The organism is Piscibacillus salipiscarius, from assembly GCF_042685285.1.
Lineage (GTDB): Bacteria > Bacillota > Bacilli > Bacillales > Alkalibacillaceae > Piscibacillus > Piscibacillus salipiscarius.
Genome location: NZ_JBHUMZ010000051.1, coordinates 1 through 56,981 on the forward strand (window position 1 = coordinate 1; position 56,981 = coordinate 56,981).

The 56,981-nt window shown below is 39.2% G+C and carries 69 protein-coding genes and 2 riboswitches (1 of these 71 running past the window's edge); of the genes, 6 read left to right on the forward strand and 63 right to left on the reverse strand.

Features of this window, described 5'->3' with window-relative positions:
• Positions 1-353: 353 nt before the first annotated feature.
• Positions 354-581, reverse strand: a complete 228-nt coding sequence (locus ACFSW4_RS14450; RefSeq protein ID WP_054753800.1) for a hypothetical protein — start codon at positions 579-581, stop codon at positions 354-356.
• A 180-nt stretch (positions 582-761) separates the two neighbouring features.
• Between ACFSW4_RS14450 and ACFSW4_RS14455 the strand changes: the two genes are divergently transcribed.
• Positions 762-1,517, forward strand: a complete 756-nt coding sequence (locus ACFSW4_RS14455) for a polysaccharide deacetylase family protein (RefSeq protein ID WP_377330163.1) — start codon at positions 762-764, stop codon at positions 1,515-1,517.
• A 13-nt stretch (positions 1,518-1,530) separates the two neighbouring features.
• Here the strand turns inward: ACFSW4_RS14455 and ACFSW4_RS14460 are convergent, their stop codons facing one another.
• A complete protein-coding gene (locus ACFSW4_RS14460) occupies positions 1,531-2,163 on the reverse strand; it encodes a KinB-signaling pathway activation protein (RefSeq protein ID WP_377330165.1) in 633 nt (210 codons plus the stop codon).
• A gap of 140 nt (positions 2,164-2,303) precedes the next feature.
• On the opposite strand from ACFSW4_RS14460, the gene gerD reads away from it, so the two are divergent.
• A complete protein-coding gene (gerD, locus tag ACFSW4_RS14465; protein WP_377330167.1) occupies positions 2,304-2,960 on the forward strand; it encodes a spore germination lipoprotein GerD in 657 nt (218 codons plus the stop codon).
• 52 nt (positions 2,961-3,012) lie between these two features.
• Here the strand turns inward: gerD and ACFSW4_RS14470 are convergent, their stop codons facing one another.
• Positions 3,013-4,065: an Mrp/NBP35 family ATP-binding protein gene (locus ACFSW4_RS14470; protein ID WP_054753802.1), complete on the reverse strand. Its 1,053-nt coding sequence runs from the start codon at positions 4,063-4,065 to the stop codon at positions 3,013-3,015.
• 108 nt (positions 4,066-4,173) lie between these two features.
• Complete coding sequence (locus tag ACFSW4_RS14475; protein WP_377330169.1) at positions 4,174-4,893, reverse strand: N-acetylmuramoyl-L-alanine amidase; 720 nt, start codon at positions 4,891-4,893, stop codon at positions 4,174-4,176.
• A 342-nt stretch (positions 4,894-5,235) separates the two neighbouring features.
• Between ACFSW4_RS14475 and ACFSW4_RS14480 the strand changes: the two genes are divergently transcribed.
• Positions 5,236-6,816, forward strand: coding sequence for a BCCT family transporter (locus tag ACFSW4_RS14480; RefSeq protein ID WP_377330171.1), 1,581 nt, complete (start codon positions 5,236-5,238; stop codon positions 6,814-6,816).
• A 175-nt stretch (positions 6,817-6,991) separates the two neighbouring features.
• Here ACFSW4_RS14480 and ACFSW4_RS14485 read toward each other — a convergent pair whose 3' ends face one another.
• From ACFSW4_RS14485 to ACFSW4_RS14505, 5 genes are all read right to left on the reverse strand, one after another.
• Positions 6,992-8,011: a LacI family DNA-binding transcriptional regulator gene (locus ACFSW4_RS14485; RefSeq protein ID WP_377330173.1), complete on the reverse strand. Its 1,020-nt coding sequence runs from the start codon at positions 8,009-8,011 to the stop codon at positions 6,992-6,994.
• A gap of 27 nt (positions 8,012-8,038) precedes the next feature.
• Positions 8,039-10,402 carry a glycoside hydrolase family 31 protein gene (locus ACFSW4_RS14490; protein ID WP_377330175.1) on the reverse strand — a complete coding sequence of 788 codons (2,364 nt, stop codon included), beginning with the start codon at positions 10,400-10,402 and terminating at the stop codon, positions 8,039-8,041.
• Positions 10,403-10,495: 93 nt separating this feature from the next.
• Entirely contained in the window at positions 10,496-11,338 is an 843-nt protein-coding gene (locus tag ACFSW4_RS14495) for a sugar ABC transporter permease (RefSeq protein WP_377330177.1), read from the reverse strand.
• 1 nt (position 11,339) lies between these two features.
• Positions 11,340-12,626 carry a carbohydrate ABC transporter permease gene (locus tag ACFSW4_RS14500; protein ID WP_377330179.1) on the reverse strand — a complete coding sequence of 429 codons (1,287 nt, stop codon included), beginning with the start codon at positions 12,624-12,626 and terminating at the stop codon, positions 11,340-11,342.
• 109 nt (positions 12,627-12,735) lie between these two features.
• The gene (locus ACFSW4_RS14505; RefSeq protein WP_377330181.1) at positions 12,736-14,055 is read right to left on the reverse strand and encodes an extracellular solute-binding protein; all 1,320 of its coding nucleotides are present in this window, start codon (positions 14,053-14,055) and stop codon (positions 12,736-12,738) included.
• 339 nt (positions 14,056-14,394) lie between these two features.
• Between ACFSW4_RS14505 and ACFSW4_RS14510 the strand changes: the two genes are divergently transcribed.
• On the forward strand, positions 14,395-16,140 hold the full coding sequence (locus ACFSW4_RS14510; protein ID WP_377330182.1) for an alpha-glycosidase: 1,746 nt from the start codon (positions 14,395-14,397) through the stop codon (positions 16,138-16,140).
• Positions 16,141-16,223: 83 nt separating this feature from the next.
• Here ACFSW4_RS14510 and opp4C read toward each other — a convergent pair whose 3' ends face one another.
• The 5 genes from opp4C to ACFSW4_RS14535 all read right to left on the reverse strand — a co-directional run bounded on the left by opp4C (position 16,224) and on the right by ACFSW4_RS14535 (position 22,107).
• Positions 16,224-17,138, reverse strand: coding sequence for an oligopeptide ABC transporter permease (gene opp4C, locus ACFSW4_RS14515; RefSeq protein WP_377330263.1), 915 nt, complete (start codon positions 17,136-17,138; stop codon positions 16,224-16,226).
• Between the two features lie 17 nt (positions 17,139-17,155).
• The gene (locus ACFSW4_RS14520; protein WP_377330184.1) at positions 17,156-18,118 is read right to left on the reverse strand and encodes an ABC transporter permease; all 963 of its coding nucleotides are present in this window, start codon (positions 18,116-18,118) and stop codon (positions 17,156-17,158) included.
• 75 nt (positions 18,119-18,193) lie between these two features.
• Entirely contained in the window at positions 18,194-20,017 is a 1,824-nt protein-coding gene (locus ACFSW4_RS14525) for a peptide-binding protein (RefSeq protein ID WP_377330186.1), read from the reverse strand.
• 94 nt (positions 20,018-20,111) lie between these two features.
• Positions 20,112-21,119, reverse strand: a complete 1,008-nt coding sequence (locus tag ACFSW4_RS14530; RefSeq protein WP_054753806.1) for an ABC transporter ATP-binding protein — start codon at positions 21,117-21,119, stop codon at positions 20,112-20,114.
• Positions 21,082-22,107 carry an ABC transporter ATP-binding protein gene (locus ACFSW4_RS14535; RefSeq protein ID WP_054753808.1) on the reverse strand — a complete coding sequence of 342 codons (1,026 nt, stop codon included), beginning with the start codon at positions 22,105-22,107 and terminating at the stop codon, positions 21,082-21,084. The genes ACFSW4_RS14530 and ACFSW4_RS14535 overlap by 38 nt, the downstream gene beginning before the upstream one ends.
• Before the next feature lie 547 nt (positions 22,108-22,654).
• On the opposite strand from ACFSW4_RS14535, the gene ACFSW4_RS14540 reads away from it, so the two are divergent.
• The gene (locus tag ACFSW4_RS14540; protein WP_054753810.1) at positions 22,655-23,284 is read left to right on the forward strand and encodes a lytic transglycosylase domain-containing protein; all 630 of its coding nucleotides are present in this window, start codon (positions 22,655-22,657) and stop codon (positions 23,282-23,284) included.
• Positions 23,285-23,412: 128 nt separating this feature from the next.
• Complete coding sequence (locus ACFSW4_RS14545; RefSeq protein ID WP_279401687.1) at positions 23,413-24,198, forward strand: mechanosensitive ion channel family protein; 786 nt, start codon at positions 23,413-23,415, stop codon at positions 24,196-24,198.
• A 106-nt stretch (positions 24,199-24,304) separates the two neighbouring features.
• Here the strand turns inward: ACFSW4_RS14545 and rpsI are convergent, their stop codons facing one another.
• From rpsI to rplC, 49 genes are all read right to left on the reverse strand, one after another.
• The gene (gene rpsI, locus ACFSW4_RS14550; RefSeq protein WP_054753814.1) at positions 24,305-24,697 is read right to left on the reverse strand and encodes a 30S ribosomal protein S9; all 393 of its coding nucleotides are present in this window, start codon (positions 24,695-24,697) and stop codon (positions 24,305-24,307) included.
• Between the two features lie 20 nt (positions 24,698-24,717).
• Positions 24,718-25,155: a 50S ribosomal protein L13 gene (gene rplM / locus ACFSW4_RS14555; RefSeq protein ID WP_054753816.1), complete on the reverse strand. Its 438-nt coding sequence runs from the start codon at positions 25,153-25,155 to the stop codon at positions 24,718-24,720.
• 174 nt (positions 25,156-25,329) lie between these two features.
• Positions 25,330-26,196, reverse strand: coding sequence for a bifunctional 5,10-methylenetetrahydrofolate dehydrogenase/5,10-methenyltetrahydrofolate cyclohydrolase (locus tag ACFSW4_RS14560; protein WP_377330189.1), 867 nt, complete (start codon positions 26,194-26,196; stop codon positions 25,330-25,332).
• Between the two features lie 31 nt (positions 26,197-26,227).
• Positions 26,228-26,310: riboswitch (ZMP/ZTP riboswitch) on the reverse strand.
• 1 nt (position 26,311) lies between these two features.
• Entirely contained in the window at positions 26,312-27,580 is a 1,269-nt protein-coding gene (gene purD, locus ACFSW4_RS14565) for a phosphoribosylamine--glycine ligase (protein WP_377330191.1), read from the reverse strand.
• Between the two features lie 15 nt (positions 27,581-27,595).
• Positions 27,596-29,128 (reverse strand): bifunctional phosphoribosylaminoimidazolecarboxamide formyltransferase/IMP cyclohydrolase, encoded by a 1,533-nt coding sequence (purH, locus tag ACFSW4_RS14570; protein WP_377330193.1) that lies wholly within the window; start codon positions 29,126-29,128, stop codon positions 27,596-27,598.
• Positions 29,103-29,690: a phosphoribosylglycinamide formyltransferase gene (purN, locus tag ACFSW4_RS14575; protein ID WP_054753818.1), complete on the reverse strand. Its 588-nt coding sequence runs from the start codon at positions 29,688-29,690 to the stop codon at positions 29,103-29,105. Before purN ends, purH begins: the two co-directional genes overlap by 26 nt.
• On the reverse strand, positions 29,687-30,712 hold the full coding sequence (gene purM / locus ACFSW4_RS14580) for a phosphoribosylformylglycinamidine cyclo-ligase (RefSeq protein ID WP_054753820.1): 1,026 nt from the start codon (positions 30,710-30,712) through the stop codon (positions 29,687-29,689). Before purM ends, purN begins: the two co-directional genes overlap by 4 nt.
• Positions 30,712-32,145: an amidophosphoribosyltransferase gene (gene purF, locus ACFSW4_RS14585; RefSeq protein WP_377330195.1), complete on the reverse strand. Its 1,434-nt coding sequence runs from the start codon at positions 32,143-32,145 to the stop codon at positions 30,712-30,714. The genes purM and purF overlap by 1 nt, the downstream gene beginning before the upstream one ends.
• Complete coding sequence (gene purL / locus ACFSW4_RS14590) at positions 32,121-34,331, reverse strand: phosphoribosylformylglycinamidine synthase subunit PurL (protein ID WP_377330197.1); 2,211 nt, start codon at positions 34,329-34,331, stop codon at positions 32,121-32,123. The genes purF and purL overlap by 25 nt, the downstream gene beginning before the upstream one ends.
• Complete coding sequence (gene purQ, locus ACFSW4_RS14595; protein ID WP_054753823.1) at positions 34,315-34,998, reverse strand: phosphoribosylformylglycinamidine synthase subunit PurQ; 684 nt, start codon at positions 34,996-34,998, stop codon at positions 34,315-34,317. The genes purL and purQ overlap by 17 nt, the downstream gene beginning before the upstream one ends.
• Positions 34,995-35,243, reverse strand: a complete 249-nt coding sequence (gene purS, locus ACFSW4_RS14600) for a phosphoribosylformylglycinamidine synthase subunit PurS (protein WP_054753825.1) — start codon at positions 35,241-35,243, stop codon at positions 34,995-34,997. The genes purQ and purS overlap by 4 nt, the downstream gene beginning before the upstream one ends.
• On the reverse strand, positions 35,236-35,958 hold the full coding sequence (purC, locus tag ACFSW4_RS14605) for a phosphoribosylaminoimidazolesuccinocarboxamide synthase (protein WP_377330200.1): 723 nt from the start codon (positions 35,956-35,958) through the stop codon (positions 35,236-35,238). Before purC ends, purS begins: the two co-directional genes overlap by 8 nt.
• Positions 35,959-35,970: 12 nt before the next feature.
• Positions 35,971-37,266, reverse strand: coding sequence for an adenylosuccinate lyase (purB, locus tag ACFSW4_RS14610; RefSeq protein ID WP_054753827.1), 1,296 nt, complete (start codon positions 37,264-37,266; stop codon positions 35,971-35,973).
• A gap of 3 nt (positions 37,267-37,269) precedes the next feature.
• A complete protein-coding gene (gene purK / locus ACFSW4_RS14615; protein ID WP_054753830.1) occupies positions 37,270-38,394 on the reverse strand; it encodes a 5-(carboxyamino)imidazole ribonucleotide synthase in 1,125 nt (374 codons plus the stop codon).
• Positions 38,388-38,882: a 5-(carboxyamino)imidazole ribonucleotide mutase gene (gene purE / locus ACFSW4_RS14620; RefSeq protein ID WP_054753831.1), complete on the reverse strand. Its 495-nt coding sequence runs from the start codon at positions 38,880-38,882 to the stop codon at positions 38,388-38,390. The genes purK and purE overlap by 7 nt, the downstream gene beginning before the upstream one ends.
• A 92-nt stretch (positions 38,883-38,974) precedes the next feature.
• A riboswitch (purine riboswitch) is annotated at positions 38,975-39,076 on the reverse strand.
• A 100-nt stretch (positions 39,077-39,176) separates the two neighbouring features.
• On the reverse strand, positions 39,177-39,917 hold the full coding sequence (truA, locus tag ACFSW4_RS14625) for a tRNA pseudouridine(38-40) synthase TruA (RefSeq protein ID WP_054753833.1): 741 nt from the start codon (positions 39,915-39,917) through the stop codon (positions 39,177-39,179).
• 11 nt (positions 39,918-39,928) lie between these two features.
• Entirely contained in the window at positions 39,929-40,726 is a 798-nt protein-coding gene (locus tag ACFSW4_RS14630) for an energy-coupling factor transporter transmembrane component T family protein (RefSeq protein ID WP_054753835.1), read from the reverse strand.
• Positions 40,720-41,577: an energy-coupling factor transporter ATPase gene (locus ACFSW4_RS14635; RefSeq protein ID WP_054753837.1), complete on the reverse strand. Its 858-nt coding sequence runs from the start codon at positions 41,575-41,577 to the stop codon at positions 40,720-40,722. Before ACFSW4_RS14635 ends, ACFSW4_RS14630 begins: the two co-directional genes overlap by 7 nt.
• Positions 41,574-42,380, reverse strand: a complete 807-nt coding sequence (locus ACFSW4_RS14640; RefSeq protein ID WP_377330203.1) for an energy-coupling factor transporter ATPase — start codon at positions 42,378-42,380, stop codon at positions 41,574-41,576. The genes ACFSW4_RS14635 and ACFSW4_RS14640 overlap by 4 nt, the downstream gene beginning before the upstream one ends.
• Before the next feature lie 239 nt (positions 42,381-42,619).
• Positions 42,620-42,979, reverse strand: coding sequence for a 50S ribosomal protein L17 (gene rplQ / locus ACFSW4_RS14645; RefSeq protein ID WP_054753839.1), 360 nt, complete (start codon positions 42,977-42,979; stop codon positions 42,620-42,622).
• A 44-nt stretch (positions 42,980-43,023) separates the two neighbouring features.
• Complete coding sequence (locus ACFSW4_RS14650) at positions 43,024-43,968, reverse strand: DNA-directed RNA polymerase subunit alpha (RefSeq protein ID WP_054753841.1); 945 nt, start codon at positions 43,966-43,968, stop codon at positions 43,024-43,026.
• A gap of 175 nt (positions 43,969-44,143) precedes the next feature.
• Positions 44,144-44,545 (reverse strand): 30S ribosomal protein S11, encoded by a 402-nt coding sequence (rpsK, locus tag ACFSW4_RS14655; protein WP_377330206.1) that lies wholly within the window; start codon positions 44,543-44,545, stop codon positions 44,144-44,146.
• 24 nt (positions 44,546-44,569) lie between these two features.
• On the reverse strand, positions 44,570-44,935 hold the full coding sequence (gene rpsM / locus ACFSW4_RS14660) for a 30S ribosomal protein S13 (protein WP_054753844.1): 366 nt from the start codon (positions 44,933-44,935) through the stop codon (positions 44,570-44,572).
• A gap of 23 nt (positions 44,936-44,958) precedes the next feature.
• A complete protein-coding gene (rpmJ, locus tag ACFSW4_RS14665; protein ID WP_039312872.1) occupies positions 44,959-45,072 on the reverse strand; it encodes a 50S ribosomal protein L36 in 114 nt (37 codons plus the stop codon).
• 28 nt (positions 45,073-45,100) lie between these two features.
• On the reverse strand, positions 45,101-45,319 hold the full coding sequence (gene infA / locus ACFSW4_RS14670) for a translation initiation factor IF-1 (RefSeq protein WP_017185218.1): 219 nt from the start codon (positions 45,317-45,319) through the stop codon (positions 45,101-45,103).
• On the reverse strand, positions 45,306-45,635 hold the full coding sequence (locus ACFSW4_RS14675) for a KOW domain-containing RNA-binding protein (protein WP_054753847.1): 330 nt from the start codon (positions 45,633-45,635) through the stop codon (positions 45,306-45,308). Before ACFSW4_RS14675 ends, infA begins: the two co-directional genes overlap by 14 nt.
• A 16-nt stretch (positions 45,636-45,651) precedes the next feature.
• Positions 45,652-46,398, reverse strand: a complete 747-nt coding sequence (gene map, locus ACFSW4_RS14680; protein ID WP_054753848.1) for a type I methionyl aminopeptidase — start codon at positions 46,396-46,398, stop codon at positions 45,652-45,654.
• A complete protein-coding gene (locus ACFSW4_RS14685) occupies positions 46,398-47,048 on the reverse strand; it encodes an adenylate kinase (RefSeq protein WP_054753850.1) in 651 nt (216 codons plus the stop codon). Before ACFSW4_RS14685 ends, map begins: the two co-directional genes overlap by 1 nt.
• Positions 47,049-47,084: 36 nt before the next feature.
• Complete coding sequence (gene secY, locus ACFSW4_RS14690; protein WP_054753852.1) at positions 47,085-48,374, reverse strand: preprotein translocase subunit SecY; 1,290 nt, start codon at positions 48,372-48,374, stop codon at positions 47,085-47,087.
• Positions 48,374-48,805 (reverse strand): 50S ribosomal protein L15, encoded by a 432-nt coding sequence (gene rplO / locus ACFSW4_RS14695; protein WP_054753854.1) that lies wholly within the window; start codon positions 48,803-48,805, stop codon positions 48,374-48,376. The genes secY and rplO overlap by 1 nt, the downstream gene beginning before the upstream one ends.
• A gap of 31 nt (positions 48,806-48,836) precedes the next feature.
• Positions 48,837-49,019: a 50S ribosomal protein L30 gene (rpmD, locus tag ACFSW4_RS14700; protein ID WP_054753856.1), complete on the reverse strand. Its 183-nt coding sequence runs from the start codon at positions 49,017-49,019 to the stop codon at positions 48,837-48,839.
• 13 nt (positions 49,020-49,032) lie between these two features.
• The gene (gene rpsE, locus ACFSW4_RS14705; protein ID WP_054753858.1) at positions 49,033-49,536 is read right to left on the reverse strand and encodes a 30S ribosomal protein S5; all 504 of its coding nucleotides are present in this window, start codon (positions 49,534-49,536) and stop codon (positions 49,033-49,035) included.
• A 24-nt stretch (positions 49,537-49,560) separates the two neighbouring features.
• Positions 49,561-49,923, reverse strand: a complete 363-nt coding sequence (rplR, locus tag ACFSW4_RS14710) for a 50S ribosomal protein L18 (protein WP_377330212.1) — start codon at positions 49,921-49,923, stop codon at positions 49,561-49,563.
• Positions 49,924-49,955: 32 nt separating this feature from the next.
• Positions 49,956-50,492: a 50S ribosomal protein L6 gene (gene rplF, locus ACFSW4_RS14715; protein ID WP_054753861.1), complete on the reverse strand. Its 537-nt coding sequence runs from the start codon at positions 50,490-50,492 to the stop codon at positions 49,956-49,958.
• A 26-nt stretch (positions 50,493-50,518) separates the two neighbouring features.
• On the reverse strand, positions 50,519-50,914 hold the full coding sequence (rpsH, locus tag ACFSW4_RS14720) for a 30S ribosomal protein S8 (RefSeq protein WP_054753863.1): 396 nt from the start codon (positions 50,912-50,914) through the stop codon (positions 50,519-50,521).
• 31 nt (positions 50,915-50,945) lie between these two features.
• Positions 50,946-51,131 (reverse strand): type Z 30S ribosomal protein S14, encoded by a 186-nt coding sequence (locus tag ACFSW4_RS14725; RefSeq protein ID WP_054753865.1) that lies wholly within the window; start codon positions 51,129-51,131, stop codon positions 50,946-50,948.
• Between the two features lie 24 nt (positions 51,132-51,155).
• Positions 51,156-51,695, reverse strand: coding sequence for a 50S ribosomal protein L5 (gene rplE, locus ACFSW4_RS14730; RefSeq protein WP_377330214.1), 540 nt, complete (start codon positions 51,693-51,695; stop codon positions 51,156-51,158).
• Between the two features lie 26 nt (positions 51,696-51,721).
• Entirely contained in the window at positions 51,722-52,033 is a 312-nt protein-coding gene (gene rplX, locus ACFSW4_RS14735; RefSeq protein ID WP_054753869.1) for a 50S ribosomal protein L24, read from the reverse strand.
• Positions 52,034-52,092: 59 nt separating this feature from the next.
• Positions 52,093-52,461, reverse strand: coding sequence for a 50S ribosomal protein L14 (gene rplN, locus ACFSW4_RS14740; RefSeq protein WP_054753871.1), 369 nt, complete (start codon positions 52,459-52,461; stop codon positions 52,093-52,095).
• Between the two features lie 38 nt (positions 52,462-52,499).
• Positions 52,500-52,763 (reverse strand): 30S ribosomal protein S17, encoded by a 264-nt coding sequence (gene rpsQ / locus ACFSW4_RS14745; RefSeq protein ID WP_054753873.1) that lies wholly within the window; start codon positions 52,761-52,763, stop codon positions 52,500-52,502.
• A gap of 20 nt (positions 52,764-52,783) precedes the next feature.
• Complete coding sequence (rpmC, locus tag ACFSW4_RS14750; RefSeq protein ID WP_091773726.1) at positions 52,784-52,987, reverse strand: 50S ribosomal protein L29; 204 nt, start codon at positions 52,985-52,987, stop codon at positions 52,784-52,786.
• Complete coding sequence (gene rplP, locus ACFSW4_RS14755) at positions 52,977-53,411, reverse strand: 50S ribosomal protein L16 (protein ID WP_054753875.1); 435 nt, start codon at positions 53,409-53,411, stop codon at positions 52,977-52,979. Before rplP ends, rpmC begins: the two co-directional genes overlap by 11 nt.
• Positions 53,412-53,429: 18 nt before the next feature.
• Positions 53,430-54,074, reverse strand: a complete 645-nt coding sequence (rpsC, locus tag ACFSW4_RS14760) for a 30S ribosomal protein S3 (protein WP_054753877.1) — start codon at positions 54,072-54,074, stop codon at positions 53,430-53,432.
• Between the two features lie 3 nt (positions 54,075-54,077).
• On the reverse strand, positions 54,078-54,422 hold the full coding sequence (gene rplV / locus ACFSW4_RS14765; RefSeq protein WP_054753879.1) for a 50S ribosomal protein L22: 345 nt from the start codon (positions 54,420-54,422) through the stop codon (positions 54,078-54,080).
• Between the two features lie 19 nt (positions 54,423-54,441).
• A complete protein-coding gene (gene rpsS / locus ACFSW4_RS14770) occupies positions 54,442-54,720 on the reverse strand; it encodes a 30S ribosomal protein S19 (RefSeq protein WP_054753881.1) in 279 nt (92 codons plus the stop codon).
• Between the two features lie 57 nt (positions 54,721-54,777).
• Positions 54,778-55,611: a 50S ribosomal protein L2 gene (gene rplB, locus ACFSW4_RS14775; protein ID WP_054753883.1), complete on the reverse strand. Its 834-nt coding sequence runs from the start codon at positions 55,609-55,611 to the stop codon at positions 54,778-54,780.
• A gap of 39 nt (positions 55,612-55,650) precedes the next feature.
• Complete coding sequence (rplW, locus tag ACFSW4_RS14780) at positions 55,651-55,941, reverse strand: 50S ribosomal protein L23 (RefSeq protein WP_054753885.1); 291 nt, start codon at positions 55,939-55,941, stop codon at positions 55,651-55,653.
• Positions 55,941-56,564, reverse strand: coding sequence for a 50S ribosomal protein L4 (gene rplD / locus ACFSW4_RS14785; protein ID WP_377330219.1), 624 nt, complete (start codon positions 56,562-56,564; stop codon positions 55,941-55,943). The genes rplW and rplD overlap by 1 nt, the downstream gene beginning before the upstream one ends.
• A 25-nt stretch (positions 56,565-56,589) precedes the next feature.
• Positions 56,590-56,981: the 3' portion of a 50S ribosomal protein L3 gene (gene rplC / locus ACFSW4_RS14790; protein WP_377330221.1), read on the reverse strand. It continues 238 nt past the right edge of the window; 392 of the gene's 630 nt are visible here — the last part of the coding sequence; its start codon lies off the right edge, out of view; its stop codon occupies positions 56,590-56,592.

Sequence of the window (56,981 nt, forward strand, 5' to 3'; positions counted from 1 at the left end):
CGTTCGTCCTGAGCCAGGATCAAACTCTCCATAAAAGTAGTTTGATTGGCTTAAATAGTTAAATCGTTTTTGACTCGCCAATCCGAGTAAAAAACGTGAATTGACCACAGGCTATTTTGTTTAGTTTTCAAGGTTCAAAATGTGTGTCGTGTTTTGACGACGAAATTAAATTTATCACAGCAACAAACCATTGTCAATAAGTTTTGAGCAACTTTTTAAATTGATTTTGATTTGTTTTTTGATGTGTCGTTTTTGACGACAAAAGTTATATTATCACAGAGGTATGTGCATGACAATATGTAATTTTTGATTTTATTAATTGAAAATTTTCTTATAATTATTAAGCAGTTAGATCACTTAACATTTGGGAAGTTTTTTCTTGGTATGTAACGAACACAGGTTGAATGACTAGCCAGTCTTTTAAATATATTAAAAAGTAAAGTGTATCTTTCCTTTATGGCTTCTTTAACCTGACCATCCATGTTTTCATAATTAAAGTCAAAGATCAGTTCATCCATTTCTCTTTTCAACAAATACTCTAACTCTTTTTGTTCTTGTTCTTTAATCATTAATCCTAACAACTCATTCACACCCTAACACTACGATTTTTAACAACTTATTTGTAACTTGTCCTTCTAAAATAGATAGTTATTGCATAACATTAATTGAGCTCTTTTATTGCTGCGTATTTATCAATATAAGCAGTTACTCAGTTTCATATACATTTCACTAGAAAATATGAAGCAAAGGTTGGGTGAAATATGTTTTTTGCATTAAATTGGACAAGTTGGAAAAAGTGGGTATTCATTGGGTTACTAATAGGCATTGTTTATTTCTCTTACCAGCTTTCATCAATATACGTGTTAGAGCCACAATCACAAGTTCAGTATGCAGGAGGAATAAGTAAAGCTGTAAAAGATGAAAAGGAAGTCGCTCTGACTGTAAACGTTTCATGGGGTGATGATGTCATCATAGATATTTTAGATGTATTAAGAGAAGAAAAGGTTAAAGCAACTTTTTTCATAAATGGTGAATGGGCGTTAAGAAATGAAGAAGTAGCAAAATTAATTATTGAAGAAAATCACGAGGTTGGTTTGTTAGGTTTTTATGATGAACCTTACAGAAACTTACCTCAAGAGAAGATTACTGAGGATATAAAAAATGGAGAATCAACATTAAAACGGTTGGATTATGAGCCACTTACATTAGTTCGACCTCCAGAAAACCAATACAACAAGGATGTTGTAAAGCACATTAACAATTTAGGGTACAGAACTGTTTTTTGGAGTGTTTATGCTCATATTCAGCAAAGTACAGATGCAAACCAAAAAGCAAAAAGCATATCGGGTGAATTATCGAAAGGTGATATTGTCTTATTTAGTGCGCAGGATCATTTAACGGCAACACCTAAAGTTATAAAGAACATTATTAAGGCAAAAAAAGGTGAGGATTTTAAATTTGTCACGGTCACGGAATTGTTATCACCTGCAAAAATTAAACTCAATCCAATCAATTAAAGGGCAGCAAAAGCTACCCTTTTTTTATTTGCTTAGATTGATGTTCAGACGGTCCTTCATTAAATCCTACTATCTTATGAAGGGTTAAAAGCTGATAAGTATTGACAGCTAATAATGGTACAATCATTAGCATAATCCATTCACGTTCATCTATTCTTAAAGCCGGAATCCACTCAACCGTTGTCACTACAATCATAAAAAACAAGGCTGGCAAAAATGCTCTAGGGTGTGTTTCCTTAGCTTTAACCTTCGCAACCGCATATGAATAAATGAGTAACATCGCTGGCACTACTATATATGGAAATAAACTGCCTGGGTCTTCTGCCCTTGTATACCTAAAATAAACAAGATCAAATAGTACGAATAAAATAAGAACTACCTGTACATGATTCCAAAAGTAACCAAAAAAGCCACGTCCAAATTGATGGACGGTTAAATAAGCAAAGAAGCCCATTTGACTAATAACACTATATACTAAACCCCATCCGATAAACCATAAGATCGCGCCAAGTAAATTCCAGAGATCTATTTGCTCTAAATAAGGTGTATAGGCATGTGTTTGTACAAAAAAACTTGTTATAACTGTTGTGACAGCCCCTATAACAAGTGATACTAAAAAGAATTTTAACCACTTACGTATTGTCACAATCTTTCCCCCTAAATCTTATCCTTACCATAACGTATTTTATCACTAATTGCCTTTTATTGCTTGCTTCAATTGTGTATATTTTTTCACATCCATCTAATATTAACAAGTAAGTAACTCTTTTAAAAGGAGTCATTATGATGAAATTTTTTCACTTTATATTAGTGTTCACCATATTATTAGTCGGGTGCAGTCAAGGACAAGGCAATTCACAGCAAAGCCCTGAGTATGAGGCCACTAAAAAGATGGTTGTTGATATATTAAAGACAGATGACGGAAAGAAGGCCGTCAAAGAAATCTTGTCTGAAGAAGAGATGAAGCAGCAGCTTGTTCTCAATTCAGACCTAGTTAAACAGAGCGTTGAACAAAGTGTCACAAGTAAAAAAGGTAAAGAGTTTTTCAAAAAATTATTTGAAGACCCTTCTTTCGTTAAAGCCTATGTTGAAGCAACAAAAGAAGCTGACCAAAAATTAATGAAAGGCTTGATGAATGATTCAACGTATCAAGCACAAATGATTCAGCTATTTCAAAATGAAGAGATGCAGAAAATGATTCAGTCCGCCTTAAAAAGTCAACAATTCAAGTCTTATTTAGAAGATACGATTCAAGAAACTTTAAGCAGTCCTTTATTTAAAGCTCAAATGCAAGAAGTATTATTAAAAGCTGCAGAAGAAGCTAAGAAATCACAAGAGGGACAAAGCCAAGATCAAGGCCAACAGCAACAAAGCGGCGGGGGCGGCGACAGTGGTGGCGGCGGCCAACAAGAAGGCCAAAGTAGTGGCGGCTCAAGCAGTTAGTATTTTATGTATCAAAAAAAGTCTGTCCGAACTCAGGTCGGACAGACTTTCATTATTTACTGCGCTTAATTAATTTGTTTGCAACACTTAAGAAGATTTTCCCTGTTGGATGATCCTCTTGATAAACCCCAGGTGCAAATACATCTTCATCATCATAAGGTTGTTGTAATGGAAGCCTACCTAATACTTCAGTATCTAACACTTCAGCAAGTTTGTCGCCTCCACCTTCACCAAAGACATACTCACGCTGACCTGTGATGGCACTTTCAAAATAAGACATGTTTTCAACAATACCAATAATATCATGATCAGCCTTTAGCGCCATCTGGCCGGCACGCGCTGCAACAAACGCTGCCGTTGGGTGAGGCGTTGTGACGATTACTTGTTTAGATGAAGGTAGCAGTTCTTGTACATCTAAAGCGATATCACCAGTCCCTGGTGGCAGATCTAATAATAGATAGTCTAGATCACCCCATTCAACTTCTTTAAAGAAACTCGTTAACATTTTTCCAAGCATAGGACCTCTCCATATAATTGGTGAGTTGTCTTCAACAAAGAAGCCCATTGAGATGACTTGTACACCAAAGCGTTCTACGGGAATAATTTTCTCACCGCGAACTTGCGGGCGATTTTCAATTCCCATCATATCCGGAACACTGAATCCATAAATATCAGCATCGACAATACCAACTTTTTTACCTAAACGGGCTAACGCTACAGCAAGGTTAACCGTAACAGTAGATTTACCAACGCCACCTTTACCACTCGCAATAGAAATAAATTTAGTTCCTGTTTGTCCAATGAGATTTGCTTCTTTTTCTTCATTAGCTGCACTCACGTACTCTTCACGTTTCTCTTCAGGAAGTTCAGTAAAGCGAAGACCTACTGTTGCAACACCTTCCTTTTTAAGCATTCCAACGATTTCTTGTTGAAGCTGCATTTGCTCAGCAGAGTTAGGCTCAGCTAGTGCAATTTTCACACTTACATGGTTCTTATCTTCTTTAACTTTTATATTCTCAATTGCTCCGGTTTCCTCAAATGTTTTATGTATATGAGGGTCCTTTACAGGTTGGAGCAACTCTCTAACACGCTCTTCTGTAATCAACAACGACACCTTCCTTTGAGTTTGCAAAATTTTATGCTAAATAAAACTCGTCCATAAGACGAGTTTCCTAACTTCCATTGCCTAGTATAACATAAAATAACTAAACTCTCAGTTAACTTGATTCCCTGCTTCTTGTCCCCCTTGTACGTACTCAATAATTCCTTGATACACTGAAAAAGCAAGCTCTCTTTGGTAATCTTCTGTTAACAACCTCTCGCGTTCAGATGCGTTTGATAAGAAACCTAGTTCAACTAACGCTCCAGTTGTTTCTGCCCGTTTCAATATATAAATATTAGAAGTTGAAAAAGCACTCCTATTTGTATTCGTCGTTTCTCTTATACGTTCTTGGATTGACTTTGCTAAAACCTCGTTATCTTCACCTGGATAATAAAAAGACTGCCCACCTTTCCATTTTTCATTTGTCATGGAATTAAGGTGTAAACTAATAAAGATGTCAGCATTTTTGTCTTGAATAAAATTAACCCTTCTTCTTATATCATATGCTTTCCGTTTGGAATAACCTTTCATATCTTTAGGAGCTAAATCATAATCTTTATCCCTAGTTAAATGAACCTCTGCTCCTGCAGCTAATAAATAATCCTTTAAATATAACGTTGTATTTAGAACAATCGATTTTTCTTTCACATCACCATAATCTGTCCCGCCATCAACACCACCGTGCCCTGGATCTAACACGATGACTTGTCCGGCTAAAGGCATCGTAACGTCACTCGGATTAGAATCTGGATCCGGAAGGGGCAACTTTAATAAATTGTATAATAGAATAAATGCTAATACCCAAAGTAATATGTATATGATTTTTTTCATCTTCAAACCTCCTCGTCTAACTATATGGACAAGGAACTCAAAATATGATTTAGTGTTTCAAATTCTCATAAAAAGGGTATGAATCATTAAATCTTTTTTAATTTTGTTAACTTAGAATGAACATCCTCGAAATAGCTCTCATTTTTATCCGTTCAAATGTATAAATCATATTTGAATTTTTAAAAAATTAATAATAAAGTAATTTATGTACAAAAATACAATAGGGGGTTTTGAGTAAGTGGACGATGACTCTAATATTATTCTCCTCTACAAAGATTATTTGTGATGTATAAATTAAATTCTATAAATAAAAATACTATTTACGAGTGAGGAGATCTATAAATGAAAACGAGAGATTTATTGAAAAATCCTGTATTTTCAATTTCAGCATTTGTGGTTGGAATTTTAGTTATATTAGGTGCCATTAATCCAAAAGGTTTTAGCAACGTAGCAGGCGTTTTGTATGAGTTCACGACATATAATTTTGGTTGGCTATACTTAATTGCAGTCTTTATTTTTACAATATTCTTGCTGGTTCTAGCCTTTACGAAATACGGTCGTATTCGTTTAGGTGGAGATAAAGAGAAACCCGAATTTCCTTTTTACACTTGGATCGGTATGCTGTTCTCAGCAGGTTTAGGTGTAGGGTTAGTATTCTGGGGGGTTGCAGAACCATTAAGTCACTATTTCAACTCACCGTTTACTGATATCCCCGACAAAACGGAAGAATCCGCACGTGTTGCGATGAGTTACGCCTTTTTCCACTGGGGCGCTAGTCAGTGGTCGATCTTCGCCATCGTTGGTTTAGTGATTGCTTACTTGCAGTACCGTAAAAAACAAGATGGCCTTGTATCTACTGCGCTTGAACCAATTACAGGTAAAAATACAACTATAAAAAACACGATTGATTCACTTTCAGTGATTGCAACAGTGATGGGAATTGCGACATCTATTGGACTCGGTGTTATGCAGATGAACGGCGGGTTAAACGCCGTGTTTGGTGTACCTAATGCCGGTTGGATGCAATTACTCATTATTGCAGGTGTATTCGTTGCTTACATGATTTCTTCCACGACAGGCTTGCACAAAGGAATCAAGTATTTAAGTAATGTAAACATGACGCTTGTCTTACTGCTATTAATATTTGTGTTTTTCGCAGGACCAACTTTATTTATCTTAAATACTTTTACAGTAGGGCTTGGAGATTATTTAGCCAACTTCGTATCTTATAGTCTAAGGTTGACTCCTTATGAGGGAGGTACATGGGCTATTGATTGGACGATTTTCTATTGGGCCTGGGTAATTGCTTGGTCACCATTTGTTGGTGCCTTCGTAGCTCGAATATCAAGAGGACGTTCAATCCGTGAGTTCGTATTTGGTGTTATGATTGTACCACCATTAATTTCTTGTTTATGGTTTGCTTCATTTGGCGGAACAGCACTATACAGTGACTTAAACAATGGAACAGCAATCGCAGAAGCAGTTGATGCCGATGTTACCGTTGCACTATTTGAGTTGTTTAACATCTTACCGTTATCAACGATCATGTCACTACTTGCTATTTTATTAATTGCAACGTTCTTGATTACATCAGCCGATTCAGCAGCTTATATTCTTGGTAGTATGACTTCTCGCGGAAGCTTAGATCCTAGCATGACAGCTAAAATGGTATGGGGTGTATTAATTTCTGCTATTGCAGGGGTTCTACTATTTGCTGGAGGCCTTGAGGCGCTGCAGACTGCGTCACTTGTTGCAGCCTTACCATTTACTATCCTGATGCTAACGATGGTATTTGCGATCGTTAAGCTGGTGCGGACAGATATTGTGCCGATTACCAATCGAGACATGAAACGATATAAACGCATGAGAGAACGTTACGAAGCACAAGAGTTAGAAAATAATGATGAAGATCAAAACAAATAATTAAAGTTTAAAGCCGAGCTTAAGGTCGTTTTTCCTAAGGCTCGGCTTTTATATTTCGGCTCTGCAATATTTGTTGTGGTGTAGGTTATTTTCTAATAATTTGATAAAGATACTTGGGTTAACCAACTAAATTAGAAGTAAATGTTCGATCATCCCAACATTTGCTTAAAACTTTTTAAACTTCACCGCATGAATCTCTAACCACTAACTGATGAGGAATCGTAATTCTCCTCGGCAATAAGTCAGGCTGTTCAATTTGATCAAATAGACACTGGCCCGCTTCATAGCCTAATTTAAATATATTAATATCAACGGACGTTAATGAAGGGTTCGCTAGTTGAGAAAAAATGACGTTATTAAAGCTTACAATCGAAATATCCTTTTTAACCTTTTGGCCCATCTGTTCAAGTGTATTAACGATTCCGAATGCCATCACATCATCAGTAACCACAAGTCCTGTAGGTGGTTCATCAAGAAGCATTAATTCGTTAACGGCATCACGTCCACCTTCTCTTAAAAATTCGTGGTGGACGATATATTCATCTTTCTGTTCTATACCCGCATCTTTTAAAGCTTTAAAATACCCATTCATTCGATCAACAGTCACTACTAGTTCCATTCCACCACCGACAAATGCGATTCGCTTATGCCCAAGGCGAATCAAGTGCATGGTGGCTTCATATGCAGCTTTTATATTGTCATTATCTACAAAAGAAATGTTCGTTTCATGTTGATCTGGTTTACCGATAATCGTAAACGGAAAATTACGTTCTAATAAATAATCATGCATCGGATCATTCACTTTTGATGCTAGCAAAATTAATCCATCAACTCTCCGGCCCTGGACGATATCACAAACACCTTGGGCTATTTCTTCCTCAGAGTTGCCCGTTGTCATGTAAATACCATAGTTTTTATCATGGGAGATCGTGCTTATGCCTCGAATGACTTCAGGGAAGAAAGGGTTTTGAAAGACTTTGTCACCTGAACTCGGCATCACAAGTCCAATGGTTTGTGTACTTTTACTAACTAAACTTCTAGCTGTGTAATTCGGGTGATAACCTAATTGATCCATCGCTTCACGCACTATTTCCTTTGTACGCGGTGTAATTTTAGGATTATTCGCAATGACACGTGACACGGTTGATGGTGACACGTTAGCTAGTTTAGCCACATCTTTAATCGTTGGTGTCATGACTCTTTCTCCCCTCTATGCTCTTATCTACCATGATTTATTAAAAGATAATGTTCCATTACGTTCTTCAAAATCAACTTTTTGCCCATTATATACTAACTGAACATCTGAAGAAATACCATGGACCACATACGTAATATCTTTCCACTTTGGTTGGTACTGTTGATTGTTTACAGTAGTGTCAACACTCACGTTACCATCCTCATGATTAACTGTTATATTTAACGAAAAATAATCGTCCTGCTCATAATTAAATGTTTCACCATCATCATCATAAAGATCATAAGATGTCGAAGCTTCATCTGGATAAATATGAATCGTCATATGGTCGACCTCGTGGGCTGTCGATGGTTTCACATTTGCCTCAGGTAAGATCGTGCCGCTTTTCACATAGATCGGTAAATGATCTAATTCTGCATGAGCAATGATTCTCTTGCCGCCTTCTAGCTTGTCGCCTGTCCAGTAATCGTACCAAACACCTTCTGGTAAATAGACCATCCGATCGTTTACACCTGGTCTTAAGACCGGAGCAATCATGACATTTGAGCCAATTAAGAATTGATCAAATAACTGGTAAGTCTCTTCATCATTCGGATATTCCATGAAGAGAGGGCGCATGACCGGAACCCCTGTCTCAGATGCATCTTTAAATAATTTGTACAAGTGCGGTAGCCACTTATAACGTAGCTGAATATATTTTTTAATTACCTCTTCATACTTCTCACCAAATTGCCATGGTTCTTGATAGACGAATTCAATGGCACTATGGTTTCGGAAAAATGGGGTAAAAGCACCGAATTGCGTCCAGCGCGCTAATAATTCTCCGTTTGAATCGTGCGCAAACCCTCCGACATCAGGCCCTGAATAAGCAACGCCTGAGAGCCCTAGATTTAAACACATCGGAATAGCCATCTCTAAATGCTCCCAGAAGCTACGGTTATCCCCCGTCCACACAGCAGCGTACTTCTGAACACCGGCATAACCCGCACGAGTTAGTAAGAACGGACGCTTTCCATTTAATAAATCTTTCATTCCTTCATAGGTTGCTTCTCCCATTAAATACCCGTAGACATTATGTAGCTCACGGTGCGTTTTAGGATCTCCGTCGTTATCATGCATAACCTCAACATCCATTGTTTTTGTTTCATTAAAGACGGCAGGTTCATTCATGTCATTCCAGATTCCTTCAATGCCTTTATCTGTATAGAATTCGTGCTTTTTCCCCCACCATTTGCGAGCCTGTTCTTTTGTGAAGTCAGGAAAAGCACTCTTACCAGGCCAGACGTCCCCAAAGAAAATGTTTCCTTCTATATACTTACAGAATAAATCGTTCGTCACACCCTCTTGGTATATAGGATATTCTGCATCCACTTTGACACCTGGGTCGACAATAGGAACAATTCGAATTCCTTTCTCCTTCATGTCAGAAATTAATTTTTCTGGATTAGGGAAACGACTACCGTCAAACGTGAACACACGATATCCATTCATATAATGAATATCAAGGTGAATCGCATCGACTGGAATGTCTTTTTCACTAAACGTTTTAATAAGTTCTCTTACTTCTTCTTCTGTTTCATAACTATAACGAGACTGATGGTAGCCTAATCCCCACTTAGGTGGTAAAGGCATTCTTCCAGTCAAGGACGTATACTGCTCCATCACGTGTTTAGGTGACGGACCAGCGCAAATATAGTAATCTAGCTGACCACCTTCAGCTTTAAAGCTATAATAATCTGTTTGGTCAACTCTCATATCAAAAGTTGATTTAAACGTATTATCAAAGAAAATACCAGATGTTTGGCCATCTCTTAATGTCATAAAAAAAGGAATGGATTCGTAAAGTGGATCAGTTTCAGGGTTGTGAGGAGCATAGACATCCGTATTCCACATCGTATATTTTTCTCCTCGTTTATCTAGAAAACCTGTCTTTTCCCCAAATCCATAATAATGGTCATTCGCAAATGCTTCCTTATAACAAATGACATGCCCTTCACGATTGAAAGCCATCCCTTGCTTACCTTCAGAAACAATTGACTGACCCTCAGCATCATAAACATTAATGCGTAATGGACTTTTTTGCACTTCCACTTTCATTTTCTGAGTTGATAGAAAGATTTCCTCATCATGTTCTTCGACCTTCACATCCACATCCTGTGGTTTTAATTCGAGTGTATAGCTCCCACCAAGTTCAGGTTCGTTGTATGGGTTCATGACCACTCGAACAATGTCATTTCGGTAAAATAACACACTTATATGAGCACGTTCAGTTTTAAATGAATAAAAATAATTGCTTTGATTAAATTCAACTAAACTTCCAATGTCTTGGAATGTCGAATCGTTTGATGTTTTTTGTTTGCCTGGATGTATTGCAAAGCTTGTATCCTGCATGTCCTCACCTACTCTATGAAAATACTATATCGATGTTACTTCTGTTCAAAATGATCAATCCCGGATATAACCGGGATTAGGAAAGCTATTCGATTATCCCTTTGTACCACCAGATGTTAATCCTGAAATGAGATAACGTTGTAATGATAGGAATAAAATCGAAATTGGAATAGCAATTAAGACCGCGCCCGCCGCGAACTTAGTAAATTCAGCCCCAAAGTTATTCGCTACTAAATCATACAGCCCAACAGCTAGAGTGTAATTTTCCTTACTTCTTAGGATGACTCGAGCTAAGATAAAGTCCGTAAATGGTGTAATAAACGCAAATAACGCAATAACAGCTAGGATTGGCTTAACTAATGGAAGGATAATTGTCCAAAAGATCCTAAAATGACCAGCTCCATCCATTTTCGCTGATTCATCAAGTTCTTTAGGAATCGTTTCGAAGTAACCCTTAGCTAACCAAGTATTCATTGGTAGCAAACCACCAACATAGATCAAAATAAGTGCGATATGTGTATCAATAAGTCCTGTAATAACAGCAAGCACATAAATCGCAATTAAGGCTGCAAAGTTCGGAATCATTTGAAGGATTAAAAACGTCATTAATCCATATTTACGTCCAATAAAACGATATCTAGAGAACGAGTATGCCATGAACGCAATCATCACAACCGTTATAATCATCGTTAATAAACAAATTTTAAGTGTATTCCAGTACCAAATTAAGTAATCGCTTTTCTCGGTATTAAATAATTCTTTATAATGTTTAAACGTCGCATCTTCAGGAATCATGCTCGACCCTGATAAACTATTTCCTGGATTTAATGATGACCCAAAAATCCATAGAACAGGGTATAATATGATTAATGTCGTAATCCCAATAGCAAAGTAGGTTAACGTTAATCTAATCATCTTTTGAGTTTTCATATTCATATTACATCATATCCTCTTCTTGGAATGATTTCGTTCTTCTAAACTGCCAAATTGCTACCGTAATAACAACGAGTGATAACATCATGGTGATAGCGGCAGCTTTCCCATACTGGCCAACTTCTAACGTCAATTTGTATATCCAGGAGATTAGAATGTCGGTAGATCCAGCTCCATTTTGTCCAGCTACAGCTGGGTCACCCCCGTTAAATAGGAAAATAACGTTAAAGTTGTTAAAGTTAAATGTATATTGAGTGATCATAATAGGTGCTGTTGCGTACATGACAATTGGAAATGTGATCGTCTTAAATTTCTGCCACATCGATGCCCCATCAACAGTCGCAGCTTCGTACAATTCATTCGGAATAGACTGTAAGACCCCAGTCACCATAACGAAAATAAACGGGAAACCTAACCAAGACTGAATCATAATAAGTGCGAATTTTGTCCAGAATGCATCTGTCATCCATGAAATTGGGTCAATACCCAAAAATGCTAGAATATCGTTATTAATCGTACCAAAGGTATTATTAAACATACCTGCAAACACCAAGATAGACACGAATGCAGGAACTGCCCAAGGTAAGATAAAAATGGTACGAATGATTTTCTTAAACTTTAAATCCTTTTGATTAACTAATACAGCTAGGAAAATACCTACAGCAATCTGCAGAGTTGTTGCGGCAAACGTCCAAATAATCGTCCATTTAAATACATTAAAAAATGTATTTCTCCACGTGTCCATTTGGAAGATCTCAATATAGTTTTGAAATCCAACCCAATCAACTAAGCTAGCAGGCGGCGTGTTATTAATGCTATAGTTTGTAAATGATAGCAATATAACAAATAGGATCGGGAAAATAACAACAAAGATTAATAGAAAGAATCCTGGTGATAGCATTAAATAAGGAAAACCTGTGTCGATCAAATTCTGGTATTGCTTTCGGACCGAGTTTCTTTCTAAACCAAGATCACGCCTCTTACCGTTTTTATAAGCATCAACTAAATTCATAATGTAAATGGTGATACCTATAGCAATGACTAATAGAGCGATAATCCCTTGTACAAGTAGGAAGATTGAGTGGTCTTCCATTGGAATCTCACCTAAAGTCACAATTCCCCACAACCCGATATCAATTAAATCCCAAAAAGCAGAAAGAAAAATAACTGTTAAAAACAGATAAGCGAATCCTCTAATATACTGCTTATTATAAAATTGGCCGGCTCCCGGTATAACAGATAAGTACATGGCTAATTTTCTATGATTCGTTCTAGCTTCTGATATGTCCATAATAGATACTCCCTTTCCAACTCATCATAGAGGGAAAATCAAAACTTAATTCGCTAAAAAGTTATGTATAAATGAACGGGCAGCACAACTGTACCGCCCATTCTTTTTATTATTCACTCTTACTTGCTTCAATGTTTTCTTTAATTGCTTTTACCGCATCATCTAACGCTGGTTTAGGCTCTTGCTCACCCATAGCAATTAACTGTAACGCTTGTGCCATTGGTTCCCAAACCTGACCCATTTCAGGAATGTTTGGCATCGGCACACCACGTTGTGACTGAACAGCTACTGCTTTTGCCACCTCATCATCAGCAATAATTGGATCCTCAATAAGTGACTTTACAGGTGGAATTTCAGCTGTAACTTCAAAACGTTTCTTAGAGTTTTCTTCATTAGCTAAGAATGTGATTAACTTAGTTGCCCACTCTTTGTTTTCTGAGTGGTTACTAACGTTCCAAGATTTTACCCCAACGAATGTTTGTGCATATTCGCCATTTGGTAGCTTAGGCATTGGCGCTGCACCAAAGTCAATACCAGCATCTTTCATGCCTTGAACTGACCAAGGACCATCCATCTTAGAAGCGACTCTACCATCTTCAAAAAGACCTGTTAATGTAGAGCCACCACTCTCCCCAATGATTCCTTCTGGGAATAGACCTTCTTCATACCATTTTTGAATGTATTCTGCACCTTCTACAGCACCTTCATTGTTAAGGCCGATGTCCGACGAATCTAGTGTTCCTCCATTATCCTTGAATACGTATCCATCATAAGTTGCTAGAATTCCATGTGCGAAATAATAGTTATCCCAAAGTGCTAAAAATCCGTATTTTTCTCCATCATTAAATTCTTTAGAGAATTCATATAGCTCTTCAAACGTTTCAGGAGCTTCATCTAAATGCTCTTTATTGTACAAGAAGATTGGTGTTTCAGTTGCTTTTGGTAAGCCGTAAACCTCACCTTCAAACGTTACCGCTTGTAATGCAGAATCAGTATAAATATCTAAAACTGACTGATCAACTTCAAGTGGTGCAATACTTCCCTCTGAAGCTAGCTGACCGATTTGATCGTGCGGAATTGTGATAACATCTGGGCCTGTACCTGCAGGACCATCTAAGCGTAGCTGTTCTTTTTGCTTAGTCGCCATCTCTAATTCCTCTACAACAACTTCAATTCCGTGCTCTTCTTCAAAAGCGGCTACAGCATCTTCAATACCTACTGACTTCTTCTCATCTGCCCAAACTTTAAGCTGTTCAGGTTTATCCGCTTCTCCTTCACCTTCAGAAGCTTCTTCATTGGTTTCACTACCTGTTTCTTCTGACTGACCTTCTTCCTGACCTTCAGAAGATTCACGGTCTGGCCCGCACGCTGCTAGCACTAACATAAGTGAAGCGAGCAAAGCCATAAACAAAAATAGACTCTTCTTCATAAATATAAATCCCCCTTAATATTGATAAAAAATGAGTTACGCAATCGTTTGCATTACTCTAAGATAGGAAAGCGATTTCAATTGTATGTTTATGTAATGAAAACGTTTGCACAATTTAAGTATATTATAATCAATTAATCTACAAAATTGCAAGACTATTTTCCAAATTATATTCTTCCTTACTTCTATTAGACGGGCTGTGTACCTGAACCTGAAAGGTTTTTATAAGAATAAAAAAGATTTCAGAAAATAAAAATTTTCTTGCGGCCATGTTTGATTTATGACATGATGAGTTCAAGTGAAAACGATTGCACAAATATTGTTGGAAGGAGTCAAAATATGTTTAAAGAAGCGATTGATCATCGGCCTAAAAATAACTACGCATACCCTTACGATGATGAGACTTTACATATAAAATTACGTTCCAAAAAGAATGACCTTAATAGTGTCACACTCATATACGGAGACCCATTCGACTGGTCAAACGAAGAACCGATCCTCTATGAGTCCAATATGCAAGTGGTTTATCAAGATGAACTTTACGATTACTGGTTTACCTCTATTAAAACGATTAATAGACGTACACATTATGTTTTCTCATTAAAAGATGATGAAAACAGTGATTCTATTATTTATAGTGAACGTGGTTATTTTAAAGAAGTACCTAAGCAATGTCCGCCTTGCTTTTTTAAAGTGCCATTTTTAAATCCAATTGATGTCTTCAAGGCACCTAAGTGGGTTAAAGATACGGTTTGGTATCAGATATTTCCCGAACGCTTTGCTAATGGTGACCATTCGAATGACCCAGAAGGAACGCTAAAATGGGGTAGCAAAGACCCATCACCATCCAATTTTTTTGGCGGAGACTTCCAAGGGGTGATCGATCACCTTGACTATTTAGAGGAACTAGGTATTACTGGTATCTACTTCACGCCCATATTTAAAGCCACATCAAATCATAAATATGACACCATAGATTATTTTGAAATTGATCCGCAATTTGGGGATAAAGAAACATTCCGTGAACTAATTCAAAAGTGTCATGAACGGGGTATACGTGTCATGCTTGATGCCGTATTTAATCATAGCGGTTACTATTTTGAACCTTTTCAAGACGTACTTAAACACGGTGAAAAATCGAAATATAAAGATTGGTTTCATATAAAAGAATTTCCGTTACAGTTTGAACCTCGTCCTAATTATGATACGTTTGGCTTTGTACCTGAAATGCCAAAACTAAATACAGAGAATGCTGCAGTTAAACAATATCTACTAGATGTCGCAAAATATTGGATCGAGGAATTTGATATCGATGGTTGGCGTTTAGATGTCGCAAATGAAATCGATCATCATTTTTGGCGTGAGTTTAGACAGGAAGTTAAGACTGTGAAAGATGACGTTTATATTCTGGGTGAAATCTGGCATGATTCAATGCCTTGGCTTCAAGGGGATCAATTCGATGCCGTCATGAATTACCCCTTTACAGAAGCTACGCTTAACTTTTTTGCCCGTCGAACGATTCATTCAAAACAATTTTCACATCAAATAAATCAAGTCTTAGCAGCTTATCCTGAAAGTGTTAATGAAGTCGCGTTCAACTTACTAGGTAGCCATGACACACCTCGTGTTTTAACGCAAACTAAAGGTGATAAGAATTTGGCTAAGCTCATGTACGTCTTCCAATTAACGTTTATCGGAACACCATGTATTTATTACGGCGATGAAATTGCTATGACAGGTGGAGAAGACCCTGGCTGCCGTAAATGTATGGTTTGGGATGAAGACAAACAAGATCAAGACATGTTGTTATTCTTTAAAAAGATGATTGAATTAAGACACCAGGAACCTCTTTTACGCGGTGAAGGTCAGTTTAGTTTCATAGAAGCGAATGACGAACAAAACTATGTCATTTACGAACGAAAAAATGAGAATGAAACCATTCTTGTTGCACTCAATAATAGTAGCCAAACTCAACAAATAGAGTTACCAAAAAACTATCATCATGCTATAGATTTGTGGACAGAAAAAAAGATAGACTACACTATGAATTTAGATGCATTTGGTTTTAAAGTGCTAAAAGCGTAGTATAACTCTATTTTTGCCTCCTAACGTATGTTAGTGAGGCTTTTTTAAAGGAAATAAAAAATCCTACTGAAAATTCAGCAGGATTATCGTTGATTACTTTTCGGATCAAAGGCATCTCTTAACCCGTCACCTATAAAGTTAATCGCTAAAACCGTAATTAAAATGCACAATCCTGGTGGAATCCAGGTATACCAGTGCTGCCTTAGAATTCGAACACTTAACGCTTCATTAAGCATATTACCCCAGGTTGGTTGAGGCTGCGGAATCCCCATACCGATAAAGCTCAATCCCGCTTCTGCTATAATCATAATCGCAACCATAAGTGTCGCATTAACTACAATAGGCCCAATCGCATTTGGAATCATATGTCTAAACACAATCCGTCTATCAGATGACCCGATTGCTTTCGCTCCTAAAACAAATTCTTGTTCACGTAATGATAAAAACGAACCTCTAACAATCCTAGTTAATGTTGGCCAGCTCACTAAAGCAATAATTGCCACAAACAGAGTGACGGTAATATTTTCAACTAAAGACATAATAGTTAAGGCTAATACAAGGAAAGGGAGTGCTAAAATGAGATCCGTAAACCTCATAATAAACGCATCCACTAAACCACCATAGTATCCTGATAAAGAGCCTAATATAACACCAATTAATACTGTAAAGAACATGGCACTAAAACCAACAATTAATGATACTCTTGAACCATACAGTAAACGTGACCAGTTATCTCGTCCGGATCCGTCTGTACCTAGAATGTGTTCATCACTCGGAGGTTGTTCAACCATTAACATATTTGTTTCAGTAGGATTGTGATCCGTTAATAATGGTGCTGAGAAAGACATCGCAAGTATAATTACCATCGTAAGCACACCAAGAACTGCTAGCTTGTTTTTCATAAAACGTCTTAAAGCTAATTGATAAGGGCTTTTACTTTTAGTTTCTTCATGCTCAGAGTATTCTGGGTTTGAGTTAGGTGTTTTCAGCGTTTCCATTTCCATGTCATTCACCTCTAATCATAACGAATTCTCGGATCGACGATGCTATAGAATATATCCGCAAGTAAATTTCCAACTAATATGAATACACCAAAAATAAGGGTCAGTGCCATAACAATCGGATAATCACGGTTAATAATGGCATCTAAAAATAACGTTCCGAGACCAGGATAATTGAATACTCTCTCAGTGATAACGGCCCCTCCAACTAATACACCAAATTCAAATCCCATAAGTGTGATAATCGGGATTAACGCATTTCTTAAAGTATGCTTGTATAATACATTGCGGTCGGCCATTCCTTTCGCCTTAGCTGTTCGAATATAGTCACTTCCTAAAACATCTAAGACCTCTGACCTCATATAGCGCATGTATGTAGCCGTACTAGCAAGCCCAAGTGTGATACCAGGTAAAAACATGTGATGCAAACGATCCAAAAATTCTTTTAAACCTGACACTTCATTCCCACTAACCGTTCCTTGCGCGGGGAACCAACCAAATTGAATGGATAAAAAATAAATGGCTAACAATCCAAAGAAGAAGTTTGGTATAGCTAAACCAATAAAACCAAATCCAGTTGCTGCATAATCTAGTAATGAATAGGGATTTCTAGCAGAATAAATCCCTATAGGTATTGCGACAATTATAGTAAAGAACAAAGCAACTAATCCAAGATAAATTGTATTCCAGAACCTTGCACTAATTAAATCCATCACTGGCCTACCATTATAGACAATCGATTCTCCAAAATCCCCTTGCACAGCCTTACCAATCCAGCGTGCATATTGAACAGGTACTGGATCATTTAACCCAAGCGCTTCTTTCCGATCCTCATATACTTGCCTGTCAACATTAGGGTCAAGCATAGTTGTAAAGGGATCTCCAGGGGCTGCTTTGGCTAGTGCAAACACAATGATGGATAGTGCAAATAACATCGGTATGAATACTAATATTCTACGAATGATATACTTATACATATTATTCCTCCCTGTTCAAAAAAGGGGATGGGTATGTGACATAATAGTGTTCACATACCCAAAAGCCATTAACCATTACTGAGCGTCATCAACCCACCATAAGTGCGGATCATTAATCATGCTATATGGTAATGGTTCAATACCATTAAGACGTTTATTAAATGCGTAAATCTTGTTTTGAGCGTAAAGTAGGACAGCTGGTAAATCTGTCGCAAATAGCTCTTGCCACTCTTGATATGTTTTCTTTCGGAACTCTTGATCAAATGCATCCGGAGCTTCTAACGCTTTAAAGATAAGCTCATCAGATTCAGGGTTATTCCAGCGAGAAATATTGTAAGCTGCTTCAATATTCCATAATCCACTTGGATCTGGATCTCCACTACCTAATGACCAACCTAGTAAATAAAGGTCAACTCCATTATTCGTATCTTTCGTCATAATATCATTGATATATGCTGACATTTCTTTTGGCTGTTGCAAGTTAACTTTAATACCAACAGCTTCTAAGTTCTCTTGAATAACTGGTGCAGAACGCTCACGAATTTTGTTTCCAGTAGGGTAAGCTAATTCAAGTACCCACTCTTCGCCATCTGGGTTCTCGCGGAAACCATCATCATTCGTATCCACATAACCAGCTTCATCTAATAAAGCTTCTGCCTCTTCAGTGCTGTGTTCATACTGAGGTACATCCTCTGTATAAGCCCAGAACTGCTGTGCAATTGGAGCATTAATTACACTTCCGCGTCCATATAATAGACCTTCAACTAAACCTGGGCGATCAATTGCATAAGCAATAGCTTGACGTACCTTTTGATCTGCTACATCAGGATTTTCCTCCCAGTTATCAGGGTTAATAGCTCCTGATTCAACATCTTCTTTTGTACGGTAGTTAAGCTTGAACCCCATTAACTGATAACCAAAGTCTGTTTGTTCAATCATCTCAACATTCTCATAACCTGCAACCATTTCATAGTCTGCAGCTGGAACACCGTTTGGATCTGCAACGAAATCAATTTCGCCAGTTTCTAATAAACTAGTAATTACCGACTGGTCAACCACCTTCCACGTGATTTGCTCAAGGTAAGGTTTACCTTTCCAATAGTCTTCGTTACGAGTTAACACATACTGCTCACGTTCAACCATATCTGTAAACGCAAATGGACCAGTACCAATAACTTTACCTGGATTTAAAGTCGCTTCATGTGTTGGCATATCAGCGATTGCTACATCAGCAAACACATGCTCAGGAATGATTGGGAATCCTACATAATATAGTGGGTTAACGTTTGGTTCAGCAAATGTGAATTTAACTGTATAATCATCTACAGCTGTTACACCTTCAAACTCTTCAGTCTCACCTGCATTAAACGCTTCATAACCTTTAAGTGGTGTTACATACTCTGTACGAATACCACCTGCTTCAGTATAGCCTGGAGAAGCAATTGATTTGTAAGTGAAGACAACATCATCAGCCGTAAAGTCTTCACCATCATGCCACTTAACGCCTTCTTCTAAGAATAACGTGATTTCAGTCTGATCTTCGTTAATTTCCCAGTCGTGTGCTAATGAAGGGATAAACTCTAAACTATTATTTTGACTAACTAATGCTTCATGAGTAAAGTCTAAAATATTAGCTTCATAAGCCTCTGAATAGAAAATAGGGTTAAACACACCAGCAGGTGCAGTGTCCATCGCACCTACAATTGAACCACCCTCAACAGGACCTTCCTGCTCGGTCTCCTCTTCTTCCTCTTCTTGCTCGTTATTCTCTTCTTGTTCCTCAGTTCCCGGATCCTCTTCCGCACCAGGATCTTCCCCACTTTCACTATTACAAGCTGCTAATAGAAAAGCAAATAACGTTAAAACCAACAACACATACCAAAACTTTTTGTTTAACAAAACGTAATCCCCCTTTGGTTTTAGTTAGAGAAAACAAAATGAAACTAAGATTATGCAGCTAGGCTCATCACCTCCTAAAATATAGACAAAGGCATCACTCATCATATAAATGACAAGCTACATAATGCCCATCTTTAACTTCTTGAAGTTCGGGTCTTTCTTCAGCACACCTTTCATGCGCCATTGGACACCGAGTTCTAAACGCACACCCGCTAGGTGGGTTTGATGGACTAGGCAAATCTCCATCTAAGTGAACTGAATCTCTTTCACGATCGACATCGGTATCTGGAATCGATGATAATAACGCTTGGGTATATGGGTGTAATGGATCCTCATAAATATTCTTTTTCGGTGCAATTTCAGCGAGTCTCCCCAAATACATAACACCGACTCGATCACTAATATGTTTGACCACACTTAAATCGTGTGAAATAAACAAATAGGTTAATCCGAATTCATCTTGCAAATCGGACATTAGATTTAACACCTGAGCTTGGATTGACACGTCCAATGCGGAGACAGCCTCATCTGCGATGACTAGTTTCGGATTAATAGCTAACGCTCTTGCAATACTAATTCGTTGACGCTGACCGCCTGAAAATTCATGCGGATATTTTAAACGGTCACTCGCTCTAAGGCCTACCTTTTCAAGTAACTCCTTAACCTTTTCTTTTCGCTCCTTCTTACTTAACTTGGTCTGAACTAATAATGGCTCTTCAATTAATTGCTCGACACTCATTTTCGTATTTAAAGAAGCAAATGGATCTTGAAATATGATTTGCATATCTTTCCGAAAAGGCCTCATATGCTTATTTCTCAAGTGTGTGATGTCATGATCTTGGAATAATATTTCGCCATCAGTCGGTTCAAGCAATCTTAAAATCATCCTGCCTAAAGTCGATTTGCCTGATCCTGATTCACCAACAATGCCTAGGGTTTCTCCCTTTCTTATATCAAATGTGACTCCATCAACCGCTTTAACATGTCCGACGGTTCGTTTAAGAATTCCGCCCTTAATTGGGAAGTACTTCTTCAAATCTTCAATTTTGACTATTGATTCTTGATCAGTTTGAATGACTTGTTTCTCTTCTATCGCCGCCATGCTTTGCCCCCTCATCTCCTGTGTATAAATAACAACGAACCGATCGTTCAGGCTCTATATCAATCAAATCTGGGTTCTTCTCAAGACATTGCTCCATCACATGAGGGCAACGGCTTGAGAAACGGCACCCTGTGGGAAATTTATGCGCAGGTGGAACGGTTCCTCTAATCGTCCCTAAACGATTCAATTCTTTATGAACACTTGGTAGACTTTCTAATAAACCTTGCGTATAAGGGTGTTTAGGACCTTTGAATAAATCATACTTCGGTGATGTTTCTACTATTTGTCCCCCATACATAACTAGAACGCGATCAGCATACTCAGCGACTACACCTAAATCATGGGTAATAAGTAATAGTCCCATATTAAGTTGCTCTTTCATTTTTGACATTAAATCTAATATTTGAGCTTGGATCGTGACATCAAGTGCCGTAGTTGGTTCATCAGCGATTAATAACTTAGGGTCACACGAAATGGCAATGGCAATCATCGCTCTTTGCCTCATTCCACCAGATAATTGATGAGGGTATTCATCTATTGTCTCTTCAGCCCTAGGAAATCCAACTAATTTCAATAATTCTACGGCTCTTAGACGCGCCTGTTTTTTGCTCATCTTCTTATGTTTTCTAAGAACTTCTATAATTTGATTACCGACCGTATAAACAGGGTTAAGAGCTGTCATTGGTTCTTGGAATATCATCGCTACATCATTGCCTCGAACTTTTGTCATTTGCTTATCTGAAAGATCGAGTAAGTTGCGACCTAATAGACTAATCTCACCATCTACAATCTTTCCAGGTTTGTTAATTAACTGCATAATGGACAGTGACGTAATACTCTTACCACTTCCTGACTCTCCAACTAATGCAACTGTTTCACCAGCTCTCACTGTTAGGTCAACATCATCCACTGCTCTTGCTACTTGGTTATCATCCAAATAGAAATATGTCTTCAAATCTTTCACCTGTAATACTGGTTCGTTTGACACCTAGCAACACCCCATTTTTTAATCCGATCATATGTATTTTTGTTTGTTCTTACTTAAAAAATAGTGCAAAATAATTATTAATTCAGGTAAAATTTATAACCATGCATTAATATAAACAGACTTTCGTAATTTTTTCAATATTGTAAATTTGACTAATTTTCAGATACTTTGTCTTTTTTTGTTGAAAAAAGTCGAAAGTAAGGTCGAATAGCCTAAACAAACTGCTTTTTCGAAGTTCGAATATTACGAAATTAATACATTTCGTTTACAGAAGTAATAAAAAATCCTTAACTCTATAAGATTATGAGTTAAGGATTTTAAACATGCTTATTATTGATTTTTAATTAGTAGATAGATAAAATATGGTGCACCGATTAAAGCAACCACGATTCCTGCTGGGATGGTGCCTATATAAAACGAGATTTGTCCTGGTGTGCCAGCCATAATTAATAGTGTGAAATCTATCAAAGAAATGCTTAATTCTTAAACAGATTATTGGATGATTATGGTACAATTTAGTTAACGAAGCGAAAAGCAGGTGAACGTGATGATCCAACCTAGTCTATTTGAAGCGATGATGAATTATCGCAAAGTCATGCAATCTAGTCTATTCAACCAAGGCACGCAAGCTAGTAATACGAGCAATTTATTTATTCAACTATTCAGTTCATATTTAAGTGGACAACAGAGCCAGTCAGCATTAAATCCACAATTGAATGAATCGCAAACGATGTCTGGATCAAATCAGTTACCTTATACACACAGCACGGTGTCACCTGTTGCACTTAAACAATTAAGCTCTACTCAAGAAGCTAGCGGATTAGATCAATTAATTAATCAAACAGCTGAGAAATATGGTTTAGATTCAAATCTTTTACATAAAGTGATTGAAACAGAATCGAATTATGACCCTAATGCGGTGAGCGGAGCTGGAGCAGCTGGTTTAATGCAGCTCATGCCAGCAACTGCACAAGCATTGGGTGTTAACAATGTATTTGACCCTGCGCAAAACGTTGAGGGTGGGGCTAAGTATTTAAAACAAATGGTCGATCGCTACGGTGGGAATTTGAGTTTAGCACTAGCAGCCTATAATGCAGGTCCAGGCAATGTTGATCAGTACCAAGGCATTCCGCCTTTTGAAGAGACGCAACAATACGTTAGAAAAATATTAGGTTAAATCTGAAAGGCAGGTAATATAAACTCGCCTTTCTTTTTTTTATGTTGAGATTTCCATTGAATAACCTTAGCAGTTTCGATAAAATGAAACAAAATAATCTACTTCTCAACACAGAAAGGATGAAAATAATGGATTTAAGTGTAATTTGGCCCTACCTTGTAAACATTGCACTAGCAATAATTACATTAGTAGTCGGACTAGCCGTAATAAAAATGATTACAAAATTTGTTGGTAAACAAATTGAAAGATCCAAGCTTGATAATAGTTTGAAGCCATTTTTAAAATCTTTAACAAGTGCGATATTGAAAATATTATTAGTGTTATCAGTTGTAAGTATACTAGGTGCAGATATGACGTCATTTGTTGCTGTATTAGCTGCAGCAAGTTTCGCAGTTGGACTAGCCTTTCAAGGGTCACTGTCTAATTTTGCTGGAGGGATCTTACTACTCTCACTTCGTCCATTTAGAGTCGGTGATTACATTGAAGGTAATGGGTATTCAGGCACAGTTGAGGCAATTCAAATTCTTTACACAGAACTTGTAACGCCTGATAATAAAGTCATTTTCGTTCCAAATGGTAACTTATCTAACTCTGGAATTGTTAACTATTCAGCCAAAGACCAACGACGTGTGGATTTCAAATTTGGCGTTGGCTACGAAACTGACACACAACACGTCCTTCGTACGCTACATCAAATCGTCGAAAACCATCCATCTACTTTAGATGACCCAGAACCGTTCGTTCGTTTATCGGCACACGGTGATAGCGCAGTTGAATATACCGTTCGTGTATGGGTTAATGCAGAGGATTTCTGGGATGTTCACTTCGATATCTTAGAACAAGTGAAAACTCGCTTCGATCAAGAGAAAATCTCAATTCCATATCCACAAATGGATGTTCATGTTAACCAATAAGCATTAAACACGAGGTATTAAAGGCCTCGTGTTTTTTATGTTTTTAACTTTTTTCAACAAAAAACTCTCAAACCCGAAGGAATGAGAGTATTGTATACTTGAAAAATTAACGTTTTGAGAACTGTGGTGCACGACGAGCGCCTTTAAGACCGTATTTCTTACGTTCTTTCTCACGTGCGTCACGAGTTAGGAATCCTGCGCGCTTTAATGTTGGGCGATAATCAGGATCTGCTTCTAGTAGTGCACGAGCAACGCCTAAACGAATTGCTCCTGCTTGACCAGTATATCCACCACCGTTAACGTTCACTAGTACATCATAGTTACCAACGTTTTCAGTTGCTTCTAAAGGTTGGTTGATGACTAAGCGTAACGTTTCGTGTGGGAAGTAATCTTTTGCATCTACATCATTAACAATAACTTTTCCGCTTCCAGGAACTAGACGTACACGAGCAACAGAGCTTTTACGACGACCTGTTCCGTAGTATTGTACTTGTGCCAAAGTTCTTTACCTCCTTTTACTTACCCGCGAAGTTCGTAAACTTCTGGATTTTGTGCTTGATGTTTGTGTTCAGGTCCACGGTAAACGTGAAGCTTTTTAGCCATTTTACGACCAAGTTTGTTCTTTGGTAGCATACCTTTAATAGCAATCTCAAGCATTTGCTCAGGGTATTTTGTACGCATTTCGTTTGCTGTACGTTGTTTTAAACCACCAGGATAGTTTGAATGGCGGTAGTAAATTTTATCGTTTAATTTTTTACCAGTTAAATGAACTTTATCTGCATTCACGATAATAACGTGATCACCAGTATCAACGTGTGGTGTGTAAGTTGGTTTGTTTTTACCGCGTAGGATTGTTGCTACTTCTGTAGCCAAACGACCTAACGTTTGTCCTTCCGCATCAACTACATACCATTTACGCTCAACGTTGTTTTCATTAGCCATGAAAGTTGTGCGCATTGTTTTCCCTCCTAATTCAATCGAATTACTCGAACATTTTTTTATCTTCAACACGAATAGTTCCGGGGCTAGTCGTGGTTATGATAAAATGCCATAGAATATATTATAATATCTATGGCATAGATGTCAAGCAAAATTCGTTTATATTTATGATTTTATACTGTTAATTTTACCCTATGAGACGTTTGAATGTGTTTTTGTTGTATTCAGCTGTCTTTGCGCCGCTTCAACTGTATGCTTTAATAGCATTGAAATCGTTACAGGCCCTATTCCACCAGGGACGGGCGTAATCGCTGATGATTTAGGATAACACGATTCGTAGTCTGCGTCACCTATATTGCCTGGGTTATAACCTGCATCAAGTACGATTGACCCTTCTTTAAGCCATTCACCTTTAACAAATTTAGGGCGACCAACTGCTGCCACAACGACATCAGCCTGCTTCACGATTTGATCTAAGTTTTCCGTTCTTGAGTGACAAATCGTCACTGTTGCGTTGCGATTTAAAAGCATCATCGATACCGGTTTCCCTAAAATAGGGCTACGACCAATAATAACTGCGTGTTTACCTTCTAGTTCCAAGTTATAATAATCAATCACTTGTAGAATAGCTGCTGGAGTGCAGCAAGGATAGGCGCCTAACTGGAATGTCGTTGCTCCGAATCCGTGAGAGGTGACGCCATCTACATCCTTTTCTAATGCAATTTCATCAAATGCTTTTCGTTCATCTATATGGCTTGGTACTGGGTGCTGAAGTAAAATCCCATGCACTTGATGGTCACTATTTAAGCGTTGAATGACATCTAATAACTCATCAGTTGTCGTCTCTTCAGGTAAAAAGACACGTTCAGATTCCATACCTAGTTTGTGACATGTATTAGCTTTCATTTGAACATATGTTTTTGAGGCTTCATCATTTCCTACTAAGATTGTTGCAAGCTTAGGAGTTACACCTTTTCCTTTAAGTTCACAAATTTGAGCCATAAGCTCATCTTTCACCGACTGTGCTACTTTTCTTCCGTCTAGTATCAATGGATTCAATTTATACCCTCCTGTTGATTAAGAGAGAATACTCTCCCGCCCAGACGACCGACTTAATAAACACGCAGCTCCCATATGGTTCATTCCATTTTGTCGTCAGTCACTGCATGCTAACTTATTGTCTTACAGTAAACGCTTTCTGTGCAATATCTTTTCTGTAGAAAGTGTGATCAGAATTTAACTTTTTCATCTCTTCATATACTTGTTCTCGTGCCTTTTCTAAACTTGAATTCTCAGCTGCAACTAATAACAATCTTCCACCATTTGTCGTCCATTTACCTTGCTTGAGTTTTGTTCCTGCGTGGAATACGTGTGCATTCGAGTGAATTCGATCTAAATTCGGTAGCTCTTGGCCCTTGTCATAAGTGTCAGGATAACCGCTAGAAGCTAACACCACGCCTACACAAGCTTCGTCCTTCCAGCTCAATTTCACAGGCTTTTGATTCATGACATCTTCCATGACCTGTAATAAATCATTTTCCAGTCTAGGTAATACCACCTGAGCCTCAGGGTCGCCAAAGCGTGCGTTAAACTCTATCACTTTAGGTCCGTCATCCGTATTAATCAAGCCTACATATAAAATTCCTTGATACGGCCTACCTTCCTTAACGAGTGCTTCTGCTGCGGGTTTCAAAATCTCATAAACCGCTCGCTTCTGAACTGAATCACTAATTTGCGAAACTGGTGAATAAGCTCCCATTCCTCCAGTATTCGGGCCTTCATCCCCGTCAAAAGCTCGCTTATGATCCTGAGAAATGTCCATTGGATAAACCGCATCTCCATTTACAAAAGCCATTAATGAAAACTCTTCGCCTTCTAGAAATTCTTCAATGACAATCGTTCGACTTGCTTCTCCGAACTTTTGGTTACATAAAAAATCTTCAATTGCCGCATTTGCTTCTTGCGCCGTCGAGGCGACGACTACTCCTTTTCCAGCAGCGAGTCCATCAGCTTTAATCACGATTGGAACACCTGTTTTATCAACATATGCTTTAGCATCTTGTTCATTTGAAAACGTCTTATAGGCTGCGGTTGGAATGTTGTAAGCTTGCATCATTTGTTTTGCAAATTGTTTACTACCTTCAATTAGCGCCGCTTCCTTAGTCGGCCCAAAGATTTTTAAACCTTCTTCTTTAAACCGATTAACGATGCCTTCCGTTAATGGGGCTTCTGGGCCAACAATCGTGAGGTCGATGGATCGGTTTTTTGCAAATTCAATTAGCCCTTGAACATCCGTCTCTGAAATGTCTACTTGTGTTGCAACATCAGCCATGCCATCATTACCAGGAGCTACATAAACCCCTTCAACACTTACACTTTGCTTGAGCTTCCATGCTAGAACATGTTCTCTGCCACCACGGCCAACAACGAGTACCTTCTTCATAAGGACCTCCTCTTATTAATGCTTAAAGTGACGTACACCTGTAAAGACCATCGCGATTCCATATGCATTACACTTATCAATCGAATCTTGATCCCGTTTAGAGCCACCAGGTTGAATAATAGCGGTCACGCCTGCCTGGTAAGCAGCCTCTACTGTATCGTCCATTGGGAAAAAGGCATCCGATGCCATAACAGCCCCTTTCGCTTTCACACCCGCTTGCTGGATGGCAATGTTCGCTGCTCCTACTCGGTTCATTTGACCAGCTCCAATACCAATCGTTTGCGAATCTTTGGCGAGTAAAATAGCGTTCGATTTGACGTGTTTGACGACGTTCCATGCAAACTTCAAACCCTTCCACTCATCTTCTGTTGGCTCTGTTTCGGTAACAACGTGATAATCTACTTCACTAAGCTCAAAGCGATCCTCATCTTGAATAAGCACCCCGCCGCCTACTGATTTGACTTGCCTTTCAACCTGACTTTGTTCAGTGCTCACCTCAATTAAGCGAATATTTTTCTTCTTCGTTAAGATGTCTAAAGCTTCATCTGTAAACTCCGGTGCTAAAATGATTTCTAAGAAAATTTGACTCATTTCTTCTGCCGTTTTAGCGTCTACTGCTCGATTAAGTGCAACAATGCCACCGAAAATTGATGTGGAATCTGCTTCATATGCGTGCTGGTAAGCCTCATAGATTGTTTCGCCGATCCCAACGCCGCACGGGTTCATATGCTTGACAGCGACAGCTGCTGGTTGCTCGAACTCTTTTGCGATCTGAAGGGCTGAATCAGCATCTTGAATATTGTTGTAAGATAGTTCTTTACCGTGTAACTGCTTCGCTTTTACTAACGTTGATTCTTCTGCAAAAGGGGCAGCATAAAACGCAGCTTTTTGGTGAGGGTTTTCTCCGTAACGTAATGTTTGTTTCAGTTCATAGGTAACCGTTTTAGTCTCAGGGAAGTTTGCCTCTGTTTTCCCCGTTAAATACTCTGCAATTAAAGCATCGTAATGTGCCGTATGTCTAAAAACCTTAGCCGCTAACTCTCGTTTTAACTCTTTAGAGACTTCTTCATTTTTCATATCCTCTAACACACGCACGTAATCTTTCGGGTCGACAATAACGGTCACGTCCTCATGATTTTTAGCCGCTGACCTAAGCATGGTCGGACCGCCAATATCAATGTTTTCAATTGCCTCATCATATGAAACATCTGGATTAGAGATTGTTTCTTTGAAGGGATAAAGGTTAACGATCACAAAATCAATCGGTTCAATTCGGTGTTCTTCTAGTTGGTTAATATGTGCTTGCTCAGAGCGTTTGGCGAGTAAGCCAGCATGAACGTTTGGGTGAAGCGTTTTAACCCTGCCATTTAGAATCTCAGGAAAATCCGTCACATCTGATATACCAGTTACATTTACACCCGCTTCTTCTAGCACCTTTTTCGTTCCACCTGTAGAAATAATCTCAATGCCTTGCTCATCTAAATGCCTCGCAAATTCAACAATACCTGTTTTGTCTGATACACTAATTAACGCTCGCTTCGGCAACAACCTCATCCTTTCTAAGTAACTCTTTCAATGTCTCTGGGTAAAGACGGTGTTCGACTTTCTGTACTTTCTTTTGTAAACTTTCGTATGTATCTGCTTTCTCTATTAAAACTTTCTCTTGTTTTATGATAGGTCCTGTATCCATTCCTTCATCCACATAATGAATCGTAACGCCTGTTTCCCTCACTCCAGCATCTAATGCCTGACCGATCGCATTTAATCCAGGAAATTCAGGTAATAGAGAAGGATGAATATTAACGATTTTGTCTTTATAATACTTTAAAATAGTGGGACCAATTAACCTCATATAGCCTGCCAGCACAATAAAATCTATGTGGTTTCTGATTAATAAAGCTAATAAATCAGCTTCATAAGCTAGTTTATCTGGGTAGTCTTTAGGTGATAGACTTTCACTTTTGACACCTATGTCAATTGCTCTTGTTAATGCATATGACTGAGGCTGATCTGAGAACAAGAGTGCTACCTGATAGGATTCATCTTCTCCTTCAACAATCGAATTAAAATTGGATCCATTTCCTGATGCAAACACAGCCACTCGTTTCACGAAGTCCCCTCCTCTACTAACTCAATGCCTTCTTGATTGTTAACATAGCCAATGACGTAAGCGTCATCTAGTAAATCCAGCACCTCTGGAACGGATGCTCCATCAACTGCCATCACCATTCCAATTCCCATATTAAATACACGATACAGATCGTCATCAAGAAGATGACCGTGTTCTTTAAGGAAATCAAATATTGACGGTCTAGGAAATGCCGACAAATTAATATTGGCTCCAAGCCCCTTAGGCAGCATTCTTGGTATATTTTCGTAAAACCCGCCGCCTGTAATATGAGCTGCGGATTTAAGAAGGTCCGCTTGCTTTACCTTTAATAGATCATTGACATAAATTTTTGTTGGCGTTAATAAAATGTCACCCAAGGGTCGATCAAATAGATCATAAACTTCATTAATATTAAGGTGAGCATCAGCGATAACCTTTCTGACAAGTGAAAAACCATTGCTATGGACGCCTGTCGATGGAAGGCCGATTAACACATCCCCTGCTTTAACCTGTTCATTAGAAATGACATCACGTTTCTCACAAGCTCCGACAGCAAACCCTGCCACATCATACTCATCCTCACCGTAAACACCTGGCATTTCTGCTGTTTCACCGCCAATTAGCGCACAACCCGCTTCCTCGCATCCATCTGCGATTCCTTTTACAATCTGTTCGATAACATCAATGTCAGCTTTTCCTAAGCCAATATAGTCTAAAAAGTATAATGGTTCAGCGCCTTGAACAGCGATATCATTCACACACATCGCAACTGCATCGATTCCAATGGTGTCGTGGCGATTCAGTTCATAAGCTAATTTTAGCTTTGTACCGACGCCATCCGTACCAGAAATTAAAACCGGTTCTTGATAATTTAACTGTGATAAATCAAACATGCCGCCAAAGCTTCCTAAAGCTCCCATTACGCCTAAGCGATTGGTTCGTTTAACATGCTCTTTCATTCGGTCAACAGCTTTATAACCTGCTTCTATATTAACGCCAGCTTGTTTATAGGCATCTGACATTAAGATCTCACTCCAATCAGCTTCTCTTTTTCATGGGGCGGCAAGGAATCTTCGTATAAATCGGTTGGATATTTGCCCGTAAAACATGCCAAGCAATGGCCACAATTAGGACTGGCATCTTGACGGTCAACGGCATTAACCATATGTTCAATTGGTAAGAATGATAGAGTGTCAGCGCCGATGATCTTTTGAATTTCCTCAACTGAGTTATTAGCTGCAATTAACTCCCCAGAGTTAGACGTATCTATGCCGTAAAAGCATGGATGCGTAATAGGCGGGGAACTAATACGAACATGAACCTCTGATGCTCCCGCTTCTTTCAACATTTTGACGATTCGTTTTGAGGTGGTACCTCGTACAATGGAATCATCCACCATCACGACCCGTTTGCCTTCAACAATCTTTTTAACCGCAGATAACTTCATCTGCACGCCTCGCTCGCGAAGCGCTTGAGAAGGCTGAATAAACGTACGCCCAACATAACGATTTTTTATTAACCCTAATTCATATGGTGTTCCAGATTGTTCTGCGAAACCGATCGCAGCTGATATACTCGAATCAGGTACACCCGTTACAACGTCTGCTTCAACTGGTGACACCTCGGCTAGCTTTTTACCTAAGCGTTTACGTACGCTATGAATATTTTGGCCATCTACATTACTATCTGGTCTTGAGAAATAAATATATTCCATCGAGCAAATGGATCTGTTTTTAGCCTCTGAAAAGGTATCAAAGTGAATGCCTTCGTCATCAATAACGACCAGTTCACCCGGGACGATTTCACGCACATATTCAGCCCCGACGACATCAAATGCGCATGTTTCTGAAGCGATCACGTATCCAGCGCCAACTTTACCAAGTGATAATGGTCTCATCCCGCGAGGATCTAATGCTGCAATTAAACGTTTTTCATCGAGCATGGCGATCGCGTAAGCACCTTCCAGTTCGTTTAACGCTTGCTTAATGCGATCCATAATGGGACCTCTACCTGCACGTTTAATCAAGTGCGCAATCACTTCCGTATCAGAGGTTGTTTGAAAAATACTGCCCGTTTCTTCTAATTCCTCGCGAAGTTTAGTGGCATTAACTAGGTTTCCGTTATGAGCCAAAGCAAGCGAACCGGTACTCGAACGAAAATGAAGAGGCTGTATGTTTTCTGCCGTCTTACCGCCTGATGTAGAGTACCTAACATGCCCAATCGCAGCATAACCTGATAGACTGATTAACTCATCTTCATCTAAAACGTCCGTCACTAGACCTTCCCCTTTAGACTGTTTTAAATCAACCCCATCTGATACAACGACACCTGCTCCTTCTTGACCTCGGTGCTGCAGAGCATGTAAGCCGTAATACGTCATGTGTGCTGCTTGAGGGTGACCAAACACACCAAATATTCCGCATTCCTCATTTAAGCCTTTGATTTCACCAAACATGGTAAAGCCCCTTTCCAATGGTCGGTTAGGTAATCGACTGATTGACGAATCACGTTTTCACCATTAAACGATACTGACAACTTACCATCATTCGTGACTGTTCCAATTCGTGTTGCATTAACTTGCGCTTCAAAACGATCAGCATTTACCTGTTTTACCGTTAAAACGAATCTTGATTGCGTTTCACTGAAAAGCTCAGCTAATTCCTGACCTTCTAATTCAATATGAAGACCAAATTGCGTCGTCATGACTTTTTCAGCTAAGGCAACTGTTAATCCACCTTCAGCTACATCATGAGCAGATTGTACAAGTCCTGATTGAATTGCTTTCAAAATCTCTTTTTGCCTCGCCTTTTCAACCTCTAAGTCTAGCTGTGGCGCTTCACCATCATAATAGCCTAATAGCATTTTTTGAAGCTCACTACCAGATACTTCGTTAGTCGATTCACCAATGAGATAGACGTAATCTCCCACTTGTTTGGCCTCTTGAGTTGTCACATGATTAAGATCATGGATTAAGCCGACCATCCCAATGACCGGAGTTGGATAGACACTCGTTCCGTTCGTTTCATTATAGAGTGACACGTTCCCGCTAATAACTGGTGTGCTTAATGTCTCACACGCTTCTGCCATACCTTCTGTTGCCTGCTGCATCATCCAGTAAACCTCAGGCTTATCCGGATTACCAAAATTTAAACAGTCCGTAATAGCAACAGGCTCAGCACCAGAGCAAACGATATTCCTTGCCGCTTCAGCTACCGCTATCTGACCGCCTCCCTTAGGGTTAAGATGCAAGTAGCGTGAATTACAATCTGTCGTCATCGCAATCGCTTTATTCGTCCCGCGAATTCTTAACACCGCAGCATCAGAGCCTGGCTGGACGACAGTATTCGTTTGGACTTGGTAGTCATACTGGCTATAAACCCACTCTTTACTCGCAATAGTCGGCTGCTTAAGTAGATTTTCTAAAATTTGATTCGGGTCGTCGATGGTAAGTGAAGCAGGCTTTTGATCCGATTGTTTCGGCTGAGCAGATGGCAAGTGATAAACAGGTGCATCCTCTGCTAAGGCATCTACCGGAACATCTGTTACAATCTCATCTTTAAAACGAAGTCTGAACTGCTGTTCCTCAATAACTTCCCCGACTTCAACCGCTTCAAGGTCATAATTTGCGACTATGTCTTTAATCTCTTGCTCCCTACCCTTTTCAACGACAATAAGCATTCGTTCCTGAGACTCCGACAGCATCATTTCATATGGCGTCATCCCTTGCTCACGCTGCGGAACTAAGTCTAAGTTTAATTCAATTCCGGTCCCTGCCTTACTTGCCATTTCACTTGCTGAAGATGTGAGACCTGCTGCGCCCATGTCCTGAATGCCTACTAATGCATCACATTTCACGACTTCTAAACAAGCTTCTATCAGCAGCTTTTCCATGAAAGGATCTCCAACTTGAACTGCCGGGCGGTCTTCTGCCGACTCATCAGTTAATTCTTCTGATGCAAATGTTGCACCGTGAATCCCATCCCGTCCTGTCGCTGAACCAATGTACATGACGGTGTTTCCAATACCTTTCGCCTTCCCAACTTGAATATCCTCATGTTTAATAAGGCCTACACACATGGCATTAACGAGAGGGTTGCCTTTATAACAATCATCAAACTGAATCTCTCCGCCTACCGTTGGAACACCTACACAATTACCGTATCCCGCAATTCCAGCAACAACTTCTTCTAAGAGGTATTTTGTTCTCGGATGATCTAACTCACCGAACCTTAACGAATTCAGCAAGGCGATTGGTCGAGCTCCCATCGAAAACACATCACGTAAAATCCCGCCAACACCCGTTGCAGCACCTTGATACGGCTCAATCGCGGATGGGTGATTATGACTTTCAATTTTAAACGCAACCGCAAGGCCATCACCAATATCTATTATTCCAGCACCTTCACCAGGACCTTGAAGAACACGCTTACCGTTAGTTGGGAATTTGCTTAATAGAGGCTTGGATTTTTTATAGCTACAATGTTCACTCCACATAACAGAAAAAATTCCAGTTTCCGTGTAGTTAGGAGTGCGCCCTAGTAAACGTTCAATCTTGTTAAATTCCTCATCTGTTAGACCCATCTCTGCATATAACTTTTCCTCTTTGATCTCATGGGCAGTTGGTTCAAGAAGTAACGGCATGGTGTTCCCTCCAATTAACTAGAATCGATTCAAATAGTCTTAACCCGTCGTCACAACCTAACAAATCGACAGTAGCACGTTCTGGGTGAGGCATCATCCCAAGAACATTTCCTTGCTTATTACAGATCCCGGCAATATCGCCTTTAGAACCATTCGGATTATCAGCATATTGAAAAACGATTTGATTGTGACGCTTAAGCTCATCGAACGTCTGATCATCACACTCATAATTGCCTTCTGCGTGGGCAATAGGTAGCGAGATACGCTCATCTTGTCTGTATTCACTTGAGAACATCGTTTGATTGTTCGTTACGATGATCGGAGTCGTTTCACAAATGAATTTCAAGTGATCATTACGTTTCATAGCACCTGGAAGAAGTCCTGTTTCTAGTAATATCTGAAAGCCATTGCAGACACCTAAGACAGGTTTACCTAATTCTGCATACTCTCTAACAGCTTCCATGACCGGCGCGAAACTAGCAATTGACCCTGAGCGTAAATAATCCCCGTAAGAAAAGCCTCCAGGTAGTAAGATTGCATCATAATTTGATAGATTGCTTTCACGATATGAAACATAATGGGCGTCTTCACCAAGTGCCTCTTTAATAGCGTAGAACATATCCGTATCACAATTAGAGCCAGGGAATACCACGACCGCAAATCTCACGACGTTACAACCTCCTCTAACTCATAGCGATAATCTTCAATCACTGGATTAGCAAGAAGCTGCTCGCACATCTCTTCTACTTGGCGCTCAACCTGACTTGATTCGAGGGTAAACTCCATATATTTTCCAATTCGCATATCACTGACGCCGTGGAAGTCCTTAGCCTGAAGCGCCTTTTCAACTGCTTTTCCTTGAGGGTCTAACACCCCTTCTTTTAGCGTTACATGTACTTTTACTTTAACCATGCGAAACAGCCCCCTTTAAGCGTTCTAATACGACGTTGTATGCCTCATCTACACTTCCAATCCCTTGACGAAACACATCTTTATCAAGCTTCTGATTGGTATGAATGTCCCAAAGCCTACATGTGTCAGGTGAAATTTCATCCGATAACATTAACTCACCATTTGAATCAAACCCGAATTCTAGCTTAAAATCTACTAACCTTAAATCACATTGTTTAAAATAATCGATTAATACGAGATTCACTTGATGAGCTAGCTCTTTCATGTTCAGTAAAACACTAGATTCGACAAGATCTAGCAATCTAATATGATCTTCATTAATAAGAGGGTCACCTAGCTCATCATCTTTGTAATAAAATTCAACAATTGGCTGGCTTAAAAGATCCCCTTCACTTAAACCGAGTCGTTTGGCTAAACTACCTGCAGAAACATTACGAACGACGACTTCAATTGGAATAATGTTTGTATGTTTAACAAGTTGCTTATCCTCTGATAGTTGTTTGACCCAGTGATTCGGAATGCCTTTAGTTTGTAAAACGTTAAATATCAACGATGATATTTGATTGTTTAAGGCCCCTTTCCCATGTTCTGTAGCCTTCTTCTGCCCATTAAACGCTGTTAAATCATTTTTATATTGAACGAGTAACAGATCAGCATCATCTGTTTTGTATAGCTTTTTCGCCTTACCTTCATACACCAATTGTTTACTTTCCAAAGTGTGACCCCCTTAATTTAAACCGACTCTTTCAAAAATGACATCGACATTTTTCAAGTGATAAGTAGCATCAAAACAATCGTCCAATTCCGCTTCTGTCATTTGTTCTTTAATATCTGGATGATTTCTTACGAGCTCTTGGAAAGATGTTTGTTCCTCCCAAGCCTGCATAGTTAGTGGTTGAACAAGATCATAAGCTTTTTCACGCGATAAGCCTTTATCGATTAACGAAAGAAGAACTCTTTGTGAGAAAATCAATCCAAACGTACGATCCATATTACGCTTCATGTTTTCTTCATAGACGGTAAGTTTTTCAACAATGCCCCCAAATCGATTGAGCATGTAATTTAAGGCAATCGTTGCATCAGGCAATATGACGCGCTCTGCGGATGAATGTGAAATATCTCGTTCGTGCCATAACGGAACATTCTCATAAGCTGTCATCATGTATCCGCGAACGACTCTTGCCATACCAGCCATATTTTCGGAACCAATTGGGTTTCGTTTATGCGGCATGGCTGATGATCCCTTTTGGCCTTTGGCGAAAAACTCCTCAACTTCTCTTGTTTCACTTTTTTGAAGACCTCTAATTTCAACGGCCATTTTTTCAATTGATGTGGCAATTAGCGCTAACGTCGACATATAATGCGCATGACGGTCACGCTGAAGCGTTTGAGTCGATATCGGCGCTGCTTTAAGCCCTAGCTTTTCACATACATATTGTTCAACGAATGGATCGATATTGGCATAGGTGCCAACTGCTCCTGACATTTTGCCATAACCAATCGTGTCAGCTGCTGCGTCAAACCTTTCTAAGTTACGTTTCATCTCTTCGTACCATAAACCAAGTTTTAACCCAAATGTCGTCGGCTCAGCATGCACACCGTGTGTGCGTCCCATCATAACTGTATATTTGTGTTCTAAAGCTTTAGTTTTTAAAATTTCAACAAAACGCACAAGATCTTTTCGTATAATATCATTCGCTTGTTTAATGACGTATCCTAAAGCTGTATCCACTACATCTGTTGAGGTTAATCCGTAGTGCACCCACTTCTTTTCATCACCCAATGTCTCTGATACTGCGCGTGTGAATGCGACCACATCATGGCGCGTTTCTGCCTCAATTTCTTTAATTCGGTTCACATCAAATGATGCATTTTCTCTTAGTTTCTTAACATCTTCTTTTGGAATCACACCTAGTTCTGCCCAAGCCTCACAAGCAAGAATCTCAACCTCAAGCCACGCTTGATATTTGTTCTCTTCCGTCCAAATCTGACCCATTTCTTCCCTTGTATAACGTTCAATCATCGTTTATTGCCTCCATATATCTAAATCTTTTATTTGTTGCAAGAGCCCTTTTGTGTGGTCTCCAATAAAATTAACATGACCCATTTTTCGTTTCGGTTTAACTTCAGCTTTACCATATAAATGTAGTTTGGCGTTTTTGACCACAGGGATTCGCTTAACTACATCAGGTATATGTTCACCTAGCACATTCATCATGACAACTGGGTGGTTTAATGTTGTTTCAGCTAAGCTCATTCCTGTAATCGCCCTAATGTGTTGTTCAAATTGTGATGTACGGCAAGCATCTAACGTATAATGCCCTGAATTGTGTGGCCTAGGCGCGACTTCATTAATATAAATTTCACCTTCTTGAGTTAGAAACATCTCAACTCCGAACGTTCCGACCATTCCAATGGATTCAGCAAGTTCTACTGCAGCCTCTTTCGCTTGTTCCTCTACATCTTGTGTAATTCTCGCAGGAACAATGGACTTTAACAAAATATGCTCAACATGAATATTTTCTGATGCAGGAAAAGTTTTAACCTCGCCATTCACACCGCGACTAACCATGACTGATATTTCTTTTTCAAATGGCAAAAACTGCTCAAGAATACATAATCCTGATTTTAATTGAGGCTCTGCTTCAGCAAGATCATCTGAGCTCTTCAGTATTTGCTGACCTTTTCCATCATAGCCACCTCTTCTTGTCTTTAACACACAAGGATAACCAATTTCATCAATTGCTTTTAATAAGTCTGATTGATCACTGACTAGTTTATAAGGAACAACCTTTGCTCCGCTATTAGTGATCGCTTCTTTTTCAAATGCTCGGTCTTGAGACACCTTAATTAAATGACTGCCTTGAGGGACGTAACCATTTTGAACTAGATACTGACAAACTTCTAAATCAATACTCTCAAATTCGTAAGTGATGACGTCGGACTGATCAAGCAGTTTTTGTGCAGCCAGTTGATCATCATACGATGCTGTTATTTCAACATCAGCAATCTGACCAGTAGGCGAATTTGGAGTTGGGTCCATAATTGCAATTCGAAACCCCATTTGTTTTGCAGCGATTGCCATCATTCTACCTAATTGACCGCCACCTAATATTCCAATTGTTTGGCCTGGTTTGATTTGCTTTACCATGTTTGCAGCTCCTCGTTTGAATGTTCGACTTTTTCCTTTAATGCTTCTCTTCTATTATGTAATCGACTAGCTAATTCATCATCGTAAACGGCCAGTTGCTGAGCAGCTAATAAACCAGCATTTATAGCTCCCGCTTTACCAATTGCCACAGTTGCAACTGGCACACCACCCGGCATCTGAACGATGGACAATAACGAATCTAGACCATTTAACGCTTTCGACTGAACCGGCACTCCAATAACTGGAATTAATGTTTTCGAAGCGACCATCCCCGGTAGATGTGCTGCTCCTCCAGCTCCAGCAATGATGACTTTAATACCTCTGTCTTTAGCCGTCTCTGCGTAGTGGAACATTTTATCAGGAGTTCGGTGAGCTGATACCACTTCCTTCTCATAACTCACACCTAACTCTTCTAATACATCACAAGCATGCTTCATCGTTTCCCAATCTGATGTGCTTCCCATAATCACTCCAACTTGAGCTTGCATGTTAGTCCTCCTTAATATCTAAGAAAAATAAAACAGACTGCTTTCCCAATATGAGGAAAGCAGTCTGGATACACGTCACCCTAAACTTATCGCATGCAGAATACTTCCCTCATAGTCCAGTCGTTTACGGCGACTGGGTAGAGACTTTTGGGCCATATTCCCAACGTTATATGAGGGTTAATTTATTTAACTGTTCGTAATTACAAAACCATTATAACATGATGGAGATGATATTCAACCATCTAATCTAAAAATCCGAAATTAAATTTAATTTTATAATTAAATGTTCGGATTTTACTCATAACTGACTTGTTTTAAATACAATCCATGACCTGGCGCTGTCAAACCTAATACTCGCCTGTCTAACGTTTCAAAGGCTTTTTGTATACAAGAAATTTCTCTTTTGCCAAGGCCTATTTCAATCAGTGTACCGACAATAATCCGAACCATATGCGTTAAAAAACCATTTCCTGTAATCTCAAAATAAATACGCTCACCATCACTCATCACCTTGAAATCATAGATAGTCCTAACTTTACCACCTTTGACATTAGACTTTGATGCTGCAAACGCTGTAAAGTCATGTGTTCCAATAATATTTTTAGCCGCTTCCTTTATCTTCTCTAGAGATAATGTCTGAGGTACATGCCACTCAAAGTTTCTTCTAAATAAATCATGGTCTTTTCTGTTGAGTACAATATAGCGATAAGTTTTGCGTTTAGCATCTTTCCTTGCATGAAAATATCCATCAACTACTTGGGCTGCTTTTACCTTTATATCCAAAGGTAGTAAGGTGGTTAACGCGTGCTTCCAGGTAGCTTCGTCTAAATCTAAGGTGGTGTCGAAATGGATGACTTGATCCAAGGCATGAACTTTAGAATCAGTCCTGCCAGATGAATGAATTCGAACCTGCTCGTGATGCATTTTCTTAAGTGCCTTTTCAATTGTTAGCTGAACGGTGCGTTTTTCAAGCTGAACTTGATACCCTTCGAAGTTAGTGCCGTCATATTCAACTCGTAACATGATTCGCTTCATAAGCATACTCCTTAAAACTCTATTAAACAAAATAAGAATATCATAAGTAAAAACATGATACTTACGACAACATCTTGTCTTTTGAACCTTAACTCGCGAAACTTAGTGCGGTATTCACCGCCTCGGTACCCCCTTGCCTCCATAGCAATTGCGAGGTCTTCTGCACGCCTAAAAGCATTAATAAAAAGGGGAATGAATAATGGTAAAATAGCCTGAGCTCGGTCCTTTAATTTTCCAGTACTCATATCTAACCCCCGAGATGCCTGTGCTTTAGAAATCTTATCCATCTCTTGCATTAAGGTCGGAATAAATCTTAATGAAATTGACATCATGAGAGCTAATTCATGAACTGGAACATTTATTTTCTTTAAGGGCTTTAACAAAGACTCGACGGCATCTGTTATTGCAATGGGTGGTGTTGTTAATGTTAAGACCGTGGTCATTAGAATGAGTAGGAAGAACCTTAATGAAATTTTTGCTCCTTTAATGAAGGCACCCTGATGGATGTCCCATCCCATCACATTAAATAAAGTTGGCCCTTCTTTTGTAATAATAAGATGAAGTACCAACGTTATAATGATAATCCACCAAACAGGTTTTAAACCTTTCGCAATATATTTAACAGGAATAGTTGTCAATGTCGTTGTCAATATAGCAAATATTAATAGAATTAAGTAACTCCACACACCGTCAGCTATAAAGATCGTTATGACGAAGAAAAATACGATGAGCATTTTGGTTCTTGGATCCAGTCGGTGAATTATTGAGTCCTTAGGCATATATTGACCGATAATAAATGAGCTCATGATAAATCCCTCAATTTTATAGCCTTTACGACTTCACTTACCAGTTCATCTAATGTCTGGCCTTTATATGGAATATCAATATCGAATTGCTTTTTTAATTCATCTAGAAATAAAAACTCATCTGGAGGTTGTAACCCAGATTTTCTTAATACTTCTTGATCAGAAAACACCTCTATTGGTTTACCCTGAACAGCTATTCTTCCTTGATCAAAAATGATTAACTGATCAGCAGCGCGAAGAACATGCTCCATATGGTGCGTGATCATAATGATTGTTTTGCCCTGGCTTTGTAATATTTGAAATAAATCCATTAGTTGCCTCTGTCCAGTCGGGTCTAATCCTGCTGTTGGTTCATCTAGAATTAATACTGATGGGTCTAATATTAATGCACTCGCAATTGCGACACGGCGTTTCTGTCCGCCGCTTAATTCAAACGGCGACCGATCTAATAGCTCTGATGATAAACCTACTGCCTTAACTACTTGCTCAATTTGAGAATCTGTTACTTTTATTCCAAAATTCTTGGGACCAAATATTAATTCTTTTTTAACCGTTTCTTCAAAAAGTTGATGTTCAGGATATTGAAAAACCATAGCCACTTGTTTTCTTAGTTCTTTGATTGATTTATTTTTTCCTTGAGTTAAAGAAAAATCACCTGCGACAATCTCGCCTTGCGTTGGTCTCAACAAACCATTGATTAATTGCACCATAGTCGACTTACCAGAACCTGTCCGGCCAGCTACACAAGTAAAAGAACCTTTTCGTATAGAAAGATTTATATCTTCCAGCGCTCGATTTTCAAGTGGTGTATTAGGTTGATATGTATAACTAACATCCTTAAAGTCTAAGTTCATAACTGTTTCACCAAATCTTGTATGTGAAGTGGCTCATGGTCAAAACGAAACCCTTGCTCTTTAAAAGCTTTTGTTAATTTGGTTACGTATGGTGCCATAAGACCTACTTCCCTAAGCTTTGTTTCATTTTTTAGTAACTGCAGTGGTTCTCCGTCAAAATATATTTCCCCGTCTTTTAATACGACTACACGATTTGCCTTTAATACTTCTTTCATATCATGTGTGATTGAAACTGTAGTCAGTCCCTTTTGTTCATGAAGTCTCGAAATAGTATTAATAAGTTCATCTCTACTTACTGGATCAAGCATCGTTGTAGCTTCATCAAGTATTAAGACACTTGGTAACATGGCTAATATCCCAGCAATAGCTAACCGCTGCTTTTGCCCACCTGATAGATTAAATGGTTCTTTCCATTTATAATCAGATAAACCGACTAACGTTAGACTTTCATCAACCCTACGTTCCATCTCCTGTCTTGATAAACGCATATTTTCAAGTCCAAACACTACATCATCCAATACTGTAGTCCCTACAAATTGATTCTCAGGATTTTGAAATACCATGCCAACCTTTTGCCTAATTTCCCAGATACCTTCATCTGTCACCACCTCGTTGTCCACCAACACCTCCCCCTGTTGAGGCATTAATAAACCATTAATGTGCTTAGCCAAAGTCGACTTCCCTGAACCATTATGACCAATTAACGCAACCCATTCGCCTTTATTGATGGTTAAATTGAAATTATTAATAACAGGTGGACCTTGATTAGAGTAATGGAACAAAACATTCTTGAATTCTATCAACTTAATGACTCCTTTATATTTCCGAGGAAATGAATCTTGCTTTATTTTATCATAATTTGTCGATATTGTTTAATTGGATTTAATAGGTGGTTGACAATCAACTTGGACAAAAAACACTAATCTACATTATTATAAAAAACTGCCCTACAATTTATGTAGGACAGTCTGCCATAAAAAAGGGAACAGTTTCCATGTACCGGAACCTGAACCCCCTTCCTTTTTTTGAATGAGTCATTCAATTAGTCAACTAATTCAATAATCACCGTTTTTGCTCCGTCACCTTTACGTTCTCCCACTTTTAAAATGCGAGTATATCCGCCTTGGCGTTCTTCAAAGCGCGGACCAATATCAGAGAATAATTTTTGAAGTGCATTTTGACCTTCTTCCGTCTCAGCATCTCTTAAGTAAGAAGCTGCTTGGCGACGAGCGTGAAGATCACCACGCTTACCTAGCGTGATTAACTTTTCTACAACCGGACGTAGGTTTTTAGCTTTCGCTTCAGTTGTTTCAATGCGCTCATGAACAACTAAGTCCGTAGCAAGGTTACGTAACAACGCTTTACGTTGTTCCGAAGTACGACCTAACTTTGTCTTTGGCATTCCCAAAACCTCCTTTATAGGAAAATTCTATCGATGTAAGATGATTAGTCGTCTTTACGAAGGCCTAAATTTAAATCATTAAGTTTATTCTTAACTTCGTCTAGTGATTTACGACCTAAGTTACGAACCTTCATCATGTCTTCTTCTGATTTTTGTGTTAGTTCATGCACGGTATTAATACCAGCACGTTTTAGACAGTTGTAAGAACGAACAGATAGATCTAATTCTTCAATTGTCATCTCTAACACTTTTTCTTTCTGGTCTTCTTCTTTTTCAACCATAATCTCCGCTTGTTGCGCTTCATCCGTCAGGCTTACGAATACATTCAAGTGCTCTGTGAAAATTTTAGCGCCTAATGAGATCGCCTCTTCAGGACGAATACTTCCATCTGTCCACACATCTAAAGTCAATTTATCAAAATTCGTAACTTGACCAATACGTGTGTTCTCAACTTGATAAGTTACACGTTTAACCGGTGTGAAGATTGAATCTATAGGGATAACACCTATTGGCTGATCATCATGTTTGTTTGCTTCTGCTGGACGGTAACCGCGCCCTCTTTCAGCAAAGATTTTCATACTTAATTTACCATTACCTGAGATTGTCGCAATCTTCAAGTCAGGGTTTAAAATTTCAACATCGCTATCGTGTTGAATGTCTCTTGCAAATACTTCTCCTTCTCCTTGAGCATTAATTTCAAGAGTCTTTTGATCATCTGAATAAATTTTAAGTGCGAGTTGTTTCAAGTTTAGAACGATCGTTGTGACGTCCTCAACGACATAGTCTAACGTTGAAAACTCATGTAGGGCACCTTCAATTTGTACAGATGTGACCGCAGCTCCAGGAAGTGAGGATAATAAGATACGACGTAAGGAGTTACCTACTGTAGTTCCATAACCGCGCTCTAACGGTTCGATGACAAACTTACCTAACGTAGTATCCTCATTAATTTCAACTGTTTCCACTTTCGGTTTTTCAATTTCAATCATTCACAAAACCCTCCTTCAAAACGTCGAAACATCGACGATACCGAGCCGTATCCCCGAACATTCCTCAAGGCAGGAACCCATGCAGGACATGGGATGGAATCCTGCGTATACCGTGTAAAACCTTATTTTCCTATCATATCCCATTATAGACAGGGTTACAAATTATATACCTGTATTAAACACGACGACGTTTTGGTGGGCGGCAACCATTGTGTGGTACAGGTGTTACATCAATAATTGAAGTAATTTCTAGACCTGCAGCTTGTAATGAACGAATCGCTGCTTCACGGCCAGCCCCTGGACCTTTTACAGCCACTTCAATAGTTTTCATGCCGCTTTCTTGTGCTGATTTCGCCGCAACTTCTGCTGCCATCTGCGCTGCGAAAGGTGTTGATTTACGTGAACCTCTAAAACCAAGTGAACCAGCACTGCTCCAAGCAACGGCGTTACCGTTATCGTCAGTAATGGTTACAATTGTGTTGTTAAAAGTAGAACGAATGTGAGCAACACCGGATTCTATATTCTTTTTCACACGACGCTTTCTGCGTGTAGTGGTTTGTTTACCTTTACGAGCCATGATTTAGCCAACCTCCTTTAATGCTTATTTTCTCTTATTCGCTACTGTACGGCGTGGGCCTTTACGTGTACGAGAGTTGTTTTTTGTTTTCTGTCCACGCGTAGGTAGTCCGCGACGATGACGAATACCTCTGTAACTACCGATTTCAATTAGACGTTTAATGTTAAGAGATGTTTCACGACGAAGGTCACCTTCAACTGTGAAATTCTCAACTGCTTTACGGATGCTTGCTAATTCATCTTCAGTTAGATCACGAACACGTGTATCTTCTGAGACACCAGCATTTTTTAAGATTTCTTGAGCTGTTGATTTCCCGATACCGTAGATATACGTTAATGAGATAACTACGCGTTTATCGCGAGGAACATCAATACCTGCAATACGTGCCATGTGTGCACTGCACCTCCTTTAGATTATCCTTGTTTCTGTTTGTGTTTAGGATTCTCGCAAATTACCATTACGCGGCCTTTACGACGAATAACTTTACATTTTTCACAAATCGGTTTTACTGAAGGTCTTACTTTCATTGTTCTTACCTCCTTTTAGATCGGAGTTTTATTTATAACGATACGTGATACGACCTCTTGATAAATCATACGGTGACATTTCAACGGTTACTTTGTCACCAGGTAGAATACGGATGAAGTGCATACGTATTTTACCCGACACATGAGCTAAGATCTCATGGCCATTTTCTAACTCTACTTTGAACATAGCGTTCGGTAAAGTCTCAAGGACCGTACCTTCCATTTCAATAACATCATCTTTCGCCATAGAGAGAATCTCCCTTCTTCCAATCTGCTAACTCTTCGTTAACAAATTTTGATATTGCGAAGCGAAGTTTACCGTTGGTTACACGACCAGTTTCTATCATTGATTTCTCAACTTCTGGAGAAATATAATCTAATAAATCAACATGATGAATGTTCTTACGTTTCGGTCGATCAAACTTTCGTTTATCACCATCGGCTAACAAAACAAATGTTTCATCTAGCACTTCAATGATAATTGCATATTGATCGGCCTCACGACCACGATTGATTCTCACTAATTGACCAATTCTGGGACTTCCAGATTCACCATCGACCAATCATCATCACCTTCACTTAAACTTTAGTTAAGATTTCGTATCCATCATCCGTTACAACAACGGTGTGTTCAAAGTGTGCACAATTGCTACTATCTTCAGTAACGACAGTCCAATTGTCACTTAATGTCCGAACATAACGCTCCCCTATATTAACCATAGGTTCAATGGCTAAAACCATTCCTTTTTTCATTCTAGGACCTTTATTAGGAGGTCCAAAGTTTGAAATGTGAGGATCTTCATGAAGGTTTTGCCCAATTCCGTGTCCACCATATTCCCTAACAATCGTAAAACCAAATGGCTCTACATACTTTTGAATTGCATGAGATATATCAGACAATCGGTTACCTGGTTTAACTTGTTTTAAACCTTCAAACAGCGACGCTTCTGTTACTGTTAATAACTCTTGTGTTTTTTCATCAATGTCTCCTACAGCATAAGTCCAAGCTGAATCACCATGATAACCCTGGTAATTCGCACCGATATCGATGCTAATGATATCTCCATCTTCTAATGCACGGCTACTTGGAATCCCATGTACAAGTTCTTCATTTACAGAGACACAAATACTACCTTTAAAGCCGTTATAACCTTTAAAAGAAGGTGTCGCGTCATGACTGCGAATGAATTTCTCCGCAATGTCATCCAGTTCTTTCGTAGTTACACCAGGGCGAATATGCTTCTTAAGCTCCTGATGAGTTAATGCTACGATTTTACCCGCCTGTCGCATTATTTCAATTTCTCGTGGAGTTTTATTAATAATCATTAAGCTAGGCCTCCGATTTTTTCATCGATCTGCTCAAAAACGACATTAATGTCTTGATCGCCATCCACTTCTACTAGATAACCTTTATCTCTATAGAAATCTAATAGAGGTTTCATCTGCTTAGAATTCACACTTAATCTATTTTTCACTGTTTCAGGTTGATCATCTTCACGTTGTATTAGTTTTGCCCCATCATGGTCACAAATACCCTCTTCTTTTGGTGGGTTAAACTCAACATGGTATGTCGCACCGCACTCTGGGCAAATACGACGACCTGTTAGACGTTCCACTAATTTCTCTTCAGGTACGTTAACATGAAGGACATAATCTAATTTTGTATTTAAATCATCTAATAGAGATTCAAGAGCATCAGCCTGTGCAACAGTACGAGGGAATCCGTCGAGTAAGAAACCTTTTTCACAATCTGGCTTGCTTAAACGTTCTTTTACAATTCCAATTGTAACCTCATCTGGCACAAGGGCTCCTTCATCCATATAAGACTTTGCTTTCTTGCCTAGTTCTGTTCCTTCTTTAATCGCAGAACGGAACATATCTCCTGTTGAGATATGAGGGATTTCATATTTTTCTACGATCTTTTCTGCTTGGGTACCTTTACCAGCACCTGGTAGCCCCATTAAAATCAGATTCATAATGTCCCCTCGCTCTCGATATAACTCTCAAAAGTCTTACTTAATAAAACCTCTGTAATGACGTTTTACTAATTGACTTTCTAGTTGTTTCATTGTATTTAATGCAACACCAACAACGATTAGTAGACTAGTTCCACCAATTTGTACGGCTGTTGGCAAGCTTGCAATGCTTCCTAAAATGATAGGGAAAATCGATACTACTGCTAAGAATAATGCACCCACAAATGTTAAACGGTAGATCACTCGAGTTAAATAAGTCTCAGTGTTCTTACCAGGGCGAATTCCTGGCACATAACCGCCTTGTTTCTGTAAGTTTTCCGCCATTTGCTCTGGATTAACCTGAACAAATGTGTAGAAATACGTGAATGCAATAATCAGCGCTACGTATAATGTCATACCAACCGGCTTAGTATAATCGAATATATAAGCGATGGTTGATGCTACTTGCCCTTCAAAGAAGTTTGAAATCGTCTGAGGTGCGATAATAAATGAAATAGCAAAGATAATTGGAATAACCCCGGCAGCATTTACTTTTAGAGGTAAATGTGTCGATTGGCCTCCAACTGGTGAACGATTAACCGTTCGTTTTGCATACTGGATTGGAATTTTACGAATTGCCTGTTGGATGAAAATAACACCCACAATGACTGCAATTACGACCAGCATAATTATTCCCAAGATCACTAAGTTTAAAAATAGTTGATCTCCTGCACCAGCGATATAAGTTTCATATAGCTGGTTAACACCATTAGGAATCGCTGCTACGATACCTGCGAAAATTAGGATGGAAATTCCGTTTCCAACCCCGTATTCTGTAATCTGCTCACCAAGCCACATTAAGAATGTCGTACCACCAGTTAAAACTGTAGCAATAACTAGGAATTTAAAGACGTTAGGGTCTTGAATAAGTGTTCCGTTAGTCATGTAGTTAAAACCGATAGACATACCAATTGCTTGAATGAATGCTAAGACTACTGTTCCGTAACGTGTAACTTGTGCTAACTTTCGACGTCCTACTTCCCCTTGTTTTCTCCATTCCGTAAATTTAGGCACAACATCCATTTGCAACAGCTGCATAATGATGGAAGCTGTAATGTATGGGAAGATACCCATAGCGAAGACTGAATATTGGCTTAACGCGCCTCCGCCAAATGTATCAATGAACCCAAATGCGTTCATCTCATTCATAACTTCAATTGCATCACCATTAGTAAATGGAACTGGAATGAATGAACCAATACGGAATACTACAAGAATTGCAAGGGTAAATAGAATTTTACGTCTAATGTCAGCAACACGGAACATGTTTGCAAAAGTACTAAACATTAGATCACCTCAGTTTGACCGCCCGCCGCTTCAATTGCTTCTTTTGCTGAAGCAGAGAACTTTTGCGCTTTTACTGTTAACTTCTTCTCTAGAGAACCGTTACCTAGTACTTTAACGCCTGATTTCACTTTGCTGATTACACCGGCTTCTTGTAGTAATTCAGGAGTTACCTCAGTACCGTCTTCGAAACGATTTAAAGTTTCTAGATTAACAATAGTATACTCTTTTCGGTTGATGTTTGTAAATCCACGTTTCGGTAAACGTTGGAATAATGGCATTTGGCCACCTTCAAAACCTGGGCGCGTACCACCGCCAGAACGAGCTTTCTGACCTTTGTGACCACGACCAGAAGTTTTTCCGTTACCAGATGCCATACCACGACCTACGCGGTTACGATCTTTACGAGAGCCTTTAAGTTCGTGAAGTTTCATGTGAGCACCTCCTCTTTAACATGTGTTAAAACTAAGCTTCTTTTACTGAAACGAGATGTGACACTTTGTTAACCATACCTCGAACAGCTGGAGTATCTTCTAGTACCACCGTTTGACGAATTTTATTTAATCCTAATGCTTTGACTGTGTCGCGTTGGTCTTGTTTACGACCAATAAGACTACGAGTGAGGGTAATTTCTAATTTATTAGCCATCTGTTTTCCCTCCTTATCCTAACAGTTCTTCAACAGACTTACCGCGAAGTTTAGCAACTTCTTCTGCTGTTTTAAGATTAGCTAATCCTGAGATTGTTGCACGAACCATGTTAATTGGAGTATTTGATCCTAGTGATTTAGATAAAATGTCACCTACACCAGCTAGTTCTAATACCGCACGAACTGGTCCACCTGCGATGATTCCAGTACCTTCTGCAGCTGGTTTTAAAAGAATGTTTCCAGCTCCAAATTCACCGTTAATTTGGTGTGGGATTGTTGTGCCAACGATTGGTACACGGATTAAGTTTTTCTTACCATCTTCAACTGCTTTACGGATTGCTTCTGGTACTTCTTGTGCTTTACCAGTACCAAAACCAACGTGTCCGTTTCTGTCACCTACAACAACTAAAGCTGTAAAACGGAAACGACGACCACCTTTTACAACCTTAGCTACACGGTTAACTGTAACTACGCGTTCTTCAATATCTAACTTGCTCGCATCGATTGCTGTGCGCATGTGTTTCCCTCCTTTATCAGTCAATTAAAATTCTAATCCTGTCTCACGTGCTGCATCTGCTAATGCTTTCACGCGACCATGGTAAAGGTAACCTCCACGATCGAAGATTACTGATTTATATCCTTTGTCAACTGCACGCTTACCAATAAGTTCCCCAACTTGTTTAGCAGCTTCTACATTACCAGTAGAATCGCCTTTGAATTCAGGGTCAACGGTTGAAGCGCTAGCGACTGTTTGACCGTTTTGATCGTCGATTAATTGTGCATAAATGTGTTTGTTTGAGCGATAAACGTTTAAACGTGGACGTTCAGCTGTACCAGCTAACGTACGACGCATACGTGAATGGCGTTTTTTACGAACTACATTTTTATCTGCTTTCGTAATCATTCAGGTCACTCCTTTCTGTCTTTTAACGGATATTATTTAGCAGTTTTACCTTCCTTACGACGTACATACTCGCCTTCGTAACGAATACCTTTACCTTTGTAAGGTTCAGGTGGACGAATAGCGCGAATGTTCGCAGCAACTGCTCCAACTATTTCTTTATCGATTCCTTTAACAACAACTTTTGTGTTAGAAGGAGTCTCAATGTCAATTCCTTCGATTGGGTCAATTTCTACTGGGTGTGAATAACCAGCATTTACAACCAATTTCTTACCTTGCATCTGAGCACGGTAACCAACACCTTGAATTTCAAGTGATTTTTCGAAGCCTTTTGTAACTCCTTCAACCATGTTACCGATTAGACTTCTTGTTGTACCGTGAAGAGAGCGGTGTTCTTTATTTTCACTTGGGCGTTCCACTGTTAACACATTATCTTCTACTTTGATTGTCATATCTTCGTGGAACGTACGAGTTAATTCACCTTTAGGACCTTTTACAGTCACTGTATTTCCATCAAATTTAAATTCAACATCATTTGGGATTTCAAGTGTTTTTAAACCTACACGTGACATACCTTACACCTCCTGACTTTCAAGTATTACCAAACGTAAGCTACTACTTCGCCGCCTACAGCCTGGCTGCGAGCTTCTTTATCCGTTAAAACACCTTTAGAAGTGGATACAACAGCGATTCCTAAGCCGTTTAAAACTTTAGGGATCTCATCTGATTTTGCATACACACGACGTCCAGGCTTACTAATACGTTTAATTCCACTAATAACGCGCTCATTGTTAGCACCGTATTTTAGGAAAAGACGTAAAACACCTTGCTTGTCGTCTTCAATATATTCATAATCGCGAATATAACCTTCACGCTTCAAAATATCCACGATATCTTTTTTAAGTTTAGAAGCTGGGACTTCTAATTGATCATGACGAACCATGTTCGCATTGCGAATTCTTGTTAGCATATCTGCAATTGGATCTGACATCATTTGTACATTACCTCCTTCCCATTTATCGGGTTTACCAGCTTGCTTTTTTAACGCCAGGAATTTGTCCTTCGTAAGCTAATTCACGGAAACAAATACGGCATAATTTAAATTTGCGAATTACGGAATGCGGACGACCGCAACGTTCACAACGAGTGTATTCGCGCACTTTAAATTTTTGTGGGCGCTTTTGTTTTGCGATCATTGATTTTTTAGCCACAATTTTCCCTCCTTATTCAGTAAGTTACTGTTTAAAAGGCATACCGAACTGACCTAATAATTCACGAGCCTCTTCATCAGTATCTGCAGTCGTTACAATAACAATATCCATACCGCGCACTTTACTCACTTTATCGTAATCAATTTCCGGGAAAATCAATTGTTCTTTAACACCTAAAGTATAGTTACCGCGACCGTCGAACGCTCTAGAAGAGATACCACGGAAGTCACGTACACGAGGTAGTGAAACGGCGATTAACTTTTGTAGGAAATCGTACATACGCTCACCACGTAGTGTAACTTTCGCTCCGATTGGCATACCTTCACGTAGACGGAAACCAGCGATTGATTTTTTAGCCTTTGTAACAGTTGGTTTTTGACCGGAAATTAGAGTTAATTCTTCAACAGCATTTTCAAGCGCTTTTGCGTTTTGAACAGCGTCACCAACACCCATGTTGACCACGATTTTTTCAACTTTTGGCGCTTGCATTACAGAGCTATAGTTAAATTTCTCAACTAAGCTAGGAACAATCTCTTCATTGTACTTTTTCTTTAGTTCGTTCATCTTATAGACCTCCTTTCACGCAACTACTATTTATCTAAAGGTTCACCTGAATTTTTAGCGATACGGACTTTCTTTCCGTCGCGCTCTTCATAACCGACACGAGTAGGCTCACCTGATTTAGGATCGATAGGCATAACATTAGAAACATGAATTGGCGCTTCTTGGTTCAAGATTCCACCCTGTGGATTTTCTTGTGAAGGCTTAGCGTGTTTCTTAACGTAATTAACACCTTCAACCAAAACGCGTTCTTTCTTTGGATAGGCTTCTAAGATTGTGCCTTCTTTACCTTTATCTTTACCAGTAATAACTTTGACTTTATCGCCTTTCTTTACATGCATGAATCGTGCACCTCCTTGCAAGGCATGGTTTGCTTAATTACATCTATATAAGCGACTAATTATAGTACTTCTGGAGCTAAGGAAACGATCTTCATAAACTGTCTTTCACGTAGTTCACGTGCAACAGGGCCGAAGATACGAGTTCCACGCGGGCTTTTATCATCACGGATAATAACCGCTGCGTTTTCGTCAAAACGGATATAAGAACCGTCTTTACGGCGAACACCGCTCTTAGAACGTACAATAACAGCTCTAACAACTTCACCTTTTTTGACAACGCCGCCTGGTGTTGCTTGTTTAACCGAGCAAACAATTACATCACCAATGTTAGCTGTCTTACGTCCAGAACCGCCTAGAACTTTAATAGTTGAAACTTCACGAGCACCTGAGTTATCAGCAACTTTTAGACGAGATTCTTGTTGGATCATAGGATTTGTTACCTCCCTTCGGAATCAATACCGAGCGATTATATAATAACTGCTTCTTCAACAATTTCAACTAAACGAAAGCGTTTCGTAGCTGATAATGGACGAGTTTCCATGATGCTAACGATATCGCCTTTTTTAGCTTGATTGTTTTCGTCATGCGCTTTGAATTTTTTAGAGTACTTAACACGCTTACCATAAAGCGGGTGGAATTTATAAGTTTCTACTAGAACCGTAATGGTTTTATCCATTTTGTCAGAAATCACGCGTCCAGTATAAACTTTGCGATCTTTACGTTCACTCATTGAGGTAGACCTCCTCTCAATTATCGATTATTAATGCCGACTTCTCTTTCACGAATAACTGTTTTCATACGAGCAATTGATTTTCTAACTTCACGGATACGTACCGTGTTTTCAAGTTGACCAGTTGCTAGTTGAAAGCGTAAGTTAAACAGTTCTTCTTTTAAAGATTTGATTTTTTGTTCGATTTCGGCAGTGGTAAGTTCTCTGATTTCGTTAGCTTTCATTGCTATCACCACCAATTTCTTCACGTTTTACGAACTTCGTTTTAACTGGAAGTTTGTGTGACGCTAAGCGTAATGCTTCACGAGCCACCTCTTCGTTTACTCCAGCTACTTCGAATAAGATTTTTCCTGGTTTTACTACTGCTACCCAACCTTCTGGAGAACCTTTACCGGAACCCATACGAACTTCTAGAGGTTTAGCAGTTTTAGGTTTGTCTGGAAAGATTTTAATCCAAACTTTACCGCCACGTTTCATGTAACGAGTCATTGCAATACGAGCAGCCTCGATTTGACGGCTTGTAATCCAAGCTCCTTCAAGTGCTTGAAGACCAAATTCACCATGTGATACTTGTGTGCCACCTTTTGCGCGACCTTTTAAGCTAGCGCGGTGTTGTCTACGAAATTTTACACGTTTAGGCATTAGCATACTGCGAATCCCCCTTCCTTATTTATTGTCAGATTTAGTTGGAAGGACCTCTCCACGATAAATCCACACTTTAACACCTAGTTTACCGTAAGTAGTATCGGCTTCTGCCGTACCATAATCGATATCAGCACGTAATGTGTGAAGTGGTACAGTTCCTTCGTTATATTGTTCCGCACGCGCAATATCTGCACCGCCTAGACGACCAGATACTTGCGTTTTAATACCTTTTGCTCCAGCACGCATTGCACGTTGGATCGCTTGCTTCTGTACACGACGGAAAGAAACGCGATTTTCAAGTTGTCGAGCAATGTTTTCAGCTACTAGAGTTGAGTCTAATTCTGGCTTTTTCACCTCAACGATGTTGATATGAACACGTTTACCAGTTAAGTTACTTAGTTTTGTACGTAGTGCTTCTACTTCAGATCCACCTTTACCAATTACCATTCCTGGTTTCGCTGTGTGGATAGAAATGTTAATACGATTTGCAGCACGTTCAATTTCAATAGAAGATACTGCTGAATCTTTTAAACGTTCTTCAATATATTCACGAACCTGAATGTCTTCGTGTAATAAATCAGCATAATCTTTTTCTGCGTACCATTTAGATTCCCAGTCACGAATTACGCCAATACGAAGACCTTTAGGGTTAATTTTTTGACCCACTGATTATCCCTCCTTCTTTTCTGATACCACAACTGTAATGTGGCTAGTACGTTTGTTAATCGCGCTTGCGCGACCTTGTGCACGTGGGCGGAAACGTTTAAGTGTTACGCCTTCATTTACATAAGCTTCAGAGATATATAGATTATCCGTATCTAGTTCATAATTGTGCTCAGCATTCGCAACGGCTGACTTTAAAACCTTCTCAATGATTGGTGAAGCCGCACGGTTTGTGTGAGCTAGAATTGCGAAAGCCTCGCCAACTTCTTTTCCTCGAATTAAATCCATGACTAAACGAGCTTTACGAGGAGCAATACGAACTGTTTTAGCTACTGCTTTAGCTTGTTGCATCATGCTAACCTCCTCTCAATTAGCGATTTGTTTTCTTATCGTCACCGGAATGACCTTTAAACGTACGAGTTGGAGCAAACTCACCTAATTTATGTCCAACCATGTCTTCCGTAATATAAACGGGTACATGTTTACGGCCGTCATATACAGCAATCGTGTTTCCAACAAAGTTAGGGAAGATTGTAGAACGGCGTGACCATGTTTTAATGACGGACTTCTTCTTTTCATCGTTCATTGTTTCAACTTTTTTCATTAAGTGATCATCCACGAAAGGTCCCTTTTTTAAACTACGACCCATGAATAAACCTCCTTCCGTCTTTTCGCCAATCGCATTAACGATTGAGCTGAATCAAAATTATTTCTTCTTACGACGACGTACAATAAACTTATCTGATTGTTTATTACGCTTACGAGTTTTAAGTCCAAGCGTAGGTTTACCCCATGGTGACATAGGAGATGGAAGACCGATTGGAGCACGACCTTCACCACCACCGTGTGGGTGATCGCTTGGGTTCATTACAGAACCACGAACTGTTGGACGAACACCTTTCCAACGAGTACGTCCTGCTTTACCTACTCTTACAAGTTCATGTTCAATGTTTCCAACTTGACCGATTGTTGCACGGCAAGTACCTAGAATCATACGTGTTTCGCCAGAAGCTAATCGGACTAATACGTATTTTTCTTCTTTACCTAGGATTTGTGCTTGTGCACCTGCTGAACGAACTAACTGTCCTCCGCGTCCTGGTTTTAACTCGATATTGTGAACAGTTGTACCTACAGGCATTTTATTAAGTGGTAGTGCGTTACCTGCTTTAATGTCTGCACCTTCACCAGATAAAATTTCTTGACCTACTTTTAGGCCTTTAGGTGCTAGGATATAGCGTTTTTCACCGTCTGCATAGTTGATTAACGCAATGTTAGCCGAACGGTTTGGATCATATTCGATCGTAGCAACGCGTCCTGGTATACCATCTTTATCACGTTTGAAATCAATGATACGGTATTGGCGCTTGTGTCCTCCACCTTGATGACGAACCGTTAGTTTCCCTTGGTTATTACGTCCTGCACGTTTTTTGACAGGTGCAAGTAGGGATTTTTCCGGGCTATTAGTCGTAATTTCTTCGTTTGTTAAAGTTGACATGTTACGACGCCCGTTACTAGTTGGTTTATACTTTTTAATCGCCATCTGTTTTCCCTCCTTTAATAAATAGTTGATTTATCCGACTTAAACACCTTCAAAGAAATCTAGTTCTTTACTATCAGGCGTTAGAGTTACAATAGCTTTTTTACGATCTGGGCGATAACCTTCGTAACGACCCATACGTCTTTTCTTACCTTTTAAGTTGATTGTGTTAACTTTATCAACTTTAACTCCGAAAATAGTTTCAACGGCATGTTTAATTTCCGTTTTATTAGCTTTGTTAGCCACTTCAAACGTATATTTATTTTCAGCCATTAAATCTGCAGAGTGTTCTGTGATAATTGGGCGCTTAATGATATCTCTTGGTTCTGTCATTATGCAAGCACCTCCCCTGCTTTTTCAGCTGCTTCTTTTGTCATGAACAGCTTGTCATACTTCAGTAAATCTAATACATTAACTTGTTCTACTGTTAGAACATGCACGCCTTGTAGATTGTTAGCAGAACGCTCGATGTTTTCATCTTTATCTGCAGTAACAATTAAAGCTTTTTCGTTTACATCAAAGCTGTTTAGTAATTGAACAACTTCTTTAGTTTTAGGTGCTTCAATGCTTAAGTCTTCTAAAACTACAATTTCATCGTTTTGTACTTTAGAAGATAAAGCAGAACGAAGCGCTAAACGACGTACTTTTTTAGGCATTTTGTAGCTGTAGCTACGCGGTGTTGGACCAAATACAGTTCCACCACCAACCCATTGTGGAGAACGGATAGACCCTTGACGAGCGCGACCCGTACCTTTTTGGCGCCATGGTTTACGGCCACCACCAGATACTTCAGAGCGACCTTTCACTTTGTGAGTACCTTGACGTAGAGATGCTTGTTGCATCACAACTGCTTCTTTTAAAACCGTTTCATTTGGTTCAATACCAAAAACTCCATCAGTAAGCTCAAGATCGCCTACCTGAGAGCCAGCTTGATTGTATAGTGCTACTTTAGGCATGACATATCCTCCCTTCGTTTAATATTTAGTTAGCCTTAACCGCACTTGAAATTTCAACATATGATTTCTTCGCACCAGGTACATTACCTTTTACAAGAATCAAGTTGTTCTCTGTATCTACTTTTACAACTTCTAAGTTTTGAATAGTTACAGTTTGACCACCCATTTGCCCAGGTAATTTTTTACCTTTGAATACGCGCATAGGGTCAATAACACCCATCGCACCTGGAGCACGGTGATAATGCGAACCGTGAGTCATAGGTCCACGTTGTTGATTATGTCGTTTAATCGCACCTTGGAACCCTTTACCTTTAGAAGTTCCGGTTACGTCGATTTTTTCTCCTGCTTCAAAAACATCCACACTTAACTCTTGACCTACTTCATATTCGTCAAGATTTACGTTACGGATTTCGCGAA

Bases quoted from the DNA above. Each gene is read 5' to 3' on its own strand.
- gerD (WP_377330167.1), top strand. From the start codon at position 2,304: ATGAAATTTTTTCACTTTATATTAGTGTTCACCATATTATTAGTCGGG.
- rplD (WP_377330219.1), bottom strand. From the start codon at position 56,564: ATGCCTAAAGTAGCACTATACAATCAAGCTGGCTCTCAGGTAGGCGAT.
- ACFSW4_RS14685 (WP_054753850.1), bottom strand. From the start codon at position 47,048: ATGAATCTGATTTTAATGGGGCTACCAGGTGCTGGTAAAGGTACCCAA.
- rpsQ (WP_054753873.1), bottom strand. From the start codon at position 52,763: ATGAGTGAACGTAAAGATCGCAAAGTTTATACTGGACGCGTGATTTCT.
- rplR (WP_377330212.1), bottom strand. From the start codon at position 49,923: ATGATTACGAAAGCAGATAAAAATGTAGTTCGTAAAAAACGCCATTCA.
- rplV (WP_054753879.1), bottom strand. From the start codon at position 54,422: ATGCAACAAGCTAAAGCAGTAGCTAAAACAGTTCGTATTGCTCCTCGT.
- map (WP_054753848.1), bottom strand. From the start codon at position 46,398: ATGATTATTAATAAAACTCCACGAGAAATTGAAATAATGCGACAGGCG.
- ACFSW4_RS14520 (WP_377330184.1), bottom strand. From the start codon at position 18,118: ATGTATAAGTATATCATTCGTAGAATATTAGTATTCATACCGATGTTA.
- ACFSW4_RS14635 (WP_054753837.1), bottom strand. From the start codon at position 41,577: ATGAACTTAGACTTTAAGGATGTTAGTTATACATATCAACCTAATACA.
- rplP (WP_054753875.1), bottom strand. From the start codon at position 53,411: ATGCTAATGCCTAAACGTGTAAAATTTCGTAGACAACACCGCGCTAGC.
- rpsH (WP_054753863.1), bottom strand. From the start codon at position 50,914: ATGATGTCAGATCCAATTGCAGATATGCTAACAAGAATTCGCAATGCG.
- opp4C (WP_377330263.1), bottom strand. From the start codon at position 17,138: ATGGAAACGCTGAAAACACCTAACTCAAACCCAGAATACTCTGAGCAT.
- ACFSW4_RS14500 (WP_377330179.1), bottom strand. From the start codon at position 12,626: ATGGACATATCAGAAGCTAGAACGAATCATAGAAAATTAGCCATGTAC.
- ACFSW4_RS14485 (WP_377330173.1), bottom strand. From the start codon at position 8,011: ATGACACCAACGATTAAAGATGTGGCTAAACTAGCTAACGTGTCACCA.
- rpsS (WP_054753881.1), bottom strand. From the start codon at position 54,720: ATGGGTCGTAGTTTAAAAAAGGGACCTTTCGTGGATGATCACTTAATG.
- rplN (WP_054753871.1), bottom strand. From the start codon at position 52,461: ATGATCCAACAAGAATCTCGTCTAAAAGTTGCTGATAACTCAGGTGCT.
- rplE (WP_377330214.1), bottom strand. From the start codon at position 51,695: ATGAACGAACTAAAGAAAAAGTACAATGAAGAGATTGTTCCTAGCTTA.
- purE (WP_054753831.1), bottom strand. From the start codon at position 38,882: ATGCAAGCTCAAGTTGGAGTGATTATGGGAAGCACATCAGATTGGGAA.
- purF (WP_377330195.1), bottom strand. From the start codon at position 32,145: ATGTTTGGTGAAATCAAAGGCTTAAATGAGGAATGCGGAATATTTGGT.
- ACFSW4_RS14455 (WP_377330163.1), top strand. From the start codon at position 762: ATGTTTTTTGCATTAAATTGGACAAGTTGGAAAAAGTGGGTATTCATT.
- purS (WP_054753825.1), bottom strand. From the start codon at position 35,243: ATGGTTAAAGTAAAAGTACATGTAACGCTAAAAGAAGGGGTGTTAGAC.
- rpmJ (WP_039312872.1), bottom strand. From the start codon at position 45,072: ATGAAAGTAAGACCTTCAGTAAAACCGATTTGTGAAAAATGTAAAGTT.
- ACFSW4_RS14490 (WP_377330175.1), bottom strand. From the start codon at position 10,402: ATGCAGGATACAAGCTTTGCAATACATCCAGGCAAACAAAAAACATCA.
- rpsM (WP_054753844.1), bottom strand. From the start codon at position 44,935: ATGGCACGTATTGCAGGTATTGATGTTCCTCGCGATAAACGCGTAGTT.
- truA (WP_054753833.1), bottom strand. From the start codon at position 39,917: ATGAAGCGAATCATGTTACGAGTTGAATATGACGGCACTAACTTCGAA.
- rpmC (WP_091773726.1), bottom strand. From the start codon at position 52,987: ATGAAAGCTAACGAAATCAGAGAACTTACCACTGCCGAAATCGAACAA.
- ACFSW4_RS14510 (WP_377330182.1), top strand. From the start codon at position 14,395: ATGTTTAAAGAAGCGATTGATCATCGGCCTAAAAATAACTACGCATAC.
- infA (WP_017185218.1), bottom strand. From the start codon at position 45,319: ATGGCGAAAGATGATGTTATTGAAATGGAAGGTACGGTCCTTGAGACT.
- purD (WP_377330191.1), bottom strand. From the start codon at position 27,580: ATGAAGAAGGTACTCGTTGTTGGCCGTGGTGGCAGAGAACATGTTCTA.
- rplW (WP_054753885.1), bottom strand. From the start codon at position 55,941: ATGACAGAACCAAGAGATATCATTAAGCGCCCAATTATCACAGAACAC.
- ACFSW4_RS14540 (WP_054753810.1), top strand. From the start codon at position 22,655: ATGATCCAACCTAGTCTATTTGAAGCGATGATGAATTATCGCAAAGTC.
- purL (WP_377330197.1), bottom strand. From the start codon at position 34,331: ATGCCGTTACTTCTTGAACCAACTGCCCATGAGATCAAAGAGGAAAAG.
- rplB (WP_054753883.1), bottom strand. From the start codon at position 55,611: ATGGCGATTAAAAAGTATAAACCAACTAGTAACGGGCGTCGTAACATG.
- ACFSW4_RS14545 (WP_279401687.1), top strand. From the start codon at position 23,413: ATGGATTTAAGTGTAATTTGGCCCTACCTTGTAAACATTGCACTAGCA.
- rpmD (WP_054753856.1), bottom strand. From the start codon at position 49,019: ATGGCTAATAAATTAGAAATTACCCTCACTCGTAGTCTTATTGGTCGT.
- rplM (WP_054753816.1), bottom strand. From the start codon at position 25,155: ATGCGCACAACTTTCATGGCTAATGAAAACAACGTTGAGCGTAAATGG.
- rplF (WP_054753861.1), bottom strand. From the start codon at position 50,492: ATGTCACGTGTAGGTTTAAAAACACTTGAAATCCCAAATGATGTTGAA.
- ACFSW4_RS14480 (WP_377330171.1), top strand. From the start codon at position 5,236: ATGAAAACGAGAGATTTATTGAAAAATCCTGTATTTTCAATTTCAGCA.
- purB (WP_054753827.1), bottom strand. From the start codon at position 37,266: ATGATTGAACGTTATACAAGGGAAGAAATGGGTCAGATTTGGACGGAA.
- ACFSW4_RS14475 (WP_377330169.1), bottom strand. From the start codon at position 4,893: ATGAAAAAAATCATATACATATTACTTTGGGTATTAGCATTTATTCTA.
- secY (WP_054753852.1), bottom strand. From the start codon at position 48,374: ATGTTTAGTACTTTTGCAAACATGTTCCGTGTTGCTGACATTAGACGT.
- ACFSW4_RS14495 (WP_377330177.1), bottom strand. From the start codon at position 11,338: ATGAATATGAAAACTCAAAAGATGATTAGATTAACGTTAACCTACTTT.
- rplO (WP_054753854.1), bottom strand. From the start codon at position 48,805: ATGAAACTTCACGAACTTAAAGGCTCTCGTAAAGATCGTAACCGCGTA.
- purK (WP_054753830.1), bottom strand. From the start codon at position 38,394: ATGGTAAAGCAAATCAAACCAGGCCAAACAATTGGAATATTAGGTGGC.
- rpsE (WP_054753858.1), bottom strand. From the start codon at position 49,536: ATGCGCACAGCAATCGATGCGAGCAAGTTAGATATTGAAGAACGCGTA.
- ACFSW4_RS14530 (WP_054753806.1), bottom strand. From the start codon at position 21,119: ATGGCGGCGATAGAAGAGAAACAAGTCATTCAAACTGATCAAGAATCA.
- rplX (WP_054753869.1), bottom strand. From the start codon at position 52,033: ATGCATGTAAAGAAAGGCGATAAAGTCAAAGTTATTACTGGTAAAGAT.
- ACFSW4_RS14505 (WP_377330181.1), bottom strand. From the start codon at position 14,055: ATGAAGAAGAGTCTATTTTTGTTTATGGCTTTGCTCGCTTCACTTATG.
- purM (WP_054753820.1), bottom strand. From the start codon at position 30,712: ATGTCAGATGCCTATAAACAAGCTGGCGTTAATATAGAAGCAGGTTAT.
- rpsK (WP_377330206.1), bottom strand. From the start codon at position 44,545: ATGGCTCGTAAAGGTAAACAAACCACTACACGCAGAAAGCGTCGTGTG.
- rplQ (WP_054753839.1), bottom strand. From the start codon at position 42,979: ATGCCAAAGACAAAGTTAGGTCGTACTTCGGAACAACGTAAAGCGTTG.
- ACFSW4_RS14650 (WP_054753841.1), bottom strand. From the start codon at position 43,968: ATGATTGAAATTGAAAAACCGAAAGTGGAAACAGTTGAAATTAATGAG.